This is a genomic window from Streptomyces deserti (assembly GCF_054782695.1).
In genome coordinates this window covers 1-56,229 of record NZ_BAAGRZ010000001.1, presented here as the reverse complement: position 1 = coordinate 56,229, position 56,229 = coordinate 1, and the positions used below count along the sequence as shown (strand labels likewise).

53 protein-coding genes (1 of these 53 only partly in view) are annotated in these 56,229 nt (G+C 70.9%); 36 read left to right on the top strand and 17 right to left on the bottom strand.

Going from position 1 to position 56,229, the window contains the following annotated elements:
- The 10 genes from whiA to ACYVMZ_RS00220 all read left to right on the top strand — a co-directional run.
- Nucleotides 1-980, top strand: the 3' portion of a protein-coding gene (gene whiA / locus ACYVMZ_RS00265) for a DNA-binding protein WhiA (protein ID WP_461074230.1). Its footprint begins 10 nt before the window's first position; the window shows 980 of its 990 coding nt (coding positions 11-990); its start codon lies off the left edge, out of view; it ends in the stop codon at nt 978-980.
- 150 nt (nt 981-1,130) lie between these two features.
- Complete coding sequence (locus ACYVMZ_RS00260) at nt 1,131-4,085, top strand: M14 family metallopeptidase (protein WP_461074229.1); 2,955 nt, start codon at nt 1,131-1,133, stop codon at nt 4,083-4,085.
- Nucleotides 4,086-4,320: 235 nt separating this feature from the next.
- Complete coding sequence (gene gap / locus ACYVMZ_RS00255; protein ID WP_461074228.1) at nt 4,321-5,328, top strand: type I glyceraldehyde-3-phosphate dehydrogenase; 1,008 nt, start codon at nt 4,321-4,323, stop codon at nt 5,326-5,328.
- Nucleotides 5,329-5,472: 144 nt separating this feature from the next.
- A complete protein-coding gene (locus tag ACYVMZ_RS00250) occupies nt 5,473-6,684 on the top strand; it encodes a phosphoglycerate kinase (protein WP_461074227.1) in 1,212 nt (403 codons plus the stop codon).
- A gap of 6 nt (nt 6,685-6,690) precedes the next feature.
- Nucleotides 6,691-7,467, top strand: a complete 777-nt coding sequence (tpiA, locus tag ACYVMZ_RS00245; protein WP_461074226.1) for a triose-phosphate isomerase — start codon at nt 6,691-6,693, stop codon at nt 7,465-7,467.
- 101 nt (nt 7,468-7,568) lie between these two features.
- Complete coding sequence (gene secG / locus ACYVMZ_RS00240) at nt 7,569-7,799, top strand: preprotein translocase subunit SecG (RefSeq protein ID WP_461076249.1); 231 nt, start codon at nt 7,569-7,571, stop codon at nt 7,797-7,799.
- A 211-nt stretch (nt 7,800-8,010) separates the two neighbouring features.
- A complete protein-coding gene (locus ACYVMZ_RS00235; RefSeq protein WP_119105043.1) occupies nt 8,011-8,346 on the top strand; it encodes an RNA polymerase-binding protein RbpA in 336 nt (111 codons plus the stop codon).
- A 156-nt stretch (nt 8,347-8,502) separates the two neighbouring features.
- On the top strand, nt 8,503-9,771 hold the full coding sequence (locus tag ACYVMZ_RS00230; RefSeq protein WP_461074225.1) for an MFS transporter: 1,269 nt from the start codon (nt 8,503-8,505) through the stop codon (nt 9,769-9,771).
- Nucleotides 9,772-9,846: 75 nt separating this feature from the next.
- Nucleotides 9,847-11,499: a glucose-6-phosphate isomerase gene (gene pgi, locus ACYVMZ_RS00225; protein ID WP_461074224.1), complete on the top strand. Its 1,653-nt coding sequence runs from the start codon at nt 9,847-9,849 to the stop codon at nt 11,497-11,499.
- A gap of 87 nt (nt 11,500-11,586) precedes the next feature.
- Nucleotides 11,587-12,534, top strand: coding sequence for a hypothetical protein (locus ACYVMZ_RS00220; protein ID WP_461074223.1), 948 nt, complete (start codon nt 11,587-11,589; stop codon nt 12,532-12,534).
- A 30-nt stretch (nt 12,535-12,564) separates the two neighbouring features.
- On the opposite strand, the gene ACYVMZ_RS00215 is transcribed toward ACYVMZ_RS00220, so the two are convergent.
- From ACYVMZ_RS00215 to ACYVMZ_RS00205, 3 genes are all read right to left on the bottom strand, one after another.
- Complete coding sequence (locus tag ACYVMZ_RS00215; protein WP_461076247.1) at nt 12,565-14,850, bottom strand: ABC transporter permease; 2,286 nt, start codon at nt 14,848-14,850, stop codon at nt 12,565-12,567.
- A gap of 195 nt (nt 14,851-15,045) precedes the next feature.
- Complete coding sequence (locus ACYVMZ_RS00210) at nt 15,046-15,810, bottom strand: ABC transporter ATP-binding protein (protein ID WP_461074222.1); 765 nt, start codon at nt 15,808-15,810, stop codon at nt 15,046-15,048.
- A complete protein-coding gene (locus ACYVMZ_RS00205) occupies nt 15,807-16,322 on the bottom strand; it encodes a PadR family transcriptional regulator (protein ID WP_461074221.1) in 516 nt (171 codons plus the stop codon). Before ACYVMZ_RS00205 ends, ACYVMZ_RS00210 begins: the two co-directional genes overlap by 4 nt.
- A gap of 122 nt (nt 16,323-16,444) precedes the next feature.
- Here ACYVMZ_RS00205 and ACYVMZ_RS00200 point away from each other — a divergent pair, with 122 nt between their 5' ends.
- The 5 genes from ACYVMZ_RS00200 (at nt 16,445) to ACYVMZ_RS00180 (ending at nt 23,090) form a co-directional block, all read left to right on the top strand.
- A complete protein-coding gene (locus tag ACYVMZ_RS00200; protein ID WP_461074220.1) occupies nt 16,445-17,716 on the top strand; it encodes an ABC transporter substrate-binding protein in 1,272 nt (423 codons plus the stop codon).
- A 168-nt stretch (nt 17,717-17,884) separates the two neighbouring features.
- On the top strand, nt 17,885-19,522 hold the full coding sequence (locus tag ACYVMZ_RS00195; RefSeq protein ID WP_461074219.1) for a glycoside hydrolase family 13 protein: 1,638 nt from the start codon (nt 17,885-17,887) through the stop codon (nt 19,520-19,522).
- 39 nt (nt 19,523-19,561) lie between these two features.
- Nucleotides 19,562-20,887: an ABC transporter substrate-binding protein gene (locus tag ACYVMZ_RS00190; RefSeq protein ID WP_461074218.1), complete on the top strand. Its 1,326-nt coding sequence runs from the start codon at nt 19,562-19,564 to the stop codon at nt 20,885-20,887.
- Between the two features lie 2 nt (nt 20,888-20,889).
- Nucleotides 20,890-22,254, top strand: coding sequence for an ABC transporter permease (locus tag ACYVMZ_RS00185; RefSeq protein ID WP_461074217.1), 1,365 nt, complete (start codon nt 20,890-20,892; stop codon nt 22,252-22,254).
- Nucleotides 22,251-23,090: a carbohydrate ABC transporter permease gene (locus ACYVMZ_RS00180; RefSeq protein WP_461074216.1), complete on the top strand. Its 840-nt coding sequence runs from the start codon at nt 22,251-22,253 to the stop codon at nt 23,088-23,090. Before ACYVMZ_RS00185 ends, ACYVMZ_RS00180 begins: the two co-directional genes overlap by 4 nt.
- An 88-nt stretch (nt 23,091-23,178) precedes the next feature.
- On the opposite strand, the gene pgl is transcribed toward ACYVMZ_RS00180, so the two are convergent.
- Genes pgl through tkt form a run of 5 tightly spaced genes read right to left on the bottom strand, consistent with a single transcriptional unit; the run spans nt 23,179 to nt 29,859 of the window.
- A complete protein-coding gene (pgl, locus tag ACYVMZ_RS00175; protein WP_461074215.1) occupies nt 23,179-23,964 on the bottom strand; it encodes a 6-phosphogluconolactonase in 786 nt (261 codons plus the stop codon).
- Entirely contained in the window at nt 23,961-25,079 is a 1,119-nt protein-coding gene (gene opcA, locus ACYVMZ_RS00170) for a glucose-6-phosphate dehydrogenase assembly protein OpcA (protein WP_461074214.1), read from the bottom strand. The genes pgl and opcA overlap by 4 nt, the downstream gene beginning before the upstream one ends.
- A complete protein-coding gene (zwf, locus tag ACYVMZ_RS00165) occupies nt 25,076-26,599 on the bottom strand; it encodes a glucose-6-phosphate dehydrogenase (RefSeq protein ID WP_461074213.1) in 1,524 nt (507 codons plus the stop codon). The genes opcA and zwf overlap by 4 nt, the downstream gene beginning before the upstream one ends.
- 4 nt (nt 26,600-26,603) lie before the next feature.
- Entirely contained in the window at nt 26,604-27,722 is a 1,119-nt protein-coding gene (tal, locus tag ACYVMZ_RS00160) for a transaldolase (protein WP_461074212.1), read from the bottom strand.
- 34 nt (nt 27,723-27,756) lie between these two features.
- Nucleotides 27,757-29,859 (bottom strand): transketolase, encoded by a 2,103-nt coding sequence (gene tkt, locus ACYVMZ_RS00155; RefSeq protein ID WP_461074211.1) that lies wholly within the window; start codon nt 29,857-29,859, stop codon nt 27,757-27,759.
- Between the two features lie 348 nt (nt 29,860-30,207).
- On the opposite strand from tkt, the gene ACYVMZ_RS00150 reads away from it, so the two are divergent.
- The 3 genes from ACYVMZ_RS00150 to ACYVMZ_RS00140 all read left to right on the top strand — a co-directional run bounded on the left by ACYVMZ_RS00150 (nt 30,208) and on the right by ACYVMZ_RS00140 (nt 32,810).
- Nucleotides 30,208-31,161, top strand: coding sequence for a heme o synthase (locus ACYVMZ_RS00150; protein WP_461074210.1), 954 nt, complete (start codon nt 30,208-30,210; stop codon nt 31,159-31,161).
- 84 nt (nt 31,162-31,245) lie between these two features.
- A complete protein-coding gene (locus ACYVMZ_RS00145) occupies nt 31,246-31,578 on the top strand; it encodes a hypothetical protein (RefSeq protein WP_461074209.1) in 333 nt (110 codons plus the stop codon).
- Between the two features lie 125 nt (nt 31,579-31,703).
- Complete coding sequence (locus ACYVMZ_RS00140; protein WP_461074208.1) at nt 31,704-32,810, top strand: amidohydrolase family protein; 1,107 nt, start codon at nt 31,704-31,706, stop codon at nt 32,808-32,810.
- Nucleotides 32,811-32,853: 43 nt separating this feature from the next.
- Here the strand turns inward: ACYVMZ_RS00140 and ACYVMZ_RS00135 are convergent, their stop codons facing one another.
- From ACYVMZ_RS00135 to ACYVMZ_RS00115, 5 genes are read right to left on the bottom strand one after another with little or no spacing between them, the layout of a single operon-like run.
- Entirely contained in the window at nt 32,854-33,282 is a 429-nt protein-coding gene (locus tag ACYVMZ_RS00135; protein WP_461074207.1) for an SMI1/KNR4 family protein, read from the bottom strand.
- 8 nt (nt 33,283-33,290) lie between these two features.
- A complete protein-coding gene (locus ACYVMZ_RS00130; RefSeq protein ID WP_461074206.1) occupies nt 33,291-34,340 on the bottom strand; it encodes a COX15/CtaA family protein in 1,050 nt (349 codons plus the stop codon).
- 5 nt (nt 34,341-34,345) lie between these two features.
- Nucleotides 34,346-35,101 (bottom strand): ABC transporter permease, encoded by a 756-nt coding sequence (locus ACYVMZ_RS00125; protein WP_461076245.1) that lies wholly within the window; start codon nt 35,099-35,101, stop codon nt 34,346-34,348.
- Between the two features lie 11 nt (nt 35,102-35,112).
- Nucleotides 35,113-36,036, bottom strand: a complete 924-nt coding sequence (locus ACYVMZ_RS00120) for an ABC transporter ATP-binding protein (protein ID WP_461074205.1) — start codon at nt 36,034-36,036, stop codon at nt 35,113-35,115.
- Nucleotides 36,037-36,067: 31 nt separating this feature from the next.
- Nucleotides 36,068-36,880 carry an AAC(3) family N-acetyltransferase gene (locus tag ACYVMZ_RS00115; RefSeq protein ID WP_461074204.1) on the bottom strand — a complete coding sequence of 271 codons (813 nt, stop codon included), beginning with the start codon at nt 36,878-36,880 and terminating at the stop codon, nt 36,068-36,070.
- A gap of 161 nt (nt 36,881-37,041) precedes the next feature.
- On the opposite strand from ACYVMZ_RS00115, the gene ACYVMZ_RS00110 reads away from it, so the two are divergent.
- The 8 genes from ACYVMZ_RS00110 to ACYVMZ_RS00075 all read left to right on the top strand — a co-directional run bounded on the left by ACYVMZ_RS00110 (nt 37,042) and on the right by ACYVMZ_RS00075 (nt 43,618).
- Complete coding sequence (locus tag ACYVMZ_RS00110) at nt 37,042-37,755, top strand: helix-turn-helix transcriptional regulator (RefSeq protein WP_461074203.1); 714 nt, start codon at nt 37,042-37,044, stop codon at nt 37,753-37,755.
- On the top strand, nt 37,752-39,173 hold the full coding sequence (gene sufB / locus ACYVMZ_RS00105) for a Fe-S cluster assembly protein SufB (protein WP_461074202.1): 1,422 nt from the start codon (nt 37,752-37,754) through the stop codon (nt 39,171-39,173). Before ACYVMZ_RS00110 ends, sufB begins: the two co-directional genes overlap by 4 nt.
- An 81-nt stretch (nt 39,174-39,254) precedes the next feature.
- Nucleotides 39,255-40,445, top strand: a complete 1,191-nt coding sequence (sufD, locus tag ACYVMZ_RS00100; protein WP_461074201.1) for a Fe-S cluster assembly protein SufD — start codon at nt 39,255-39,257, stop codon at nt 40,443-40,445.
- Nucleotides 40,442-40,759 carry a non-heme iron oxygenase ferredoxin subunit gene (locus ACYVMZ_RS00095; protein WP_461074200.1) on the top strand — a complete coding sequence of 106 codons (318 nt, stop codon included), beginning with the start codon at nt 40,442-40,444 and terminating at the stop codon, nt 40,757-40,759. Before sufD ends, ACYVMZ_RS00095 begins: the two co-directional genes overlap by 4 nt.
- A 7-nt stretch (nt 40,760-40,766) precedes the next feature.
- Nucleotides 40,767-41,558, top strand: a complete 792-nt coding sequence (gene sufC, locus ACYVMZ_RS00090) for a Fe-S cluster assembly ATPase SufC (protein ID WP_461074199.1) — start codon at nt 40,767-40,769, stop codon at nt 41,556-41,558.
- A complete protein-coding gene (locus tag ACYVMZ_RS00085) occupies nt 41,555-42,811 on the top strand; it encodes a cysteine desulfurase (protein ID WP_461074198.1) in 1,257 nt (418 codons plus the stop codon). Before sufC ends, ACYVMZ_RS00085 begins: the two co-directional genes overlap by 4 nt.
- 10 nt (nt 42,812-42,821) lie before the next feature.
- Complete coding sequence (gene sufU / locus ACYVMZ_RS00080; RefSeq protein WP_461074197.1) at nt 42,822-43,289, top strand: Fe-S cluster assembly sulfur transfer protein SufU; 468 nt, start codon at nt 42,822-42,824, stop codon at nt 43,287-43,289.
- Nucleotides 43,286-43,618 (top strand): metal-sulfur cluster assembly factor, encoded by a 333-nt coding sequence (locus ACYVMZ_RS00075; RefSeq protein ID WP_399069030.1) that lies wholly within the window; start codon nt 43,286-43,288, stop codon nt 43,616-43,618. Before sufU ends, ACYVMZ_RS00075 begins: the two co-directional genes overlap by 4 nt.
- 75 nt (nt 43,619-43,693) lie before the next feature.
- Here the strand turns inward: ACYVMZ_RS00075 and ACYVMZ_RS00070 are convergent, their stop codons facing one another.
- Nucleotides 43,694-44,521 (bottom strand): AbfB domain-containing protein, encoded by an 828-nt coding sequence (locus ACYVMZ_RS00070; RefSeq protein WP_461074196.1) that lies wholly within the window; start codon nt 44,519-44,521, stop codon nt 43,694-43,696.
- A gap of 176 nt (nt 44,522-44,697) precedes the next feature.
- On the opposite strand from ACYVMZ_RS00070, the gene ACYVMZ_RS00065 reads away from it, so the two are divergent.
- The 4 genes from ACYVMZ_RS00065 (at nt 44,698) to ACYVMZ_RS00050 (ending at nt 47,255) form a co-directional block, all read left to right on the top strand.
- On the top strand, nt 44,698-45,018 hold the full coding sequence (locus ACYVMZ_RS00065; RefSeq protein ID WP_461074195.1) for a DMT family transporter: 321 nt from the start codon (nt 44,698-44,700) through the stop codon (nt 45,016-45,018).
- Nucleotides 45,018-45,569: a TetR/AcrR family transcriptional regulator gene (locus tag ACYVMZ_RS00060; protein WP_461074194.1), complete on the top strand. Its 552-nt coding sequence runs from the start codon at nt 45,018-45,020 to the stop codon at nt 45,567-45,569. The genes ACYVMZ_RS00065 and ACYVMZ_RS00060 overlap by 1 nt, the downstream gene beginning before the upstream one ends.
- A 347-nt stretch (nt 45,570-45,916) precedes the next feature.
- A complete protein-coding gene (dapD, locus tag ACYVMZ_RS00055) occupies nt 45,917-46,906 on the top strand; it encodes a 2,3,4,5-tetrahydropyridine-2,6-dicarboxylate N-succinyltransferase (RefSeq protein WP_461074193.1) in 990 nt (329 codons plus the stop codon).
- Nucleotides 46,907-47,033: 127 nt separating this feature from the next.
- Nucleotides 47,034-47,255, top strand: coding sequence for a hypothetical protein (locus ACYVMZ_RS00050; RefSeq protein WP_461074192.1), 222 nt, complete (start codon nt 47,034-47,036; stop codon nt 47,253-47,255).
- Between the two features lie 90 nt (nt 47,256-47,345).
- On the opposite strand, the gene dapA is transcribed toward ACYVMZ_RS00050, so the two are convergent.
- Complete coding sequence (gene dapA, locus ACYVMZ_RS00045) at nt 47,346-48,239, bottom strand: 4-hydroxy-tetrahydrodipicolinate synthase (protein WP_461076243.1); 894 nt, start codon at nt 48,237-48,239, stop codon at nt 47,346-47,348.
- Between the two features lie 180 nt (nt 48,240-48,419).
- Between dapA and ACYVMZ_RS00040 the strand changes: the two genes are divergently transcribed.
- Genes ACYVMZ_RS00040 through ACYVMZ_RS00025 form a run of 4 tightly spaced genes read left to right on the top strand, consistent with a single transcriptional unit; the run spans nt 48,420 to nt 50,237 of the window.
- Nucleotides 48,420-48,578: a hypothetical protein gene (locus ACYVMZ_RS00040; RefSeq protein WP_461074191.1), complete on the top strand. Its 159-nt coding sequence runs from the start codon at nt 48,420-48,422 to the stop codon at nt 48,576-48,578.
- Nucleotides 48,575-49,273 (top strand): hypothetical protein, encoded by a 699-nt coding sequence (locus tag ACYVMZ_RS00035; protein WP_461074190.1) that lies wholly within the window; start codon nt 48,575-48,577, stop codon nt 49,271-49,273. Before ACYVMZ_RS00040 ends, ACYVMZ_RS00035 begins: the two co-directional genes overlap by 4 nt.
- Before the next feature lie 53 nt (nt 49,274-49,326).
- Entirely contained in the window at nt 49,327-49,755 is a 429-nt protein-coding gene (locus ACYVMZ_RS00030; RefSeq protein WP_461074189.1) for a phage holin family protein, read from the top strand.
- A 26-nt stretch (nt 49,756-49,781) separates the two neighbouring features.
- The gene (locus tag ACYVMZ_RS00025) at nt 49,782-50,237 is read left to right on the top strand and encodes a DUF3618 domain-containing protein (RefSeq protein ID WP_461076241.1); all 456 of its coding nucleotides are present in this window, start codon (nt 49,782-49,784) and stop codon (nt 50,235-50,237) included.
- A 339-nt stretch (nt 50,238-50,576) separates the two neighbouring features.
- On the opposite strand, the gene ACYVMZ_RS00020 is transcribed toward ACYVMZ_RS00025, so the two are convergent.
- Nucleotides 50,577-51,527 carry a YihY/virulence factor BrkB family protein gene (locus ACYVMZ_RS00020; RefSeq protein WP_461074188.1) on the bottom strand — a complete coding sequence of 317 codons (951 nt, stop codon included), beginning with the start codon at nt 51,525-51,527 and terminating at the stop codon, nt 50,577-50,579.
- Nucleotides 51,528-51,639: 112 nt separating this feature from the next.
- Between ACYVMZ_RS00020 and ACYVMZ_RS00015 the strand changes: the two genes are divergently transcribed.
- Nucleotides 51,640-52,344, top strand: coding sequence for an antibiotic biosynthesis monooxygenase (locus ACYVMZ_RS00015; protein ID WP_461074187.1), 705 nt, complete (start codon nt 51,640-51,642; stop codon nt 52,342-52,344).
- Between the two features lie 57 nt (nt 52,345-52,401).
- On the opposite strand, the gene ACYVMZ_RS00010 is transcribed toward ACYVMZ_RS00015, so the two are convergent.
- Nucleotides 52,402-54,231: an endonuclease/exonuclease/phosphatase family protein gene (locus tag ACYVMZ_RS00010; RefSeq protein ID WP_461074186.1), complete on the bottom strand. Its 1,830-nt coding sequence runs from the start codon at nt 54,229-54,231 to the stop codon at nt 52,402-52,404.
- A 290-nt stretch (nt 54,232-54,521) separates the two neighbouring features.
- Here ACYVMZ_RS00010 and ACYVMZ_RS00005 point away from each other — a divergent pair, with 290 nt between their 5' ends.
- The gene (locus ACYVMZ_RS00005) at nt 54,522-55,949 is read left to right on the top strand and encodes a hypothetical protein (protein ID WP_461074185.1); all 1,428 of its coding nucleotides are present in this window, start codon (nt 54,522-54,524) and stop codon (nt 55,947-55,949) included.
- The last annotated feature ends 280 nt before the right edge of the window (nt 55,950-56,229 follow it).

The window sequence follows — 56,229 nt, the reverse complement described above, 5'->3', positions numbered from 1 at the left end:
CGGCAGCGGTGAAGGACGAGATCTCCCGGCTCCCCGTCACCCGGACCTGCTGCAGAAAGGCGGAGGTCTCCGCCATCCTGCGGTTCGCCGGCGGCCTCCACCTGGTGAGCGGGCGCATCGTGATCGAGGCGGAGCTGGACACCGCGATGGCGGCCCGCCGGCTCAAGCGGGACGTCCTGGAGATCTTCGGCCACAGCTCCGAACTGATCGTGATGGCCCCGGGCGGCCTGCGCCGCGGCTCGCGCTACGTCGTACGGGTCGTCGCGGGCGGTGACCAGCTGGCCCGCCAGACCGGCCTGGTCGACGGCCGGGGCCGCCCGATCCGCGGCCTGCCCCCGCAGGTGGTCTCCGGCGCCACCTGCGACGCCGAGGCCGCCTGGCGCGGCGCCTTCCTGGCGCACGGCTCGCTCACCGAGCCCGGCCGCTCCTCCTCCCTGGAGGTGACCTGCCCGGGCCCCGAGGCCGCGCTCGCCCTGGTCGGCGCGGCCCGCCGCCTGTCGATCGCCGCCAAGGCCCGCGAGGTGCGCGGCGTGGACCGGGTCGTCGTCCGGGACGGTGACGCGATCGGCGCCCTGCTCACCCGGCTCGGCGCCCACGAGTCGGTGCTGGCCTGGGAGGAGCGCCGGATGCGCCGCGAGGTCCGCGCCACGGCGAACCGGCTCGCCAACTTCGACGACGCCAACCTGCGCCGCTCCGCCCGCGCGGCCGTCGCCGCCGGCGCCCGGGTCCAGCGCGCCCTGGAGATCCTCGGCGACGACGTTCCCGAGCACCTCGCCGCCGCCGGCCGGCTGCGCATGGAGCACAAGCAGGCCTCCCTGGAGGAGCTGGGCGCGCTCGCCGACCCGCCCCTGACCAAGGACGCCGTCGCGGGCCGTATCCGCCGCCTGCTGGCCATGGCCGACAAGCGCGCCGCCGACCTCGGCATCCCGGGCACGGAAGCGAACCTGAGCGAGGAACTGGCCGACAACCTCGCAGGCTGACATAACGAAGCATCAATACGCCGGTGCCGACGCCCGCTTGGGTGATCGGCACCGGCGTTTCCGTGTCGTGACGCACCCTTGACTCGATCATGAACTGTCATGAGCCTGGCACCTGTTCGCCGCTGTGGCGAACCCACGCAAGGGGGGTTCATGAGACGAAGAGCGAGATCGATCCTCGCTGTCGGCGCGCTCCTGCTCGGCGGAGCGAGCCTCGCACCCGTCGCCCAGGCACAACCGGACGACTCCCGTGGATCCGACGCGGACGAGGTCAAGGTCTTCCGCGCGGACGTCACCAAGAAGCAGGTACCCCTGCTGCTGGCCGCCGGCCAGGACAGTCACGAACTCGGCGAGCAGGTGCCCGACAAGGGCAAGGGCACCGTCGAGGTCTACCTCACCGACCAGCAGGCGAAGAAGCTGGAGAAGCAGGGCGTCGACCTCACCGAGCACACCCTCTCCGCCAAGGCCGAGGACCGCGTCCAGAACGCCGCCGAGGGGGTGTTCCGCCCGTACAGCGGAAAGGGCGGCCTGAAGGAGGAGATCCTCCGCACCGCCCAGCAGAACCCCGGCCTCACCAAGGTCGTCTCCATCGGCAAGACCATCAAGGGCCAGGACATCCTCGCCCTGAAGCTCACCAAGGGCGCGAAGAAGTCCAAGGACGGCTCCAAGCCCTCCGTGCTGTACCTGTCGGCCCAGCACGCGCGTGAATGGATCACGCCGGAGATGACCCGCCGGCTGATGCACCACTACCTGGACAACTACAAGACGGACAAACGCATCAAGAAGATCGTCGACTCCACCGAGCTGTGGTTCGTCCTGACGGCCAACCCGGACGGCTACGACTACACCTTCGAAAGCGACGACACCCGCCTGTGGCGCAAGAACCTGCGGGACGTCAACGGCGACGGCGTCATCTCGACCGGCGACGGCGTCGACCTCAACCGCAACTTCCCCTACAAGTGGGGCTACGACGACGAGGGTTCGTCCCCCAACCCCACCAGCCAGACCTACCGCGGCGCGGGCCCGGCCTCCGAGCCCGAGACCCGGGCCATGGACGCCTTCCAGAGGCGGATCGGCTTCACGTACGGCATCAACTACCACTCCGCCGCCGAACTCATCCTCTACGGGGTCGGCTGGCAGGTGGCCACCCCGAGCCCCGACGACGTCCTGTACGAGGCCCTCGCCGGCACGCCCGAGAACCCCGCGGTCCCGGGCTACCACCCACAGCTGTCCTCCGAGCTGTACACCACCAACGGCGAGACGGACGGTCACGCGTCCAACGTCAATGGCACGGCGATGTTCACGCCGGAGATGTCCACCTGCCAGACGGTCTCGGAGGCCGACCCGAACGACGAGTGGCGGGCGTCCGACTGCCGGTCGATCTTCACCTTCCCGGACGACGAGAAGCTGATCCAGCAGGAGTTCGCCAAGAACGTCCCGTTCGCGCTCTCCGTCGCCGAGACCGCCTCCCACCCCGACCGGCCGTCCTCGGCGGTCGGCCTGGGCGCCGCCGACTTCACCCCGGCCGCGTTCCCGACGTCGTACTCGCGCGGCGCCGACCAGGAGGTCTCCGTCGTCGCACGGAAGTCCGTGCGCGACAAGGAACTGAAGTACCGGGTCAACGGCGGCCGTGTCGAGGACATGGCGCTCAAGCCCTGGAAGGGCGGCGAGACCTTCGGCGGTGAGGACAATCTCTACTTCGACGAGTACCGCGCCAAGGTCGCCGACGGCGACCCGGGCGACAAGGTCGAGGTGTGGTTCACCGGCGAGACGAAGAGCGGAAAGCCGGTCTCCAGCGAGCGCTTCACCTACACCGTGGCCGAGCGGCCCCGCGCGGACGTCCTCGTCGTCGCCGAGGAGGGCTTGGCCGCCACGCAGGCGCAGAAGTACGTCGACGCGCTCAAGGCCAACGGCCGCAGGGCGATCGTCTGGGACGTCGCCACGCAGGGCGCGCCCGACGCGCTCGGTGTGCTGAGCCACTTCGGCACCGTCGTCCACTACACGGGCGCGAGCGTCCCGGGCATCGCGACGCAGCTCCAGCTGCGGGCCTTCCTCAACGAGGGCGGCAAGCTGATCGAGGCGGGCGAGCAGGCCGGCGGCAGCGTCGACCTCGGCGGCGGCACCCTGTCGAACGACTTCAGCCAGTACTACCTGGGCGCCTACACCCGTACGTCGACGCCCGGAGCCTCCGGCTTCACCGGCTCCGGCAAGCTCGGCGGCGTCACCGGCACACTCGGCGACGCGCCCGGCAACCCGCTGGACAAGGCGGGCACGTACGGAGTCACCTCGGACGAGCTGCCCGCCGCACAGTTCCCGCAGTTCGCCAGCGCGGGCGCGGGTCGGTTCGCCGGGACGGTCAACCCGTACGGGCCCTACGCGGGCGCCTCCATGGCCGCCGCCGTCCACACCGACGACGCCTACAAGCGCCTCACCCGCACCATCGACCTCACCGGGGTGAGCGCGGCCGACAAGCCCACGCTGCGCACCCAGCTGCTGTGGGACACCGAGCCCGGCTACGACCACGTCCTGGTGGAGGCCCACACCGCCGGCGCCGACGACTGGACCACGCTCCCCGAGGCGGGCGGCGCCACGCGCACCACCGTGCCGACGGAGTGCGAGGGCGGGTTCTACGTCGGTGAGCACCCCTGGCTGAAGCACTACCTGACCGTGTCCGACGGTGGCTGCGCCGCGACCGGCACCACCGGTTCCTGGAACAGCCTCACCGGCGCCTCCAGCGGCTGGCAGCAGGTGAACTTCGACCTGAGCGCCTACGCCGGAAAGACGGTGGAGGTGTCGGTCAGCTATGTCACCGACCCGGGCACCGGCGGCCACGGCGTCCTCGCCGACGAGGCCTCGCTCGTCATCGGCGGCGCGGCGAAGGAGACCGAGGGCTTCGAGACCTCCCTCGGCCCCTGGAAGGTGGCCGGACCGCCCGCGGGCAGCCCGGCCGTCCTGAAGGACTGGGCACGCACCGGAGCGCTGTTCCAGACCTACGGAGCGGTCACCACGGACGACACCGTGCTGCTGGGCTTCGGCCTGGAGCACCTGCCCGCGGCGGCCGACCGGAAGGCGCTCATGGCCAAGGCACTCACGGCCCTGGACGAGTGAATCGCCGGTCAACGGGCACTGACTCGCGGTAGCCAGATCGAGTGATCCGGCGCCCGTCGGCCCCTCCGGCTCGGGCGGTCCGTACCCCTACTGGCGGGTACGGACCGCCCTGCCGTGTATGGGCCATCTCGATGTCACCACCGACGCCTCGGGGAGGTAGGGTCGGGGGTGGTCGGGGACATCCCATACAGCTCGCCGGCATCCTGAGCCGGCGTACCAACGAGGAGATCGGTTCGTGACGATCCGCGTAGGCATCAACGGCTTTGGCCGCATCGGTCGTAACTACTTCCGCGCGCTGCTGGAGCAGGGTGCAGACATCGAGATCGTGGCTGTCAACGACCTGGGTGACACCGCGACCACCGCTCACCTGCTGAAGTACGACACCATCCTCGGCCGCCTCAAGCAGGAGGTCTCGCACACCGAGGACACCATCACCGTCGACGGCAAGACCATCAAGGTCCTGTCCGAGCGCAACCCCGCCGACATCCCGTGGGGCGAGCTGGGCGTCGACATCGTCATCGAGTCGACCGGCATCTTCACCAAGAAGGAAGACGCCGAGAAGCACATCACCGGCGGCGCGAAGAAGGTCATCATCTCCGCCCCGGCGAAGAACGAAGACGTCACCATCGTGATGGGCGTCAACCACGACACGTACGACGCCGCGAACCACCACGTCATCTCCAACGCCTCCTGCACCACCAACTGTGTGGCGCCCATGGCGAAGGTCCTCGACGAGAACTTCGGCATCGTCAAGGGCCTGATGACGACGGTGCACGCGTACACGAACGACCAGCGCATCCTGGACTTCCCGCACAAGGACCTGCGCCGCGCCCGTGCCGCCGCCGAGAACATCATCCCGACCACCACCGGCGCCGCGAAGGCCACCTCCCTGGTCCTTCCGCAGCTCAAGGGCAAGCTGGACGGCATGGCCATGCGCGTCCCGGTCCCGACCGGCTCGGTCACCGACCTCGTCGTCGAGCTGTCCCGCGAGGTCACCAAGGAAGAGATCAACGCCGCCTTCCAGAAGGCGGCCGAGGGCGAGCTCAAGGGCATCCTCGAGTACACCGAGGACCCGATCGTCTCCTCCGACATCGTCAACGCCCCGGCGTCCTGCACGTTCGACTCCTCCCTGACCATGGTCCAGGAGGGCAAGAACGTGAAGGTCATCGGCTGGTACGACAACGAGTGGGGCTACTCCAACCGCCTCGTCGACCTGACAGTCTTCGTCGGCAACCAGCTCTGATCGACTGAAGCAGGCACCTCGATGTGAGAGCAGGGCTCGGGCAGCGCGCGGTCGCGCGGTCCGAGCCCTGACTCACGTACAGATCAGACCTGTTCGATCACGAGCGAATACGAGCGATCACGAGCTCTCTCTCCAGGAGTCCCCATGAAGACGATCGACGAACTCCTCTCCGAAGGCGTCGCGGGCAAGCGCGTCTTCGTCCGCGCCGACCTGAACGTGCCACTGGACGGCACCACCATCACCGACGACGGCCGCATCCGCGCCGTCCTGCCCACCGTCAAGGCGCTGGCCGACGCGGGCGCCCGCGTGGTCGTCGCCTCGCACCTGGGCCGCCCCAAGGGCGCCCCGGACCCGGCGTTCTCCCTCGCACCCGCCGCCTCGCGCCTCGGTGAACTCCTCGGCTCGGACGTGGCGTTCGCGACCGACACGGTCGGCGAGTCCGCCACCTCCACGGTCGCGGGCCTGACCGACGGCCAGGTCGCCGTCATCGAGAACCTGCGCTTCAACCCCGGCGAGACGAGCAAGGACGACGCCGAGCGCGGCGCCTTCGCCGACCAGCTCGCCGCCCTCGCCGACGTGTACGTGGGTGACGGCTTCGGCGCGGTGCACCGCAAGCACGCCTCCGTGTACGACCTCCCGGCCCGGCTGCCGCACGCCGCCGGCTACCTCATCGCCAAGGAGGTCGCCGTCCTGAAGAAGCTGACGGAGGACGTCCAGCGGCCGTACGTCGTCGCCCTCGGCGGCGCCAAGGTCTCCGACAAGCTCGCCGTCATCGACCAGCTGCTCGGCAAGGCCGACCGGCTCCTCATCGGCGGCGGCATGGCGTACACCTTCCTCAAGGCCAAGGGCTACGAGGTCGGCAAGTCCCTGCTGCAGGAGGACCAGATCCCGGCCGTCCAGGAGTACATCGAGCGGGCCGAGAAGACCGGCGTCGAGCTCGTCCTGCCGGTCGACGCGCTGGTCGCCACCGACTTCCCGGACCTGAAGACCAAGGCCCCCGCGAACCCCACCACCGTCGCCGCGGACGCCATCCCCGCCGACCAGGAGGGCCTGGACATCGGCCCCGAGACCCGCAAGCTGTACGCCTCGAAGCTCGCCGACGCCGCCACCGTCTTCTGGAACGGCCCCATGGGCGTCTTCGAGCACCCCGACTACGCCGAGGGCACCAAGGCGGTCGCCCAGGCCCTCCTCGACTCCCCGGGCTTCACCGTGGTCGGCGGCGGCGACTCCGCCGCGGCCGTGCGCACCCTGGGCTTCGACGAGAACGCATTCGGCCACATCTCGACCGGTGGCGGCGCCTCCCTCGAATACCTCGAGGGCAAGACGCTCCCCGGCCTCGCCGCACTGGAGGACTGACCTTTTATGAGCACGCGCACGCCACTGATGGCGGGCAACTGGAAGATGAACCTCAACCACCTCGAGGCCATCGCCCACGTCCAGAAGCTCGCCTTCGCCCTGGCCGACAAGGACCACGAGGCCGTCGAGGTCGCCGTCCTGCCGCCCTTCACCGACCTGCGCTCCGTGCAGACCCTGGTCGACGGCGACAAGCTCCGCATCAAGTACGGCGCCCAGGACATCTCGGCGCACGACTCCGGGGCCTACACCGGCGAGATCTCCGGTCCGATGCTGGCCAAGCTGAAGTGCACGTACGTGGTGATCGGCCACTCCGAGCGCCGCCAGTACCACAACGAGACCGACGAGATCGTGAACGCCAAGGTCAAGGCCGCCTTCAAGCACGGCCTGACCCCGATCCTGTGCGTCGGCGAGGAGCTGGACGTCCGCGAGGCCGGCAACGCCGTCCCGCACACCCTCGCCCAGGTCGAGGGCGGCCTGAAGGACATCCCGGCCGAGCAGGCCGAGACGATCGTGATCGCCTACGAGCCCGTGTGGGCCATCGGCACCGGCAAGGTCTGCGGCGCCGAGGACGCCCAGGAGGTCTGCGCCGCCATCCGCGGCAAGATCGCCGAGCTGTACTCCCAGGAGGTGGCCGACAAGGTCCGCGTCCAGTACGGCGGCTCGGTCAAGTCCGGCAACGTCGCCGAGATCATGGCGCAGCCCGACATCGACGGCGCCCTGGTCGGCGGTGCCTCGCTGGACGCCGACGAGTTCGTCAAGATCGTGCGCTTCCGCGACCAGTGAGTATGCGGTAGCGGCGATCCGTCGTACCCTTGCGGGGTCCAGCAGTGTGCTGGGCCCCGCGTCGTCCGTCAGAATCCGAGGAAGTTGGTCCAGCCGTGGTTATGGGGTTCTCGATCGCCCTGATCGTCTTCAGCCTGCTGCTGATGCTGCTGGTGCTGATGCACAAGGGGAAGGGCGGCGGCCTCTCCGACATGTTCGGTGGCGGCATGCAGTCGTCCGTCGGCGGCTCCTCGGTCGCCGAGCGCAACCTGGACCGGATCACCGTGGTGGTCGCTCTGCTGTGGGTGGCGTGCATCGTCGTACTCGGCATCCTGATGAAGGCGAACAGCTGAGCGGCACGCACATTCCCCACGCTTTCCGCACGTAAGGCCCCATGTTCGGTACGCGCAGCTGAGCGCGGCCTATCATGGGGCTTGCGTCTGGGTGTGGGGGTTGTAACTCCAATCACTGGACGCGCGTTGGGCCTTACGTAGACTGAGGCGCTCGCAGCGAAGCGGAAACGCCGACTCGCTTCGCGGCACCATCACGCAGGGAGTTACGACCGTGGCAAGTGGCAACGCGATCCGAGGTAGCCGGGTCGGGGCGGGGCCGATGGGCGAGGCCGAGCGCGGCGAGTCCGCGCCGCGGCTGCGCGTCTCCTTCTGGTGCTCCAACGGGCACGAGACACAGCCGAGCTTCGCCAGCGACGCGCAGGTGCCCGAAACCTGGGACTGCCCCCGCTGCGGCTTTCCGGCCGGACAGGACCGCGACAACCCGCCGGACCCGCCGCGCACCGAGCCCTACAAGACGCACCTGGCGTATGTGCGGGAGCGGCGCAGCGACGCGGACGGCGAGGCGATCCTCGCCGAGGCGCTCGCCAAACTGCGGGGCGAAATCTAGGAGTTGAGACCGGCCGGGCACCGAGAGGCGCCTGGCCGGAGCTGTTTCTCCGCCGTGCCGCTTCCACCTGCCGGCTCCCGCCGCAGGCCGCTCGCGGACCGATTGTCAGTGGTGCCCTCTACGGTTTGTGCATCGGGCGAACCGTGAGGGGGAGTTGTGGCGACGGCCGAGACGACGGATGTACGTGTGCCCGCGTGGCGCGGCGGCTTCGGGCGCCTGTGGAGCGCCGCCGTGCTGTCCAGCTTCGGTGACGCGCTGCGTACGGCCGCCCTGCCGCTGCTCGCCGTGACGCTGACCGACGAGCCGCTGCTCATCGCCTCCGTCGCCGCCTGCGGCTATCTGCCCTGGCTCGTCTTCGGCCTGCTCGGCGGGGCCGTCGCCGACCGGGTGGACCAGCGGCGCGCCATGTGGACGGTGGACGCGCTACGAGGGCTGCTGGTCGCCGCCTTCGCGGTGCTCGTCGCGCTCGGTCACGCCTCGATCGCCCTGCTCATCGCGCTGGCCTTCCTCCTCACCACCCTGCAGACCCTCTTCGACAACGCCTCCACCGCCCTGTTGCCCGCCCTGGTGGACCGCGCTGCGCTCGGCAGCGCCAACGCTCGCCTCATGACCGGCCAGCGCGTCGCGGGCGGTCTGCTGGGCGGGCCTGTCGTGCCGCTGCTGCTGACGGCCGGGGCCGCCGCGCCCTTCGCGGCCGGCGCCGTCACCTTCCTGCTGGCCGCCGCGCTGGTCGCCTCCCTGCGCACCCGCCCGCCCGAGCGGAGACCGAGACCGGCGGGCAGCACCCTGCGCCGGGAGATCGCCGAAGGACTGCGGACCCTGGCCCGGGACCGGGCACTGCGCGGGCTGTGCGCCGCCACGGCCCTGTGCAACATCGGCTTGGGCGCCCTCATCGCCACGCTGGTGGTCCTGGTGACCGGCCGGCTGAACGCCGGCAACACGGGGTACGCGGCGGCCCTGACCGCGTACACCGTCGGCAGCCTGCTCGGAGGAGTGGCCAACCGCCGTCTCGTCGCCCGTGTGGGGCAGGTGCGGGCGGTGCTCGCCGCCGGGGTCGTGCAGGTCGGCGCGCTCGTCGTCATGGGCGCGGTGCGCAGCCTGGGCGCGCTGGTGGCGGCCATGGCGGTCTTCGGGTTCATGGGCATGGTGTGGAACGTCAGCACGACGACGCTGCTGCAGCAGCGCAGCCCCGCCGGGATGCTGGGCCGGGTCAGCTCCGCCTACCGGACCCTCTCGGTCGCCGGGGCGCCGCTCGGCGCGTTGCTCGGCGGCGCCGTCGCCACCGCCTGGGGAGCCAACACCCCGGCGCTGCTCGCGGCCGCCTTCTTCACGCTGTCCGTCGCCGCGCTGATACCCGCGCGCCGGCCGGACGTACCTGTTGTTGCGCCGGAGGACGGCGCCACGACAGCTCACGTCCACCGCTGATCAATTAGGTTGGGACCGGCAGCGGGGCAGGTACGCAGCAGCACAGGCAGGCAAGGAAGAAGGCTGAAGTCCGAGATGAACGCAGACGGCCGTACGAGGCTCAACCAGAGGCCCGAGTGGACCGCTCTGGCCAAGCACCGCGAGGAGCTCGGCGAGGTGCACATGCGCGAGCTGTTCGCCGCCGACCCCGGCCGCGGCACCGCGTACACGCTCCGCGTCGGTGACCTGTACGTCGACTACTCCAAGCACCTCGTCACCGACGACACCCTGCGGCTGCTGCGCGAGCTGGCCGCCGCCACCGACGTGTTCGGGCTGCGCGACGCCATGTTCCGCGGCGAGAAGATCAACACGACCGAGAACCGCGCCGTGCTGCACACCGCCCTGCGGGCGCCGCGGGACGCGGTGATCCAGGTCGACGGCGAGAACGTCGTCCCGGGCGTGCACGCCGTCCTCGACAAGATGGCCGACTTCGCGAACCGGGTGCGCTCCGGCGCGTGGACCGGCCACACCGGCGAGCGGATCCGGAACATCGTCAACGTCGGCATCGGCGGCTCCGACCTGGGCCCCGCGATGGCGTACGAGGTGCTGCGCGCCTACACCGACCGCTCGCTGACGTTCCGCTTCGTGTCGAACGTGGACGGCGCCGACCTGCACGAGGCCATCCGCGACCTGGACCCGGCCGAGACGCTGTTCATCATCGCCTCCAAGACCTTCACCACCATCGAGACGGTCACCAACGCCACCTCCGCCCGTAAGTGGCTGCTGGACGCGCTCGGTGACGAGTCCGCCGTCGCCAAGCACTTCGTCGCCCTGTCGACGAACGCCGAGAAGGTCGCCGAGTTCGGCATCGACACGGCCAACATGTTCGAGTTCTGGGACTGGGTCGGCGGACGGTACTCCTACGACTCGGCGATCGGCCTGTCCCTGATGATCGCCATCGGGCCGGACCGCTTCCGGGAGATGCTCGACGGGTTCCGGCTCGTCGACGAGCACTTCCGGACCGCGCCCGCCGAGTCCAACGTGCCGTTGCTGCTGGGCCTGTTGGGCATCTGGTACGGCAACTTCCACGGCGCCGAGTCGCACGCGGTGCTGCCCTACAGCCACTACCTGTCCAAGTTCACCGCGTACCTGCAGCAGCTGGACATGGAGTCCAACGGCAAGTACGTCGGCCGGGACGGACGCGAGGTGGAGTGGCAGACCGGGCCGGTCGTGTGGGGCACGCCCGGCACCAACGGGCAGCACGCCTACTACCAGCTCATCCACCAGGGCACCAAGCTCATCCCGGCCGACTTCATCGGCTTCGCCGAGCCGGTCGCCGAGCTGGGCGACGAGCTCAAGGCGCAGCACGACCTGCTGATGGCCAACTTCTTCGCCCAGACCCAGGCGCTGGCGTTCGGCAAGACGCCGGAGGAGGTGCGGGCCGAGGGGGTGCCGGAGGAGCTGGTGCCGCACAAGACGTTCAAGGGCAACCACCCGACGACCACGATCCTCGCGCGCGAGCTGACGCCGTCCGTGCTCGGCCAGCTCGTCGCGCTCTACGAGCACAAGGTGTTCGTGCAGGGCGCCGTCTGGAACATCGACTCCTTCGACCAGTGGGGCGTCGAGCTCGGCAAGGTCCTCGCCAAGCGTATCGAGCCCGCACTGACCGAAGGTGCCGAGGTCCCGGGCCTGGACGCCTCCACCAAGGCCCTGGTCGCCACGTACCGGGAGCTGCGCGGCCGGCAGTGAGCGGGACGCGGCAGCGGGCGGTGCGCGGCCGCCCGCTGCCGTAGACTCCCGGGCGATCAGTGAGACGATCACTCGGGGGAGTACAAGGTGACCAGTCCACAGCGGAGTTGGACCGGCGGCACACTGACCGCCCGGTCCTTCCTGAAACCCCATCGCGTGGCGCGGGCGGTGTTCCATCCGACGTGGATACCGGGCTCGCTCGATCCGACGGTGGACGCGCTCAAGCGGGCACGGGTCATCGCCGGGGCGGTCGCGGCGCTCGGTGTCTACACCTACGTCCAGGGCGGTTTCGCCTTCACGGAGATGCTGGACAACGCGGCGACCGCCTGCGCCGTGCTGCTGTTCCTCACACCGGCCACGCTGGGCGTGATGCTCTACGCCTGGCGGCGCTCCGGCGGCGGCACCGTCCGGCAGCTGCGGGAGCCGCTCGTCAACGCGCTCAAGCTGCTTGTGCTGTTCGTCGGCTCGGCCCTCGCGACGGTGCTGACCTTCCACCTGTCGTACCGGCTCGACAGCCTGACCAGGATGCCGATCATGCTGGCCGGGATGTGGATGGCCTTCTTCGTGTGCGCGGGCGCCTTCTACATCTCGGGGAACTTCTTCGGCACGGCCGCCGTGCACCGCTGCCTCCCGCCGCTGCTCGCCGCGGTCACGAGCTGGCTGATGGCCGTCTTCGACCTGGTCACCGGCGACCTGCACGGCCTCAGCCTCATGATGGGCATCGTCTTCATCCTGGCCGCCCCGGTGACCGTCACGGGGATCGCGCTGCTGGAGACGCGGCGGCTCAGACGCCGGTACGGCATCCGGCTGGCAGCCCACCCGGCGACCCTGCCGCGCGTTCCGGGTCCGCCTCCGCCGACGCCGCCGATGCCTCCGGCGGGATCGCCCCACGTGCCGCCGCGGGGGAACCCGTACGGAAACCCGTACCCACCGCCCCAGGGGCATCCGTACGGCAATCCGTACGCGCCACCTCACGGCAACCCGTACGGCCACCCGTACGGCCACCCGTACGGGCCGGGACCCGACAGCCGCTGAGCCGCGAAGCCGGTGCCGTCATGCCGTCGGTCAGGCGACCGCGCTCAGGGTGTCCGCGAGCCGGCGTCGTGCCGCCCGGGCCGCCGGTACGGCGGCGAGGGCGGCGGCTCCGAGGACGGCCCCTGTCCCGAGCAGCAGCAGAAGTGCAGGGGAGGGCCCCTGGGCGATCCCGGCGCCGATGCCGCTCGACCGGCCCTGGGCGTCGATCAGCCAGTGCGCGAGCGGCAGCCCCAGGGCGGTGGCGGCGAGCACCGCCGCCAGTGCCGTACAGCCGGTGGCGGTGACCGTGATGGCGGTGATCTGCCGGGGGGACAGGCCGATCGCCTTCAGCGCCAGCAGGTCGCGTTCGCCCTCGCGGACGGTGCCGCCGATCGCGGTCAGCAGCTCGATGAGCCCGATGAGGGCGAGGACGGCGATCAGGCCGAGGACCACGCCTCGCAGCGGGGAGAGCCCGTCGGCCGGGTTCGTCACGGTGTGCACGTCGAGGTGGCCGCGTCCGGCCTCCGCCAGCCGGTCGGCGACCGTGTGCGGGTCGGCGCCGGAGTCCAGGCGGAGCTGGTAGAGGGTCGGGCGGAGGCCGGGGTCGTTCTCGCGGAGGGTGTCGAGGGAGGTGGACACGACCCGGCCCGCGTTCTCCGGCTCGATGCTGCGGCCCACGATGTGCAGGATCTGCGGCTGGTCGCCGACGGTCATCCGCACCCAGTCGCCGACCCGCACGTCCAGCAGGTCGAGCAGCCCCTGCCCGGCCACCGCCTCGTCGGGCCCGCGCGCCGGGCGGCCCTCGGCCAGGGTGTACGGGTAGGGGTCCTCGCGGGTGCCGAGGCCGCGCAGGGCGATGGTCGCCGTCTGGCCCGGTACCAGGGCCGCCACCTCGACGCCCGGGTAGGCGGCGGCGACCTGCGGATCACGTTCCAGCAGCGTGCGGGCGTCCCGGTCGCTCAGAGGCGCGTCGGCGCGGACGGTGAGCGCGGCGGGCAGCCCGACCCGCTCCGGGCTGCTGTGGAAACGGTCGATGGTGGTCCACGCGCTCATCGCGACCACGATCAGCAGCAGCGGCAGCGCGAGACGGGCGAACGTGCCCAGGGACCGGGGCCGACGGGTGAACGCCTTGTGCCAGCCCAGGACCAGCGCGGGCGGCACCCGTACCCCCAGGGCCCGCCGGGCCACGCCCGACAGCCGGCCGCCCAGCGGCGCCGCGGGCCGGGGCACCGGCACCGGCGGCACCCGCCCCGCCCGCCAGGCCGCCAGCCCGGTCGTGGCACCGATGAACAGCACCGCACCCACCGGCACCGCGAACAGCGCCACCGTGTGCCCGGGCAGCCCCTGCCACACCCCGACCGCGTCCCCGAGACGCCCGGGGACCCGGCTGCCCAGCGCCTCGGTGAGCGCGGCGGCGGACACGGCGCCCAGCAGGGCGTAGGCCAGGTGCTGGAGCAGGAAGACGCGGACGACCTGGCCGGGCGTGAAGCCGATGGCCTTCAGTACGGAGATGTCCCGCAGGTGGCCGCGGATGCGGGTGCCGATCGCGCCGTGCACGGCGAGCCCGGCGGCGATCAGCGCGCCGAGGCCGAACAGCCCCAGGACCTGGCCGAGCAGCCGGTTGTCGCCCTGCGCCTCGGCACGCGCCTGCTTCCAGGTGGACACCTCGCCGATCGCCCCGGCGCCCAGCACGGTCACGGCACGCTGGACGGCGTAGTCGGTGTCGTCGGGGTCGGTCAGCCGCAGCCCGATCACCTGCCCGCCGGGGTCGGCCACGGCGGACGGCAGCGCCCACACCAGCCCGGGCTGCTCGCCGGGCCGGTAGCGCGGCTCGGCACTGTCGGCGATGCCCACGACGGTCAGTTTCCGTGCCGTGCCCGGCACGGTGAGCGGGTCGCCGGGTTGGGCCAGCAGCGCCCGGGCGAGACGGCTCTCCAGGACCACGCCGTCCGGGGTCGCCGGGTCCAGCCAGTGCCCGGAGGTGAGCAGCGGACGGCCCACGGACGGCGGCTCGGAGGGGGTGCCGCGCAGCTCGACGGAGGCGCGGCTGCCGCGCGAGGCGACGGTGACGGAGGTGGTCGGGTACGGACCGGCGACGGACTCGACGCCGTCCAGCGCGGCCAGCCTGCCGGTGTCGGCCGTGGCGGCGGTGTGCAGCCAGACGTGGGCGCCGCGCGCCTGGGTGAAGACCCGTTGCCAGGGGTTGGTGGCGTACCCGAAGAGGGCCGTGGCCAGCAGCAGCGACACGACGATGCCCGCGGTGGCGAGGACCAGGAACAGCGCCTCACCGCGGTGCGTGCGCAGATCGGAGTGCGCCCAGCGCAGGGTGGCTCGCACGGGCGTCAGCCCCTCGGCCCGCACGCGGCGCGAGGCCCGCACGCGGCGCGAGGCCCGAACGTGGCGCAGGGCCTCGACACGGCGCGAGGCCCGCACGTGGCGCAGGGCCTGGACACGGCGCGAGGCCCGCACGTGGCGCAAGGCCTGGACACGGCGCGAGGCCCGAACACGGCGCATTGGTCGTACACCCGCATGTCAGTCCCTGAGCTCCAGCACGCCGGATATCCCGGAGCGGCGCGGGGGCGGCGTGCCGTCCAGTTCCGCGTCGTCGGCGATCCGCCCGTCGAAGAAGCTGATCACCCGGTCCGCGGCGCTCGCCAGCCGGGCGTCGTGCGTGACCAGCACGATCGTCTGGCCGCGCTGGTGGAAGCGGGACAGCAGCCGCATCACCTCGCGGGTGCCCTTGCTGTCCAGGCTGCCCGCGGGCTCGTCGGCCAGCAGCAGCGGCGGGTGGTTGACCAGGGCCCGGGCGAGGGCGACCCGCTGCTGCTCACCGCCGGACAGCTCGCCCGGCAGGCTGCGCTCCTTGCCCTGCAGCCCCAGCTCGGCCAGCAGCTGCTCCCGCTCGGCCCGCGCCCGCTTCGGCGGCACCCCGGCCAGCAGGGCGGGCAGCTCGACGTTGTCGGCGACGGACAGGTTCGACACCAGGTTGAAGAACTGGAAGACGATCCCGATGCGCTTGCGGCGCTCCACGGCCCAGCGCGCCTCGCTGTAGGCGTCCGCGCACTCGCCGTCCAGCCAGATGCTGCCGGCGTCCGGCCGCTGCAGCCCGCCCAGCAGGTGCAGCAGCGTCGACTTGCCGGCACCGGACGGGCCGGTGATCGCCACGAACTCGCCCCGCCGCACGGACAGGTCGACCCCGCGCACGGCATGGGCGGGCGCGCCCTCGCCGTGGTGCGTCTTGACCAGGCCCTCGGCGCGCAGCACAGGAGCGGGACTGTCGCTCGTCCCAGAGCTCACTCCAACTCCTCCAGCTCTTCCTGGCACCGCTCCAGCCAGTCGAGGTCGGCCTGCAGATGCAGCATCGCGCCCTCGATCAGCAGGTGGGCGATGCGGTTGTCCCGGTCTTCGGCGGTGGCCAGTTTCGACAGCTGCCGCATGGTGTTCAGATACTGGCGCCGCTGCTTGTTGATGAGGGCGATCTGGTCGGCGAGGCCGGTCTGCGGGGCCAGGGCCAGCTTCATGAAGAACTCGTCCCGTACCCGCGGCTCGTCCTCGGGCTCCTCGAACCAGGCGCGCAGCGCCTCACGCCCGGCGTCGGTGAGGTGGTAGACCTTCTTGTTGGGCCGGCTGGACTGCTCGACGTCCTCGCCCTCGATCAGTCCCTGCTTCTCGAGGCGGCCGAGGGTCACGTAGATCTGGCCGACGTTCGGCTGAGGGTACGCGGAGCCCAGCAGTTGCTCAAGGTCCTGCTTGAGCTCGTAGCCGTGGGCCGGGCCGCGGGCGAGGAGTGCCAGGAGGGGCAGGCGCACGCGTCCAGTCCTCCTGTCCTCAGTAATGTGTGCCAGGCCCTAGTATCGCCCATACCTAACAGGTATACATGGCCTCTGACCCGAGCGAAGATGCCCGTGGCCGGTGTACCAGGGAGGAACCTATGCGGTGGATACATGCCGCCGGTAGGGGCCTTCTCGTTCTCGTCGTGATCCTGACGGGTTACGTGGCGTCCGGCGCCCGGGCCGACGAGGGCACCGCGCGCGAGCGCGGCCCGCTCACGCTCGCCACCGCCGGTGACTTCACCGGCTACCTCGGCCCCCTGCTGGAGGGCTGGAACCGCACCCACCCCGGTGAGAAGGTCACCCTCGTCGAGCTGCCCGACTCGGCGGACGAGACCCGCGCGCAGATGGCCACCGACCTGCGCGGCGGCGACCGCAGCCGCTTCGACATCCTCAACATCGACGTCAACTGGACCTCGGAGTTCGCCGCGGCGGGCTGGATCCGGCCGCTGCCCCGCGACCGCTTCCCCCTCGACAGCTTCCTGCCGCCGGTCGTGGACACGGCGACCTACGACGGACAGCTGTACGCCGTCCCGTACGTCACCAACGCGGGCCTGCTCCTCTACCGCAAGGACGTCCTCGCCGAGGAGGGTCTCCCGCCGCCCCGCACGTGGGCCGAGCTGGAGCGGCAGGCGAAGACGATCGCACCGAAGTACGGACTCGACGGCTACGCCGGCCAGTTCCTGCCCTACGAGGGCCTCACCGTCAACGCGGCCGAGGCCGTCTACTCGGCGGGCGGCACGATCCTCGGCGACGAGGGCGAACGCGTCACCGTCGACTCGGCGGCGGCCCGCGAGGGCATCGGCTTCCTCGCGCGCGGGGTGCGCGAGGGCTGGATCCCGAAAGAGGCCCTGACGTACAAGGAGGAGGAGTCCAAGCAGGCCTTCCAGGACGGCCGGCTGCTCTTCCTGCGCAACTGGCCGTACGCGTACGTCGTCGCCTCCGCCCCGGGCTCGAAGGTCGCCGGGAAGATCGGCGCCGTACCGCTGCCGGGGCCTAACGGGCCGGGGACGAGCGTCCTGGGCGGCTCCAACCTGGCCGTCAGCGCGCACGCGCGGCACCCCGACTCGGCCGCACGCCTGATCGCGTACCTCACCAGCGAGCGCGTCCAGCGCCAGGTCCTCACACGCGGCGCGCTGCCGCCCGTACGGGCCGACCTCTACGAGGACCCGGAACTCATCAGGGAGTTCCCGTACCTGCCGACCCTGCGCGAGAGCGTGCTCTCCGCCGCGCCGCGCCCCAAGAGCCCCCACTACGACCAGGTCAGCCTGGCGGTGCAGGCCGTCGTGCGGGACGCGATGACCGGGCACGTCAGCCCGGAGGGCGCGGTGCGGCGGCTGGCGCGGGAGCTGGCCGCGATTTCCCGCCGTTAGTTACCTGTTAGGTAACGCGGACGTCTCATCTCGGTCGAGATTGTCCCAATTCGTCAGGATTTTCAGGCCCAACCCTCCAGTAGCTTCCGGTCAGTTCATTGACACCCTCGCGACACGCCTACTTAACATGCATGCATAACCGTAAGCACGAAGAGACAGGTCGACGGGGTGAGTCTCCAGCGCAACCGCACCCACCACTGGTGGCGCGACGCAGTGATCTACCAGGTGTACGTCCGCAGCTTCCTGGACAGCACCGGCGACGGCATCGGCGATCTCGCCGGGGTCCGGGCAGGGCTGCCGTACCTGAAGAAGCTCGGCGTCGACGGGATCTGGCTGAGCCCCTTCTATCCCTCGCCGCAGCACGACCACGGCTACGACGTGGCCGACTACTGCGACGTCGACCCGCTCTTCGGCGACCTCGCCGAGTTCGACCTGCTGGTCGCGGCGGCTCGGCGGCTCGGCATCAGGGTGCTGCTCGACATCGTGCCGAACCACTGCTCCAGCGAGCACCCGTGGTTCCGCGAGGCGCTGGCGGAAGGCCCCGGCAGCCCGGCCCGCGCCCGTTTCCACTTCGCCGACGGCCGTGGCCCGGACGGCTCCGAGCCGCCCAACAACTGGCACGCCATGTTCGGCGGCCCGGCCTGGAGCCGGGTGACGGAGGCGGACGGGCGGCCCGGCCAGTGGTACCTGCACATGTTCACGCCCGAGCAGCCGGACTGGAACTGGCGCAACCCCGAGGTTCCCGCCGAGTTCGAGAGGATCCTGCGGTTCTGGCTGGACCGGGGCGTCGACGGCTTCCGTATCGATGTCGCCGCCGGCCTCTTCAAGCACCCGGACCTGCCCGACTCCCCGGACCCGGAGGCCGACGCCCGCACCCGCGACTCGGTCAACCCGCTCGCCTGGAACCAGCCCGAGGTGCACGAGGTGTGGCGGCAGTGGCGTGCGATATGCGACGAGTACGCCGAGCGGGACGGCCGCGAACGCCTCCTGGTCGGCGAGGTCTCCGTGCCCACCGCCCGCGAGCACGCCAAGTACGTCCGCCCGGACGAGCTCCACCAGGCCTTCTTCTTCGACCTGCTCAGCGCCCCCTGGGACCCGGACGCCTTCCGCAAGGTCATCTCCGAGGCCATGGAGGACATCGCCGGGACCGGCTCGACGGTCACCTGGGTCCTCAACAACCACGACCAGGTTCGCACCGTCACCCGCTACGGCGAACCCACCCCGCACGGCAGCGGCCTCGGCGCCGCCCGGGCCCGGGCCGCCGCGCTGCTGATGCTGGCGCTGCCCGGAGCCGCGTACATCTACCAGGGCGAGGAGCTGGGGCTGCCCGAGGTCGTGGACCTGCCCGACGACGTGCTCACCGACCCGATCTTCCGCCGCACCGGCAGCCGGGCCCGGATCCGGGACGGCTGCCGGGTGCCGCTGCCCTGGTCGGGGCAGGCCTCCCCGTTCGGCTTCACCTCCGGCGCGGAGGGCGCCAAGCCGTGGCTGCCGCAGCCGGAGTACTTCGCCGAGTTCGCCACCGACCGGGCCCTCGCCGACACCCGCTCGTTCTGGCACCTGTACCGCGACGGCCTGCAACTGCGTTCCGCCCTGCCTCAGTTGGGCGAGGGCACGCTGCGCTGGCTGGACGCCCCGCCCGGTGTCCTCGCCTTCGTCCGCGGCGACGACCTGGTCTGCGCCGTGAACTTCGGTACGGCCCCCACGCCCGCGCCGGTCTCCGGCACCCCGCTGCTGTCCAGCGGCCCCTGCCCGGCCGGGGTGCTGCCCGGCTCGACCGCCGCCTGGTGGATCAACGACCTCTGATCGTCCGGCAACTCCCCACCCTTCGAAGGGACATCAACGATGATGCGACGACGTACCACCCTGCTCACGAGCTGCACCGCCCTCGCCCTGGCGTTCGGCGCGACCGCCTGCGGCGGCGGGCCCGTCACGGCCGGTGGCGGCGACAAGGCGCTCAGCGGCCAGACGCTCACCGTGGCCGGTGTCTGGTCCGGCACCGAGCAGAAGAACTTCCAGAAGGTGCTGGACGCGTTCGCCGAGAAGACCGGCGCCAAGACGCAGTTCGTGTCCACCGGGGACAACGTCTCCACCGTCGTCGGCAGCAAGATCGAGGGCGGCAACGCCCCCGACGTCGTGATGGTCCCGCAGGTCGGCGTGCTCCAGCAGTTCGCCCGGCAGGGCTGGCTCAAGCCGCTGTCGGGCACGGCCCAGAAGTCCGTGGACGCCAACTTCGCGCCCGTGTGGAAGAAGTACGGCAGCGTCGACGGCAAGCTGTACGGCCTGTACTTCAAGGCCGCCCACAAGTCGACCGTCTGGTACAGCCCGGACGCCCTCGCCCAGGCCGGGGTGAAGCCGCCGAAGACGTATGACGAGATGCTCAAGGCCGGGCGGACCGTCTCCGACTCCGGGCTCGCCGCCTTCTCGGTCGCCGGGCAGGACGGCTGGACGCTCACCGACTGGTTCGAGAACATCTACCTCTCGCAGGCCGGGCCGGAGAAGTACGACGCCCTCGCCGCCCACAAGCTGAAGTGGACCGACGCGTCGGTGGTGGAGGCGCTCACCACGCTCGGCAAGCTCTTCAAGGACAAGCAGCTGATCGCGGGCGGCCAGAAGGGCGCCCTGAACACCGACTTCCCGGGCTCGGTGGAGAAGGTGTTCGGGCCGAAGCCCGAGGCCGGCATGGTCTACGAGGGCGACTTCGTGGCCGGCGTCGCCAAGGACCAGTTCGGGAAGACGATCGGTGAGGACGCGAACTTCTTCCCGTTCCCGGCGGTCGGCGGCGGCAAGGCGCCGGTGGTCAGCGGCGGCGACGCGGCCGTCGTCCTGAAGGACGGCAAGAACCAGAAGGCCGCCATGGCGCTCCTGGAGTACCTGGCGACGCCGGAGGCCGCGGCCGTGTGGGCGGAGGCGGGCGGCTTCCTCTCCCCGAACAAGAAGCTCGACCTCGCCTCCTACGGCGACGACGTCACCCGCGCCACCGCCAAGTCCCTGGTGCAGGCCGGTGACTCGGTCCGCTTCGACATGTCCGACCAGGCCCCGGCGGCCTTCGGCGGCACCAAGGGCGCCGGCGAGTGGAAGCTGCTGCAGGACTTCCTGCGCGACCCGTCGGACCCGAAGGGCACCGCGGCGAAGCTGGAGGCCGCGGCGGCCAAGGCGTACCAGGGCTGATCATGACCACGACCCTGGTGAAAGAGACGAGCCCCCCGGCCGCCCCGCCCGCCGGCAGCGCACGCGGCCGGCGCCTGCGGCGGCGGGGCCGGATCGTCGCCCTGCTGTTCGTCTTCCCCGCACTGCTCCTGCTGGGTGCGCTGGTCGTCTACCCGGTGCTGTTCTCCGTCGGCCGCAGCTTCTTCGACGCCTCCGGGACACAGTTCGTGGGCGGCGAGAACTACACCGAGATGTTCCGCGACCCGGCCACCCTCAAGGCCATCCGGAACACCGCGATCTGGGTCGTCGTGGCCCCGGCGCTGCTGACCGGCCTGGGCCTGATCCTGGCCGTCCTCGTCGAGAAGGTCCGCTGGGCCACCGCCTTCAAACTGCTGCTGTTCATGCCGATGGCGGTGTCCTTCCTCGCCGCCGGGATCATCTTCCGGCTCGCCTACGACGAGGACCCGGACAAGGGCGTGCTCAACGCCGCCGTGGTCTCCGTCCACGACGCCTTCAAGGGCACCTCCTCCTACCCGACGGCCCGGGCCCGTGACGGCCAGGGCCTGACGAAGGAGGCGGACGGCGCGTACCGGACGTCCGCGAGCGTGTCGCCGGGGAACACGGTGGCGCTCGGCCTGGTCGGCGTACGCCCCGACGACCTGCCCCCGGACGCCGGGCCGGCGTCCGCCGCGGCCGGGCGGAAGGCGGCCCCGAACGAGCTGCGCGGAGTCGTCTACCTGGACTTCACTCCGGGCGGGGGAGGGGAGCAGGGCAAGGTCGACCGGAGCGAGAGCGGGCTGCCCGAGATGAAGGTCGAGGCGGTACGCGAGGGCAAGACGGTCGCGTCGACGACCACCGCCTCCGACGGCTCCTTCCGCTTCGAGGGCCTCGCCGACGGCTCGTACACCGTCAAGCTGCCCGCCGCGAACTTCGCGCCACCCTACGAGGGCGTCTCCTGGCTCGGCCCGGCGCTGGTCACGCCCGCGATCATCGGGGCGTACCTGTGGATCTGGACCGGCTTCGCCATGGTGCTGATCGGGGCGGGCCTGTCGACCCTGCCGAGGGACGCCCTGGAGGCGGCCCGCATGGACGGCGCGAACGAGTGGCAGATCTTCCGCCGGATCACGGTCCCCCTGCTCGCACCCGTGCTGACGGTCGTCTTCGTGACCCTGGTGATCAACGTGATGAAGGTCTTCGACCTCGTCTACATCATCGCGCCCGGGCCCGTGCAGGAGGACGCGACCGTGCTCGCGACGCAGATGTGGCTGGTGTCGTTCGGCGGCGGCAACAACCAGGGCCTCGGCAGCGCGCTCGGTGTGCTGCTCCTGCTGCTGGTGATCCCGGCCATGGTCTTCAACGTCCGCCGTTTCCGAAGGAGTCAGCGATGAACGCCGTCCGCCGCCACCTGGGCAACGGGGTCGTCCAGGCCTTCCTCGTGGTCGTCGGCCTGGTGTGGATGACACCGCTGGCCGGGCTGTTCCTGTCGTCGCTGCGCTCTGCGGAGGACACGGCGCAGGGCGGCTGGTGGACGGTGTTCACCAGCCCCGGGCAGCTGTCTTTCGACAACTACTCGGCGCTGCTGGAGAACGCGGGCATCACGCAGGCCTTCTGGAACACCGTGCTGATCTCGGTGCCGACGACCGTGCTGGTCGTCGCCATCGCGGCACTCGCCGGATACGCCTTCGCCTGGCTGGACTTCCCCGGCCGGGAGCCGGTCTTCCTGCTCGTCGTGGCGCTCCTGGTGGTGCCCGTCCAGATCGGCCTGCTGCCGGTCGCCAAACTCTTCGGCCAACTGGGCCTGTTCGGCACGATCCCGGGCGTCGTCCTCTTCCACGTGGCCTACGGCCTGCCGTTCGCGGTGTTCCTGCTGCGCAACTACTTCGCCGAGATGCCGAAGGAGATGCTGGAGGCCGCCCGGATGGACGGCGGCAGCGAATGGCGCATCTTCACCCGCCTCGTCCTGCCGGTGGGCCGCCCGGCGATCGCCAGCCTCGCCATCTTCCAGTTCCTGTGGGTCTGGAACGACATGCTGGTCGCCCTGCTCTTCGCGGACAGCTCCTCCCAGCCGCTGACCGTGGAACTCCAGTCCCAGATCCGGCAGTTCGGCAGCAACATCGACGTCCTGGCACCGGGGGCGTTCGTGTCGCTGATCGTCCCGGTGGTGGTGTTCTTCGCGTTCCAGCGGCATTTTGTGCAGGGGGTGATGGCCGGGTCGGTGAAGTAGCCGTGTATGCCTCGGGCCCCCGCCGCACGTCGCAGCGGGGGCCCGAGGGCGTTCACGCGTAAGAGCTCCGAACAGAATGGGCGGAGCTCTAAGCCGACGCCGGCGGATACAGCGACCGCGGCAGCTGCGAGGCCGCCGCCGCGTCCAGCAGCCACAGAGTGCGGGCCCGGCCGTACGCGCCGGCCGCCGGGGCCTGGATCTCGCCCGCGCCCGACAGGGCGATCGCCGCGGCCTGGGCCTTGTCCTCACCGGCGGCCAGCAGCCACACCTCGCGGGCCGCGCGGATCGCCGGGAGGGTGAGCGTGATCCGGGTCGGCGGCGGCTTGGGCGCGCCGTGGACGCCGACCACCGTGCGCTCCGTCTCCCGGACCGCGGGAAGCTCCGGGAACAGGGACGCCACGTGCGTGTCCGGGCCGACGCCCAGCATCAGGACGTCGAAGGTCGGGACGGGACCGTGGTTCTCCGGGGCCGCCGCCTGCGCGAGTTCCTCCGCGTACGCGGCCGCCGCCGCGTCGACGTCCGTGCCGTACGGGCCGTCCGAGGCGGGCATGGCGTGCACGCGCTTCGGGTCCAGCGGTACGGAGTCCAGCAGGGCCTCCCTGGCCTGCGTCACGTTGCGCTCCGGGTCGCCCTCCGGCAGGAACCGCTCGTCGCCCCACCACAGGTCGAGGCGGCCCCAGTCGATGGCGTCCCGGGCGGGCGCGGCGGCCAGGGCGGCCAGCAGGCCGTTGCCGTTGCGGCCGCCCGTCAGGACCACGGACGCCGAACCCCGGGAGGTCTGCGCGTCCACGATCTTGGTGATCAGCCGGGCCGCCGCGGCCTGCGCCATCAGCTCCTTGTCGCGGTGGACGACCAGCTGCGGTGCCGTACTCACTGCGTCGCCGCCTTCCGCACCGGCTCCGGCGTGGGCGGCTCCTGCTTCACCGGTTCCTTCGCCGTCGCTTCCTCAGCGGGTGCTTTCGCAGCCGTTTCGACGGGAGCGGGGAGCGCGAGGGGCTCTCGCCCGTCGAGACGTTCTCCTTTGGCCACCGGTCCCCGCCCCTGCGCCGGAACCGGGGCCGAAGCCGGCTTCAGCCGCTCCACCCCGTACCGCAGCGCCGACGCGTAGGTGTCGTCCGGGTCCAGCCGCCGCAGCTCCTCCGCGATCAGCTCGGCCGTCTCCCGCCGCTTGAGCGCCACCGCACGGTCCGGCTGGCCCTCGATGGAGAGAGTGGCCAGGGAGCCGTCCGCGCGGTCCAGGACGATGGGGCCGCAGTCGGTGTCCATACGGACCGCCGTCAGGCCCGGGCCGCCGGACAGGGAGCGCTTCACCGGGACGTCCAGCCGGTCCGCGAGCCACATCGCCAGCAGCTCGCAGCTCGGGTTGAACTCCTCGCCCTCCACCTCGACGGCCTTGACCTCGCAGGTGACCTGGTCGAGGGCCGCAGCCAGCATCGAGCGCCAGGGCGTGATGCGGGTCCAGGAGAGGTCCGTGTCGCCGGGGGTGTAGGCCTTGGCGCGGGCCGCCAGTTCGCGGACCGGCTGCTCCGAGGCGTAGGTGTCGGTGACGCGGCGCTGGGCGAGGGCGCCCAGCGGGTCGCTGGCCGGGTCGAGCGGCGCGTTCACCGGCCACCACACCACCACCGGCGCGTCCGGCAGCAGCAGCGGCAGCACCACCGACTGGGCCTGGTCGGCCACCTCGCCGTACAGACGGAGCACCACCGTCTCGCCGGTGCCCGCGTCCGCGCCCACCCGGACCTCCGCGTCCAGGCGGGACTGGGTGCGGTCACGCGGCGAGCGCGAGACACGCTTGATGACCACGAGCGTGCGCGAGGGGTGCTCGTGCGAGGCGTCGTTCGCGGCCTTCAGCGCGTCGTACGCGTTCTCCTCGTCCGTCACGATGACCAGCGTGAGCACCATGCCGACGGCCGGCGTGCCGATCGCCCGGCGGCCCTGGACCAGCGCCTTGTTGATCTTGCTGGCAGTGGTGTCGGTCAGGTCGATCTTCATGGCCGGCGCCAGCTCCGTCCGTCTCGCTCGAGCATTTCGTCCGCCTCGACGGGCCCCCAGGTACCGGCCGGGTACTGGGCGGGCTTGCCGTTCTTGTCCCAGTACTCCTCGATCGGGTCGAGGATCTTCCAGGACAGCTCGACCTCCTCGGTGCGCGGGAAGAGGTTCGAGTCGCCGAGCAGAACGTCCAGGATCAGCCGCTCGTACGCCTCCGGGCTGGACTCCGTGAACGACTCGCCGTAGGCGAAGTCCATCGACACGTCCCTGATCTCCATGGACGTACCGGGGACCTTGGAGCCGAAGCGGACGGTGACGCCCTCGTCGGGCTGGACGCGGATGACGATCGCGTTGGAGCCCAGTTCCTCGGTGGCCGTGGTGTCGAAGGGGGAGTGCGGGGCCCGCTGGAACACCACCGCGATCTCCGTGACGCGGCGGCCCAGCCGCTTGCCGGTGCGCAGGTAGAAGGGCACGCCCGCCCAGCGGCGGTTGTCGATCTCCAGCTTGATCGCGGCGTACGTGTCGGTCTTGGAGCCGGGGTCGATGCCCTCCTCGTCCAGGTAGCCGATCACCTTCGCGCCGCCCTGCCAGCCGGCCGCGTACTGGGCCCGCACGGTGTCCCGGCCCAGGTCCTTCGGCAGCCGTACCGCGCCGAGCACCTTGGTCTTCTCCGCGGCCAGCGCGTCCGCGTCGAAGGAGGCGGGCTCTTCCATGGCGGTGAGGGCCATGAGCTGGAGCAGGTGGTTCTGGATGACGTCACGCGCGGCGCCGATGCCGTCGTAGTAGCCGGCCCGGCCGCCGATGCCGATGTCCTCGGCCATGGTGATCTGCACATGGTCCACGAAGGACCGGTTCCAGATCGGCTCGAACATCGTGTTGGCGAAGCGCAGCGCCAGGATGTTCTGGACGGTCTCCTTGCCCAGGTAGTGGTCGATGCGGAAGACCTGGTCCGGGGCGAAGACCTCGTGGACGATCGCGTTGAGCTCCTCGGCCGACTTCAGGTCGTGCCCGAACGGCTTCTCGATGACGGCGCGCCGCCAGGAGCCGCCGGTCTGGTCGGCCAGCCCGTGCTTCTTCAGCTGCTGGATGACCACCGGGAACGCCGAGGGCGGCACGGACAGGTAGAAGGCGAAGTTGCCGCCCGTGCCCTGTGCCTTGTCCAGCTCCTCGATCGTCGAACGCAGCCGCTCGAAGGCGTCGTCGTCGTCGAAGGTGCCCTGCACGAAGCGCATGCCCTGGATGAGCTGCTGCCAGACCTCCTCGCGGAAGGGGGTGCGGGCGTGCTCCTTGACCGCGTCGTGGACCTCCTGCGCGAAGTCCTCGTGAGCCCACTCGCGGCGCGCGAAGCCGACGAGCGAGAAGCCCGGCGGCAGCAGACCCCGGTTGGCGAGGTCGTACACGGCGGGCATGAGCTTCTTCCGTGACAGGTCGCCCGTGACGCCGAAGATGACCAGGCCCGACGGCCCCGCGATACGCGGGAGCCGTCGGTCGGCGGGGTCACGCAGCGGGTTGCTGCTCGACACCTGTTCAGCCCTCCGCGGGGGCGAGGCGCTTGAGCTCGGCCTCGGTCGACTTCAGCAGGTCGTTCCAGGACGCCTCGAACTTCTCGACGCCCTCGTCCTCCAGCAGCTGGACCACGTCGTCGTACTTGATGCCGAGCTTCTCGACGGCGTCGAGGTCGGCGCGGGCCTGCTCGTACGTGCCGGCGACGGTGTTGCCGGTGATCTCGCCGTGCTCCTCGGTGGCGAACAGCGTCGCCTCCGGCATGGTGTTGACCGTGTTCGGCGCGACCAGCTCGGTGACGTACATCGTGTCCTTGTACGCCTTGTCCTTCACACCGGTCGAGGCCCACAGCGGACGCTGCTTGTTGGCGCCCTCGCGCTCCAGCGCGTTCCAGCGGTCGGAGGAGAAGACCTCCTCGTACGCCTGGTAGGCGAGGCGCGCGTTGGCGATGGCGGCCTTGCCGCGCAGCGCCTTGGCCTCGTCGGTGCCCAGCGCGTCGATCCGCTTGTCGATCTCGGTGTCGACGCGGGAGACGAAGAAGGACGCCACGGAGTGGATCCGGGAGAGGTCGAGCCCCTTCTCCTTCGCCTTCTCCAGACCGGACAGGTAGGCGTCCATGACCTCGCGGTAGCGCTCCAGCGAGAAGATCAGCGTCACGTTGACGCTGATGCCGTTGCCGATCGTCTCGGTGATCGCCGGGATGCCCGCCTTGGTGGCCGGGATCTTGATGAGCGTGTTCGGCCGGTCGACCAGCCAGGCCAGCTGCTTGGCCTCGGCGACGGTCGCCCGGGTGTTGTGGGCCAGACGCGGGTCGACCTCGATCGACACACGGCCGTCCTGGCCGCCGGTGGCGTCGAAGACCGGGCGCAGGATGTCGGCGGCGTCGCGGACGTCCGCCGTGGTGATCATGCGGATGGCCTCTTCGACGGTGACCTCGCGGGCGGCGAGGTCGGCGAGCTGCTGGTCGTAACCGTCGCCCTCCGAGATCGCCTTCTGGAAGATCGTCGGGTTGGTGGTGACGCCCACGACGTGCTGCTGGTCGATCAGCTCGGCGAGGTTGCCGGACGTGATCCGCTTGCGCGACAGGTCGTCCAGCCAGATCGCCACGCCTTCCTCGGAGAGGCGCTTGAGTGCGTCTGTCATGGAAATTCCATCTCCTACGTGTCGTATATGAGCGTCAGCGCTGGGCTGCGGCGATCGATTCCCGGGCGACGGCCGCCACGTTCTCGGCAGTGAAGCCGTACTCGCGGAAGAGCACCTTGCCGTCCGCCGACGCACCGAAGTGCTCCAGGGAAACGATGCGGCCGGCGTCTCCCACGTACTTGTGCCACGTCAGGCCCACCCCGGCCTCGACCGCGACACGGGCCTTCACGGACGGCGGCAGGACGCTGTCCCGGTACCCCTGGTCCTGCTCCTCGAACCACTCCACGGACGGCATGGACACCACCCGCGTGGGCACGTCGGCGCTCTGGAGCTGCTCGCGCGCCTCGACGGCGACGTGCACCTCCGAACCGGTCGCGATGAGGATCACCTCGGGCGCAGTGCTCTGCCCTTCGGGCCCTTCGGCCTCGAACAGGACGTAACCGCCGCGCGCGGCATCCTCGTTGGGCTCGTACGTCGGCACGCCCTGGCGGGTCAGGGCCAGGCCGTGCGGCTGCCCCTTGCCGAACTCCTTCGTCCAGCGGCGCAGGATCTCGCGCCAGGCGATCGCGGTCTCGTTGGCGTCCGCCGGGCGCACGATGTTCAGGCCCGGGATGGCACGCAGCGAGGCCAGGTGCTCGACCGGCTGGTGGGTGGGGCCGTCCTCACCGAGGCCGATGGAGTCGTGCGTCCACACGTACGTCACCGGCAGGTGCATCAGCGCCGACAGGCGCACCGCGTTGCGCATGTAGTCGGAGAAGACGAGGAACGTTCCGCCGTAGACACGGGTGTTGCCGTGCAGCGCGATGCCGTTCATCTCCGCGGCCATGGAGTGCTCGCGGATGCCGAAGTGGATCGTGCGGCCGTACGGGTTCGCCTCCGGCAGCGGGTTGTCCGCCGGGAGGAACGACGACGTCTTGTCGATGGTGGTGTTGTTCGAACCGGCCAGGTCGGCCGAGCCGCCCCACAGCTCCGGGATCACCGCGCCCAGCGCCTGGAGCACCTTCCCGGACGCGGCACGCGTGGCGACCGCCTTGCCGGGCTCGAAGACCGGGACCTTCTCCTCCCAGCCCTCGGGCAGCTCACCGGCGGCGATACGGTCGAACTCGGCGGCGCGCTCGGGGTTGTTGTCCCGCCACTGCTGGAAGGACTTCTCCCACACGGCGCGGGCCGCCTGGCCCCGCTCGATCGCCTTGCGGGTGTGCTCGATGACCTCGTCGGCGACCTCGAAGGTCTTCTCCGGGTCGAAGCCGAGGACGCGCTTGGTCGCCGCGACCTCCTCCTCGCCCAGCGCCGAGCCGTGCGCGGCCTCGGTGTTCTGGGCGTTCGGGGCGGGCCAGGCGATGATCGACCGCATCGCGATGAACGACGGCTTGTCCGTGACGGCCTTCGCCTTCTGGATCGCCTCGTAGATCGCGGCCGGGTCGAGGTCGCCGTTCTCCTTCGGCTCGACGCGCTGCACGTGCCAGCCGTAGGCCTCGTACCGCAGAACCGTGTCCTCGGAGACGGCGGTCTCGGTGTCGCCCTCGATCGAGATGTGGTTGTCGTCCCACAGCAGGATCAGGTTGCCGAGCTTCTGGTGACCGGCCATCGAGGACGCCTCGGCGGAGATGCCCTCCTGCAGGCAGCCGTCACCGGCGATGCAGTAGACGAAGTGGTCGAAGGGGGAGGTGCCGGGCGCGGCGTCCGGGTCGAACAGGCCGCGCTCGTAGCGGGCCGCCATCGCCATGCCCACCGCGTTGGCGACACCCTGGCCGAGCGGGCCGGTGGTGGTCTCCACGCCCACGGTGTGGCCGTACTCGGGGTGACCGGGGGTCTTCGAACCCCATGTGCGGAACGCCTTCAGGTCGTCCAGCTCCAGGCCGAAGCCGGCCAGGTACAGCTGGGTGTACAGGGTCAGGGACGAGTGGCCGGCGGACAGCACGAAGCGGTCACGCCCGACCCAGTCGGCGTCCGCCGGGTCGTGCCGCATCACCTTCTGGAAGAGGGTGTAGGCGGCAGGCGCCAGGCTCATCGCCGTACCCGGATGGCCGTTGCCGACCTTCTGTACGGCATCGGCGGCCAGGACGCGCGCGGTGTCGACGGCCCGCTGGTCCAACTCGGTCCACTCGAGGTCTGTGGTGGTCGGCTTGGTGCTCACCCTGAGTCAGGGCTCCTCTCCACATGTTCGTCATGCCGGTGTATCGGGGCGCCCACCGGCCGCAGCCGAGCCTACCCCCGTGGGACGTGCCTTCTTCCGAGTCGTTCCAGACTGCGGGCACTCGTCGGCGTCCGCCTCCTGACTTGGCCGTATCGCATTCGACACCTGAATACGGAGCCGCTCATCCGGGTGCTCAATCGAGCCGGGAGACGCACGTCGGGCCGTGCCGTCCAACACGACCCCACCCCCGCGAATGCCGGGGTGTGGGCAACGTCTACAGTGGCGTGGTACGCGCGAGCCTTTACCGCCCATTCACACGGGGAGGCTTGCTGGGATGTCTCTGTAGGGGTGTGCGTGACGGCCGTTGAATCCCGTCCAGCGGGGGTAATCGGGACGAGCCATAGCCCGGCCCATCGGCCGTTCGGGGCCCGTGTCAAGGCGTTCGTGGCGCTGACCAAGCCGCGGATCATCGAACTGCTGCTGATCACCACGGTCCCGGTGATGTTCCTCGCCGAGCAGGGCGTGCCCGACCTGAGGCTGGTGCTGCTCACCTGCGTCGGCGGCTACCTCTCCGCGGGCGGCGCCAACGCGCTGAACATGTACATCGACCGGGACATCGACGCGCTGATGGACCGCACCTCGCAGCGCCCGCTGGTCACCGGCATGGTCAGCCCGCGCGAGTGCCTCGCCTTCGGCATCACGCTGGCGGTCGTCTCGACGCTGCTGTTCGGCCTCACCGTCAACTGGCTGTCGGCCTGGCTCGCCCTCGGCGCGCTGCTCTTCTACGTCGTCGTCTACACGATGATCCTCAAGCGCCGGACCTCGCAGAACATCGTCTGGGGCGGTATCGCCGGCTGCATGCCGGTGCTGATCGGCTGGACGGCCGTGACGAACTCGCTGTCCTGGGCCCCGCTCATCCTCTTCATGGTCATCTTCTTCTGGACGCCTCCGCACTACTGGCCGCTGTCCATGAAGGTGAAGGAGGACTACGCGCGCGTGGGCGTGCCGATGCTGCCGGTCATCGCCTCCAACAAGACGGTCGCCAGGCAGATCGTGATCTACAGCTGGGTCATGGTCGCGGTCTCCCTGCTGCTGACCCCGCTCGGCTACACCGGCTGGTTCTACACGCTGGTCGCGCTGGCGGCGGGCGGCTGGTGGCTGTGGGAGGCACACGCCCTGCAGAACCGGGCGAAGGCGGAGGTGACGGGCGCGAAGCTGAAGGAGATGCGCCTGTTCCACTGGTCCATCACCTATGTGTCGCTGCTGTTCGTGGCGGTGGCGGTGGACCCCTTCCTGCGATAACCGCTTGGGACGGGCGGGGTACGTGGTCAAGGCCACGCACCCCGCCCGTCGCCGTTTCATCTACCCGTCGGTAGCATCCTGACCATGGCAGACACGCAGCAGGTTGACCCGAAGGCCGAGCGCAAGGTGGCCCGGCTCGCCAAGCAGATCGGCTCCTTCTCCAAGGCGCACGGCGGGGCCGAGGGCCAGGTGGCCTACCTCGGGCAGCGCGGCGCGCGGATCGTGCTCGTCGGCGCGGACGGCGGCTGGGGCGACCTGGTGGCGCCCAGCTACGAGATCGCCGAGAAGGCGGCGGAGAAGGCGGGGATCACCGTCCACGAGGCGTTCGACGGCGAGTTCGCGGCCAAGGTGAAGACCGGGCCGTACGAGTGGTCGCGCATGGCGGGCATCCAGGTGGGCGGACCGAAGAACCGCTGACATCCGCCGGTCGTTCGCACGGGGTGTGTCGCGCCCGGTGCGCGTGAGGCCAACACCTGACACCCGGTTCACCCGTTAGGACCCGTAGGAGGCCGTAGAGGCAGGGTCTGTCACGGGGAGCCCGGATGATCGAAACGCCGTCCCTCGTGGACCAGTACTGCCACGGCGTCCTGCGCACGGAGCTGGGCCTCGGCACCTTCGAGGCCCAACTGGCCCGCACCGAGGGACCGCCCGCGCCGGGCACGACACTCTTCGACACGCAGACCGGGTTCGCCGTACGCCGTTGGTGCCCCCCGCTGCTCGGCCTGGAACCGCACTGCCCGCCCGCCCGCTATCTCGCCCGGCGCCGTGAACTCGGCGTACTGGAGGCGGGCCGCAGACTGCTGCGCGGCAGCGGCATCACCACGTACCTGGTGGACACCGGCCTGCCCGGCGACCTCACCGGTCCCGCCGAGCTGGCCGTCGCCGGGTCCGCCGAGGCGCACGAGATCGTGCGCCTGGAGCAGCTGGCCGAGCAGGTCGCCGACACCTCCGGCACCGTCGAGTCCTTCCTCGCCAACCTCGCCGAGTCCGTGCACGGCGCCGCCGCGAACGCCGTCGCCTTCACCTCCGTGGCGGGCGTACGGCACGGCCTGGCGCTCGCGCCGGAGCCGCCGGGCCCGGGGGAGGTGCGGGGCGCCGCCGGGCGCTGGCTGGCCGGACGCCGGGTCGGCGGCGAGCTGAGCGACCCGGTGCTGCTGCGGCACCTGCTGTGGATCGCGGTCGCCTCCGGCCTGCCGCTCCAGCTGCACGCGGGGCTGGGGGCACCGGGCCTGCGCATCGACCGTAGGGACCCGGTCCTGCTGACGGACTTCGTCCGGGCGACGGCCGGTCTCGGCACCGACCTCGTCCTCCTGCACGGCTACCCGTACCACCGCCAGGCCGCCCACCTCGCCGGTGTCTTCCCGCACGTCTACGTCGACTCGGGTGCCGCCCTGGTCCGCACCGGCGCCCGCGCCGCGACCGTCCTCGCCGAGATCCTGGAACTGGCCCCCTTCGGCAAGATCCTCTTCTCCACCGGCGCCCAGGGCCTGCCGGAACTGCACGTGGTGGGTGCCCGCCTGTTCCGCGAGGCACTGGGCAGGGTCCTCGGCACGTGGGTCGCGGAGGGCGCGTGGTCGCTGTCGGACGCGCAGCGGGTGGCGGGGATGCTGGCGGCGGGGAACGCCAGACGGGTGTACGGGCTCGGCTAGGAAGCAGGGCCCGCACGGCTCACACGGCCGCCCGGCAGGCGCGCTACCGGTACCAGTCGCCGGTCTCCCGCAACGCCCTGTGCAGGTACTGCCGCAGGCCGAAGGCCGCCGGCCACCTGCCGTCCGTCTCGTGGTCCCACACGAAGACCTCGTCCCGGGCCGGCGTGCGGACGAAGGCGAACTGGTCGCCTCCGCCGCTGTCGCCGAAGAACATCAGCGGATCGAACGGCATATACAGGTCGGCGAAGTCAGGCGACCCGCGGAACGCGGCGTTGTCCCGCGCGATGCGCTCGGCGGGCCAGACCACGTCGATGCCCTGGTGGGTCACCCCGTCGCACGCGCGCAGCAGATCGACGAGGGCGTCGGGCATCGGCTGACCGAGGGCCCGCTCGACTCCGGTGAGGGCGTCGTGGCCGGCCGGGGCCCCGAGCTCGGCGTCCGGTGCCGTCTCCAGGACGAGATCACGCCACACGGGCCGGGCTACGCCTTCGTCAGGGTGGCCTCGGCCGCCGGGCCCGGTACGTCGGCCACCGCCGCCGCCCGTTCGCGCAGCGACAGCACCACTCGCAGCACCCAGATCCACATCACGGCCGAGCCGAGCATGTGCAGGCCGACCAGGATCTCGGGCAGGTCCGTGAAGTACTGGACGTATCCGATGACCCCCTGGGCGAGCAGGATCAGGAACAGCTCGCGGGTCCGGCTCAGCGGGCTCTTGGGGGCGTCCACCGCCTTCAGCACGAACCACAGGGCGAACGTCAGCGTCACCACGATCCACGCCAGCACGGCGTGCAGTTTGGACACGGTCTCCCAGTCGACGGGCATCCGTTCGACCTCGCTGGAGTCGCCCGCGTGCGGGCCCGCACCGGTGACGACCGTGCCGACCAGGATCAGCAGCACGGCGGCCGCGACCAGGAACCACACCAGCTGCTGGACGGACCTGCCGACCAGGGGGCGCGGCGCCGCGTCGCCCTCCCTGGTGCGCTGCCACATCACCGTGGCGACCGCGATGAGCGCCGACGTCGCCACGAAGTGCGCCGCGACCGTGTACGGGTTGAGACCGACCAGGACCACGATGCCGCCGAGCACCGCGTTGCTCATCACGATCCAGAACTGCGCCCAGCCCAGCCGCGTCAGGCCGCGCCGGTACGGCTTCTGGGAGCGCGCGGCGATGATCGCCCAGCCGACGGCCGCGCACAGCACGTACGTCAGCATGCGGTTGCCGAACTCGATGACGCCGTGGACGCCCATCTCGCTGGTGGCGGTGAGCGAGTCGTCGGTGCACTTGGGCCAGGTCGGGCAGCCCAGGCCCGAACCGGTCAGGCGTACCGCACCGCCGGTGACCACGATGACCACCGACATCACGAGCGCGGAGAGGGCCGCCCGCTGGACCGTCCGGGGGGCCGGGGTCCAGCGTGCGGCGATGAAGGCGAGCGGGTTGCGCAGGGCCGCCACGGCGTCGGCGCGGGTCACGTTTGGCACGCGCCCCATGGTAGGCCGTCGCTTGTGCACGCTTTCACGAGGGTCGGGCATGAGCCTCACTCCCAGCGGAAGAACCTTCCGGCCGCCGCCAGTCCCACGACCGCCCAGCCGGCCAGGATGCCGAGGTCGCCCCAGGGCAGGCCGGCCCCGTGCTGGAGCACGTCCCGGAGTCCGTCGGACAGCGCCGAGATGGGCAGGAGGCCGAGGACGTCCCGCGCTCCGCTCGGGAACTTGTCCAGCGGGACGACGACCCCGCCGCCGACGAGGAGCAGCAGGAACACCAGGTTCGCGGCGGCCAGCGTCGCCTCGGCCTTCAGCGTGCCCGCCATCAGCAGGCCGAGCCCGGAGAAGGCCGCCGTACCGAGGACCAGCAGGAGAAGGACGGCGAAGGGGTTGCCGTGCGGGGACCAGCCGAGCGCGAAGGCGATCACCGTCAGCAGGACGATCTGCAGCACCTCGGTGACCAGCACCGACACCGTCTTCGCGGTCATCAGGCCCCAGCGGGGCAGCGGGGAGGAGGCCAGCCGTTTCAGCACCCCGTACCGGCGCTCGAAGCCCGTCGCGATGGCCTGCCCGGTGAACGCCGTCGACAGCACGGCAAGCGCGAGAATGCCGGGCGCGAGGAAGTCCACCGCCTCTCCGGACCCCGTGTCGACGATGTCCACCGTGCTGAAGAGCACCAGCAGCAGGGTCGGGATCACGGCCGTCAGCAGCAGCTGCTCGCCGTTGCGCAGCAGCATCTTCGTCTCCAGCACGGCCTGGGCCGCGATCATGCGGGTCAGGGGCGCCGCGCCGGGCCTGGGGGTGTACATGCCGGTGGCGGTCACGAGCGCAGCTCCTTGCCGGTGAGCTCCAGGAAGACGTCTTCGAGGGTGTGCCGTTCGACCGAGATCCTGTCCGGCATCACCCCGTGCTGGGCGCACCAGGAGGTGACCGTCGCGAGCAGCTGCGGGTCGACCTTGCCGATGACGCGGTACGAACCCGGGGTCAGTTCGGCGGCCGTGCAGTCGGCGGGCAGGGCCTTGAGCAGGGAGCCGACGTCCAGTCCCGGCCGGCCGGAGAAGCGCAGGGTGTTCTCGGCGCCGCCCCGGCACAGTTCCTCGGGGGAGCCCTGGGCGATGACCCGTCCCGCGTCGATGATCGCCACGTCGTCGGCGAGCTGCTCGGCCTCGTCCATGTAGTGGGTGGTGAGGATCACGGAGACGCCGTCGGCGCGCAGGTCGCGGACCAGGTCCCAGGTGGCGCGGCGGGCCTGCGGGTCGAGCCCGGCGGTCGGCTCGTCCAGGAAGACCAGCTCCGGGCGTCCCACGACCGCCATGGCCAGGGCGAGCCGCTGCTGCTGTCCGCCGGACAGCCGGCGGTACGTCGTCCGGCCGCAGCTGCCGAGCCCGAGGCGTTCGATGAGCGCGTCCACGTCCAGCGGGTGGGCGTGCAGCTTGGCGACGTGCCGGAGCATCTCGTCGGCCCGCGCGCCCGAGTAGACGCCGCCGGACTGCAGCATCACGCCGATCCGGGGGCGCAGCGCGGCGGACTGTCTCACCGGGTCGAGGCCCAGGACGCGCACCGTGCCGGAGTCCGGCTTCCGGTACCCCTCGCAGGTCTCGACCGTGGTCGTCTTGCCCGCGCCGTTGGGGCCGAGCACGGCGGTCACGCCCTGGCGGGCCACCAGGTCGAGCCCGTCCACCGCGGTCTTCGTGCCGTACCGCTTCACCAGGGCCTGGACCTGGACCACGGGCTCACTTCGCATGGGTCCAGAGTCTAGGTAGGCGCGCGGGGGCTCAGACGGGCGGGTTCAGGAACTCCTCCTCGCGCGGCCGGTGCACGGCCAGCCACCGTTCGGCGTAGTCCACCGCGTCCGCCACCGGGAACAGCCGTACGTCGGCCGCCCCGACCGTGCCGCGTACGACCGGACGGTCCCGCTCGAAGTCGTGGCCCAGCTCGTCGAACCGGTCCGAGGTGATCGCCACCTCGGTCACCACTTCCCAGCCGGCCGGGCCGGGCCGACCCACCTTGACGAGCGGGGACGGTATCCGGTATTCGGCCAGGTGGAAGCTCGTGCACGCGTCGTAGCCGGCGCCGAGCAGCAGCACCCGGGCGCCCAGCTTCTCCAGTTTCGCGAGCGGGCTGCGCTCGCCGAGCCGGCAGTCGGGGGCGTGCCCCTCGATCACCTCCGCCGCGCGCGGGCCGACCGCCGCGAACGACGTCTGCGGGTGGGCGCTGCGCAGGGCGCCGGGCCAGGTCCGTACGGTCTCCGGGACCACTCCGACCCCGCGCGTGGGCGTGGTCAGCGGGTCGTAGGCGGGCATGGTGGCCCGGATCGTCTCCCACCACTCCTCGGGGACCGGCGGGTTGCCCCACAGGGCCGGGTCGGAGAGGTCGCCGGACTGGGTGGGGACGACCAGGGTGCCGTCCGGGCCGAGCGCGTCGAGCAGTCCTTGGACGACCGCGACGGCGCCCCCGCACACCCATCCCAGGGAGCTGAGGGAGGAGTGCACGAGGAGGGTCTCGCCGGGGCGGACGCCCAGCGCGCGCAGCTCGGCGGCGAGCGAGTCACGCGTGACAAGTGGGCCGGTGGGAGGGGGTGTGGGCATGCTTCGGGAGTGTCCCGGAAGCGGCCGGGACATGCCAGTGGTTTGATCGATCAAAGATCGTTTCCGCAGGTCATCTTAGGTTTACCTAAGTGACGCACGGCACCGCCGGGCGATCCGGACGTGGCTTGCCTGCCTCTGAAGAATTACGCAACAATGGCGTTGTGAAAAACGTCGGCGCGGCCCAGCACGAGGAACTCGCGACCGGGGAGCGGTCCACCCGCAACCGGGTCGCGCGCTCCATCCTGGACCACGGCCCGTCGACCGTCGCCGAACTCGCCGAGCGCCTCGGACTCACCCAGGCGGCCGTGCGCCGACACCTCGATGCCCTGGCGGGCGACGGTGTCGTCGAAGCGCGGGAGCGCCGGGTCTACGGCGCCCGTACGCGCGGGCGGCCGGCCAAGGTGTTCGCGCTGACGGACTGCGGACGGGACGCCTTCGACCAGTCGTACGACAAGCTCGCCGTGGACGCGCTGCGCTGGATCGCCCAGCAGGAGGGCGGGGAGCAGGCGGTCGCCGCCTTCGCCCGGGCCCGGATCGCCGCCCAGGCGGGTGCCTACCGGAAGGCCGTCGAGGCGGCTGCCCCGGACAAGCGCACCGAAGCGCTGGCCAAGGCCCTGAGCGTGGACGGGTACGCTGCTACGGCGCGTAGCGCCCCGGTCGGCGAACAGCTCTGCCAGCACCACTGCCCGGTCGCCCACGTCGCCGAACAGTTCCCGCAGCTGTGCGAGGCCGAGACGGAATTTTTCGCCGAACTTCTCGGTACGCATGTGCAGCGGCTGGCGACCATCGCGCACGGCGACGGCGTCTGCACGACGTTCATCCCCAAGATTTCCCACAACGCATCTGCAAGCACGGCCGGGAGGAACCCCGCATGACTCTCCCCACGGAGACTGCCCACCCTGAGCTCGAGGGCCTGGGCAAGTACGAATACGGCTGGGCCGACCGGGACGTGGCCGGTGCGTCGGCGCGTCGCGGCCTGGGCGAGGACGTCGTCCGGGACATCTCCGCGAAGAAGAACGAGCCGGAGTGGATGACCAAGCTCCGCCTCAAGGGCCTGCGCCTGTTCGAGAAGAAGCCGATGCCGAACTGGGGCTCGGACCTCTCGGGCATCGACTTCGACAACATCAAGTACTTCGTACGCTCCACGGAGAAGCAGGCGGAGTCCTGGGAGGACCTGCCCGAGGACATCAAGAACACGTACGACAAGCTGGGCATCCCCGAGGCCGAGAAGAAGCGCCTCGTGGCCGGTGTCGCGGCCCAGTACGAGTCGGAGGTCGTCTACCACCAGATCCGCGAGGACCTGGAGGAGCAGGGTGTCATCTTCCTGGACACCGACACGGCTCTGAAGGAGCACCCCGAGCTCTTCAAGGAGTACTTCGGCACGGTCATCCCGGCCGGTGACAACAAGTTCGCCGCGCTGAACACCGCCGTGTGGTCGGGCGGCTCCTTCATCTACGTGCCGCCGGGCGTGCACGTGGAGATCCCGCTCCAGGCCTACTTCCGCATCAACACGGAGAACATGGGCCAGTTCGAGCGGACCCTGATCATCGTCGACGAGGGTGCCTACGTGCACTACGTCGAGGGCTGCACCGCCCCGATCTACAAGTCGGACTCGCTGCACTCCGCGGTCGTCGAGATCATCGTCAAGAAGAACGCCCGCTGCCGTTACACGACCATCCAGAACTGGTCGAACAACGTCTACAACCTGGTCACCAAGCGCGCCGTGGCCTACGAGGGCGCGACCATGGAGTGGATCGACGGCAACATCGGCTCCAAGGTGACGATGAAGTACCCGGCCGTCTACCTGATGGGTGAGCACGCCAAGGGCGAGACCCTGTCCATCGCCTTCGCGGGCGAGGGCCAGCACCAGGACGCGGGCGCCAAGATGGTCCACATGGCCCCGAACACGTCCTCGAACATCGTCTCCAAGTCGGTGGCGCGCGGCGGCGGCCGTACCTCCTACCGCGGTCTGATCGAGATCGGCGAGGGCGCCCCGGGCTCGAAGTCGAACGTGCTGTGCGACGCGCTGCTCGTCGACACGATCTCCCGGTCCGACACGTACCCGTACGTGGACGTCCGCGAGGACGACGTGTCCATGGGCCACGAGGCGACCGTCTCCAAGGTCTCCGAGGACCAGCTCTTCTACCTGATGAGCCGCGGCCTGAGCGAGGACGAGGCCATGGCGATGATCGTGCGCGGCTTCGTCGAGCCGATCGCCAAGGAGCTGCCCATGGAGTACGCGCTGGAGCTCAACCGGCTGATCGAGCTGCAGATGGAGGGCGCGGTCGGCTAACCACCGGCCAGGGGCGGCAGGCGCCGCCCCGCCGTCCCCGTCAAGCCCCTTACGTAACGGAAAGCGAGCACTACGACAGCCATGGCTGAGGCTCAGAACATCCCGGTGGGTTCCACCACCGCCGGTGCGATCGCGGTGGCCGCCGAGGCCGACTCGACCGTCGCCACGCGCATGAGCGCCCCGCCCTCGTTCGACGTGAAGGACTTCCCGGTCCCGCACGGTCGCGAGGAGGAGTGGCGGTTCACGCCGCTGGAGCGGCTGCGCGGCCTGCACGACGGCACCGCCGTCGCGACCGGCGACGGCCTGAGGGTCGACATCGAGGCCCCCGAGGGCGTCACCGTCGAGACCGTCGGCCGCGACGACGCGCGGCTCGGCAAGGCGGGCACCCCCGTGGACCGCGTCGCCGCCCAGGCCTACTCGGCCTTCGAGAAGGCCTCGGTCGTGACCGTCCCGAAGGACACCGTCCTCACCGAGCCGATCCGCATCGCGGTGCACGGCGAGGGCGGGACCGCCTTCGGCCACCAGGTGATCGAGCTGGGCGCCTTCGCCGAGGCCGTCGTCGTCATCGACCACACCGGTGACGCGGTGCTCGCTGCCAACGTCGACTACCTGCTGGGTGACGGCGCCAAGCTGACCGTCGTCTCCGTCCAGGACTGGGACGACAGGGCCGTGCACACCGCTCAGCACAACGCGCTGGTGGGCCGGGACGCGTCCTTCAAGTCGATCATCGTGACCTTCGGCGGCGACCTGGTCCGCCTGCACCCGCGCGTGACGTACGCCGGCCCCGGCGGCGAGGTCGAGATGTTCGGCCTGTACTTCACCGACAAGGGCCAGCACCAGGAGCACCGGCTCTTCGTCGACCACAACGTCCCGCACTGCAAGTCGAACGTCGTCTACAAGGGCGCGCTCCAGGGCGACAACGCGCACGCGGTGTGGATCGGCGACGTGCTCATCGAGGCCAAGGCCGAGGGCACGGACACGTACGAGATGAACCGCAACCTCGTCCTCACGGACGGCGCCCGCGTCGACTCGGTCCCCAACCTGGAGATCGAGACCGGCGAGATCGTCGGCGCCGGCCACGCCTCCGCGACCGGCCGCTTCGACGACGAGCAGCTCTTCTACCTCATGGCCCGCGGCATCCCGGAGCACGAGGCGCGCCGCCTGGTGGTCCGCGGCTTCTTCGCCGAGCTGGTCCAGCAGATCGGCCTCCCGGACATCGAGGAGCGCCTGATCACCAGGATCGAGGAGGAGCTGGAGGCGTCGGTCTCATGACCTTCCTACGCGTCTGTGGACTGAGCGAGCTGGAGGAGGACACCCCGAAGCGGGTGGAACTCGACGGCACGCCCGTGTCCATCGTGCAGACCGAGGGCGAGGTCTTCGCCATCCACGACATCTGCTCGCACGCGAACGTCTCCCTGTCGGAGGGCGAGGTCGACGACTGCCACATCGAGTGCTGGCTGCACGGCTCGCGCTTCGACCTCCGCTCCGGCAAGCCCGACGCCCTTCCGGCGACGCGCCCCGTCCCCGTATACCCCGTAAAGATCGAAGGGGACGACGTGCTCGTCTCCCTCACCCAGGAGTCCTGAGGCACCCATGGCAACGCTTGAAATCCGAGACCTGCACGTCACCGTCGAGGTCGAGAACGGCACGAAGGAAATCCTCAAGGGTGTCGACCTCACCGTGAAGCAGGGCGAGACGCACGCCATCATGGGCCCCAACGGCTCGGGCAAGTCGACCCTCGCCTACTCCCTCGCGGGTCACCCCAAGTACACGATCACCGCCGGCACCGTCACCCTCGACGGCGAGGACGTCCTGGAGATGTCCGTCGACGAGCGCGCCCGCGCGGGCCTGTTCCTGGCGATGCAGTACCCGGTCGAGGTCCCCGGCGTATCGGTCTCCAACTTCCTGCGCACCTCCGCCACCGCCATCCGCGGCGAGGCCCCCAAGCTGCGTACCTGGGTGAAGGAGGTCAAGGAGGCCATGGAGCGCCTCAACATCGACCCGTCCTTCGCCGAGCGCAACGTCAACGAGGGCTTCTCCGGCGGTGAGAAGAAGCGCCACGAGATCCTCCAGCTGGAGCTGCTCAAGCCGAAGATCGCGATCCTCGACGAGACCGACTCCGGCCTGGACGTCGACGCCCTGCGTGTCGTCTCCGAGGGCGTCAACCGCGTCCGCGAGACCGGCGAGGTCGGCACCCTGCTGATCACGCACTACACGCGTATCCTGCGCTACATCAAGCCCGACTACGTCCACGTCTTCTCCGCCGGCCGCATCGTGGAGTCCGGCGGCGCCGAGCTCGCCGACAAGCTGGAGGACGAGGGCTACGAGGCTTACACGAAGGGTGGCCCCGTGAGCGGAGCGAACTCAGAGGAGGGCGTCGCGTGACACAGCTGCCGGGCCTCCTCGACACCGAGGCGATCCGCAAGGACTTCCCCGTCCTGGACCGGCTGGTCCACGACGAGCGGAAGCTCGTGTACCTGGACAACGCGGCGACCAGCCAGAAGCCGCAGCAGGTGCTGGACGCCCTGAACGAGTACTACGAGCGCCACAACGCCAACGTCCACCGCGGTGTGCACGTGCTCGCCGAGGAGGCCACGGCGCTGTACGAGGGTGCGCGCGACAAGGTCGCCGCGTTCATCAACGCGCCGAGCCGCGACGAGGTGATCTTCACCAAGAACGCCTCCGAGTCGCTCAACCTCGTGGCAAACATGCTGGGCTGGGCGGATGAGCCCTACCGCGTGGACTCCGACACCGAGATCGTCATCACGGAGATGGAGCACCACTCCAACATCGTGCCGTGGCAGCTGCTGGCGCAGCGCACGGGCGCGAAGCTGAAGTGGTTCGGCCTGACCGACGACGGCCGCCTCGACCTGTCGAACATCGACGAGGTCATCACGGAGAAGACGAAGATCGTCTCCTTCGTGCTGGTGTCCAACATCCTGGGCACGCTCAACCCGGTCGAGGCGATAGTGCGCCGCGCCCAGGAGGTCGGCGCCCTGGTCTGCGTCGACGCCTCGCAGGCCGCGCCGCACATGCCGCTGGACGTCCAGGCCCTCCAGGCCGACTTCGTGGCCTTCACCGGCCACAAGATGTGCGGCCCGACCGGCATCGGCGTCCTCTGGGGCCGCCAGGAGCTCCTGGAGGACCTGCCTCCGTTCCTCGGCGGCGGCGAGATGATCGAGACGGTGTCGATGCACTCGTCGACGTACGCCCCGGCGCCGCACAAATTCGAGGCGGGCACCCCGCCGATCGCCCAGGCGGTCGGCCTGGGAGCGGCGATCGACTACCTGCAGTCGATCGGCATGGACAAGATCCTCGCCCACGAGCACGCGCTCACCGAATACGCGGTGAAGCGCCTGGCGGAGGTCCCCGACCTGCGGATCATCGGCCCGACCACGGCCGAGGACCGGGGCGCGGCGATCTCCTTCACGCTGGGCGACATCCACCCGCACGATGTGGGCCAGGTCCTCGACGAGCAGGGCATCGCGGTCCGTGTCGGCCACCACTGCGCGCGGCCGGTCTGCCTCAGGTACGGAATTCCTGCGACCACGCGAGCGTCGTTCTATCTGTACTCCACGCCCGCCGAGATCGACGCACTGGTCGAGGGCCTGGAGCACGTACGGAACTTCTTCGGCTGAAGGGCTGGTCGTGAAGCTTGACTCGATGTACCAGGACGTCATCCTGGACCACTACAAGAACCCGCACGGGCGTGGTCTGAGGGATGGCGACGCCGAGGTGCACCACGTGAATCCGACGTGCGGCGACGAGATCACGCTGCGCGTGAAGTACGAGGGCACGACCATCGCCGACGTCTCGTACGAGGGCCAGGGCTGCTCCATCAGCCAGGCGAGCGCGTCCGTACTGAACGAGCTGCTGGTCGGCAAGGACCTGGCCGAGGCGCAGAGGATCCAGGAGACCTTCCTGGAGCTGATGCAGTCCAAGGGCCGGATCGAGCCGGACGACGCGATGGAGGACATCCTGGAGGACGCGGTCGCGTTCGCCGGTGTCTCCAAGTACCCGGCGCGGGTGAAGTGCGCCCTCCTGAGCTGGATGGCGTGGAAGGACGCGACGGCCCAGGCCCTGGGCGGAGCCGACGCCGAAAGGAAGACGGCATGAGCGACACCGTGGAGATGAAGCCGGCCTCGGAGGAGGAACTCCGTGAGGCCCTGATGGACGTCGTCGACCCCGAGCTGGGCATCGACGTCGTCAATCTCGGGCTGATCTACGGCATCCACATCGACGAGTCGAACATCGCGACCGTCGACATGACCCTGACCTCCGCGGCCTGCCCGCTGACGGACGTCATCGAGGACCAGGCCAAGTCCGCGACGGACGGCCTCGTCAGCGAGCTGCGCATCAACTGGGTCTGGATGCCGCCGTGGGGCCCCGACAAGATCACGGACGACGGGCGCGAGCAGCTTCGGGCGCTCGGGTTCAACGTCTGAGATCCCCTGGCCGAAGAAGACGGCGACGCCTGTGCGGGCGTCGCCGTTTCGCGTGTTCAGGCCAGGTCCGCGTGGTCAGGCCAGCCCGGCCACCATCCGGAACGCCGAGTCCGCCCGGTAGAGGGTGGTGTGCTGGTACGGCTCCAGGCGGAGCAGGAAGTCGCGGTGGCGCAGGAAGCGGCCCGGATAGTTGACCGACTCCAGCATGATCGCGCCGGAGAAGGCCGACGGACGGGGGCAGAAGGTGGCGTCCTGGCGGAAGAGGGGCGAGCCGTCGTCGCGGTCCTTGAGCAGGACGAAGCCGCGGTGGCGGAGGTAGGTGCCGTCCGCGGTGACGAAGGAGTAGCAGGAGGAGTCGGCGAGACCCTTGACCCGCTGGAAGGTCGCGTCCTCCCGCTGCTCGGATCCGGAGCCGATCCGGTCCAGGCGCACCGAGCCGTCGCTCACATGCCAGTAGCGGTCCGGGTAGTTGACCGAGCGCAGGGACGTCGAGGTGGACGGGGGCTTCTTCGACGGTGTCGAACCGGCGTCCGGGGCGGGCGGCTTGGGAGCTGTCGTGGACGGCTCGGGGGTGGTGCTGTGGCGGGTGGGTGCGGTCGTCGTGGGGGTGGGGGATGGCTGGGACGTCTTCCCGCCGGGCTTCTTCGTGTCGTCCGCGGACGGGCTCGCGAAGGAGATCAGACCCGGGACCGTCGTGTTGACGCCGGTCGCCACGGCCGTCGGTGACGGTTCGTCAGTCCGGTTGCCCAGCAGGGCTATGGACGTCACGCACGCGGCGATCGTGGCCACGGCGAGGGCGCCCGCCAGCCAGAGTCGTCGGGTGCCCGGTGCCCGGCTGCTGTCCGGGGCCCAGCCGCTCTCCCACGGTCGGTCCAGGGAGGGGCGGGACTTGTCTTCTGGCATGCGCTGTTCCTCCGGCTGGGCACCCCTGACGGCGGTCGCGGTTGCGGGGCCCGAGTGTGATCGGTGACACCGTAGTGGACCCGGTGGCTTTCGGTCAGCTGTTTGCTGAGAGCGGTTTCAGTGAATCGGGACCGTGTGTGTACGGGAGTACACATACGTTGTGTACGCTCGTCCACATGGGATACCTGCTGCTGGCCGTAGCCATCGCCGCCGAGGTGGCCGCCACCACCGCCATGAAGTACAGCGACGGTTTCAGCAGGCTCGGGCCCTCGCTGCTGACCTTGCTCGGCTACCTCGTCTCCTTCGCGCTGCTCGCGCAGACACTGAAGACCGTCTCCGTCGGCACGGCCTACGCGATCTGGTCCGGTGCCGGCACCGCGGCCATCGCCACGATCGGGATCCTGTTCCTGGGGGAGGGGATGACCGCCGCCAAGGCGGCCGGCATCGCGCTGATCATCGTCGGGGTCGTGGTGCTGAACCTGGGAGGTGCGCACTGATGCCCCGGCGGCACGACCCCGAGCGGCGGCAGCGGATCATCGACGCGGCGATCCGGGTGGTGGGCGCCCGTGGCATCGCCGGACTGAGTCACCGCACCGTCGCCACCGAAGCCGACGTCCCGCTCGGCTCCACGACCTACCACTTCAAGACCCTCGACGAACTGCTGGTCGCCGCCCTGCGGCAGGCCAACGAGGGCTTCGCGAAGGTGGTCGCGGCGCGCGGCGCCCTCGCGGATCCGCGCGCCGATCTCGCGACCGAGCTCGCCGGCTGGCTGGGCGAGTGGCTCGCGGGCGACCGCACCGGCATCGAGCTGGAGTACGAGCTGTACCTGGCCGCCCTGCGCCGCCCCGCCCTGCGCCCCGTCGCCGCCGAGTGGGCCGAGGGCATGGCCGACCTGCTGGCCCGCCGTACGGATCCGGTCACGGCCCGGGCGCTGGTGGCGCTGATGGACGGCATCTGCCTGCAGGTGCTGCTGACCGGCACGCCGTACGACGAGGAGTACGCGCGCGAGGTGCTCGCCCGGGTCATTCCCGGGAGGCGAGCGCCCTGACGGTCGCCAGGGCAGCGTACGAGGCGGCGCCCGCGTGCTCTGGAACGGTGTGCGCGGAGCTGGGGGTGGCGGCGGGCGCCGCGGTGCTGGACGCCGGTCGGCGCGGGCCGGCCCGTCCGGGGCCTGCGGACGAGGCTGTGCCGGAGGCCGGAGGCCGGGCCGGAGGCCGGAAGCCGGGCTGGAAGCCGGAAGCCGGAAGCCGGACCGGAAGCCGGAAGCCGGACCGGAAGCCGCAGCCGGACCGGAAGCCCGGCGGCGGCCCTTCCCGCGCCGGTGACCCCGTTCGGCACGTGAGACGCACTCCCACCGGTTCGCACCCGCGGGCGGCGTCACGTTAGGTTGCCCTTATGACCGACACGACTGCTCCTCGCACCACCGGCGCCGTGGCCGCCGGCCTCGCCACGATCGCCGCCGACGGCACCGTTCTCGACACTTGGTTCCCCGCGCCCGAGCTGGCCGCCGAGCCCGGCCCGTCCGGCACCGAGCGGCTGTCCGCCGAGCGTGCCGCGGAGCTGCTCGGCGGAGGCGCGACCGCGGCGCTCGGCCCGGACGCCCGCCGGGGCGTCGAGGTCATCGCGGTCCGTACGGTCATCGCCTCGCTCGACGAGAAGCCGATCGACGCGCACGACGTCTACCTGCGCCTGCACCTGCTCTCGCACCGCCTGGTCAAGCCGCACGGCCAGAGCCTGGACGGCATGTTCGGCTTCCTCGCCAATGTGGCCTGGACCTCGCTCGGCCCGGTCGCCGTCGACGACATCGAGAAGGTGCGGCTGAACGCGCGGGCCGAGGGGCTGCACCTCCAGGTGACCTCCATCGACAAGTTCCCGCGGATGACGGACTACGTGGTTCCCAAGGGCGTCCGCATCGCCGACGCCGACCGGGTCCGCCTCGGCGCCCACCTCGCCGAGGGCACCACCGTCATGCACGAGGGCTTCGTCAACTTCAACGCCGGCACCCTCGGCACCTCGATGGTCGAGGGCCGGATCTCCGCGGGCGTCGTGGTCGGCGACGGCTCGGACATCGGCGGCGGCGCGTCGACCATGGGCACCCTGTCCGGCGGCGGCAACGTCATCATCTCCATCGGCGAGCGCTGCCTGATCGGCGCCGAGGCGGGCGTCGGCATCGCGCTCGGCGACGAGTGCGTCGTCGAGGCCGGGCTGTACGTCACCGCCGGTACGCGCGTGACCATGCCCGACGGGCAGATCGTCAAGGCCCGCGAGCTGTCCGGCGCCTCCAACATCCTCTTCCGCCGCAACTCGGTCACCGGCGCGGTCGAGGCCCGGCCGAACAACGCGGTGTGGGGCGGGCTGAACGAGATCCTGCACAGCCACAACTGAGGCGTGCGACCGCCCGCACCGGCTCGTACGGATGACCCGGCGTGACCTCATGGTCGGTCAGGCAGATGAACAGGTGGACGCAGAGTCCGATCAGACGCCGAACCGACGAAGGACGAGGGGTTGGGGCATGAGGAACGAGCGGGCGAGGGCCGTGGCGCGCTGTGTGGCCGGGGTGGTCACGGTGGTGGTGTGCTGGCTGCCTGCCGGTGTGGCGCACGCCGACGAGACCAACACGAACGCGCACAACGGACCCCGCATCGGTCTGGTCAACATGGGTCAGGTCGACGACCCGATGGAGGACGTGCTGGAGCACACCCTGCTGTTCGGCGACGGCTATCGCTGGCAGTGAGGCACCGGTTCGCACGGGCCGGGGCCCGTACCGCACACCACGCGGTACGGGCCCCGGCCCTTTCCCGACCAGTTGAGCGTTGAGTGGTGATCAGGCGGCGGTGAGGTTCTCGTACGCCGACCGCAGGCCGTCGATCGTCTCGCGGTCGGCGGGCTTGAGCGGTGCGCGGACCGGGCCCGCGGGCAGGCCCAGGGTGGTGAGGAGGGCCTTGGCCGTGACCGTGCCGGGCAGGCCCGCCGCCATCATCGCCTCGATGAGGGGCGTGGCCCGCTGCTGCAGGCGGGCCGCCCGTGCCGTGTCGCCCGCGTCGAAGGCGTCCAGAACGGCCCGGATCCGGTCCGGGGCCACATTCGCGACCGTGCTGATACAGCCGGCGCCGCCCACCGCGTACAGGGCGAGGTTGTGTTCGTCGCAGCCCGCGTAGTACGCCAGGTCCGTGCGGGAGAGCACCTTCTGCACGCCGAGGAGGTCGTACGAGCAGTCCTTGACCGCCACGATGCGGGGGTGCTCGGCGAGGCGGATCGTCGTTTCGGGAGCGATGCGGGTGCCGGTGCGGGCCGGGATGTCGTACAGGGCGAGGGGCAGGCCGGTGGCGTCCGCGACCTCGCGGAAGTACGCCTCGACCGCGTCCTGCGGGGGCCTGCTGTAGTACGGGGCGACCACCAACAGGCCGTCGGCGCCCGCCTTTTCGGCCGCCAGGGCGAGTTCGACGGTGTGCCGGGTGTCGGCCGTGCCCACTCCCGCGACGAGCGGCACCCGGTCGCCGACCGCTTCCCGTACGGCCCTGATCAGCGCCGACTTCTCGGCGTCCGTGGTGGTCGGCGACTCGCCCGTCGTACCCGAGAGCACCAGGCCGTCGCAGCCGTGGGTCACCAGGTGGTCCGCGAGGCGTTGCGCGCCGTCGAGGTCGAGGGCGCCTGCCTCGGTTAAGGGCGTGATCATCGCGCAGAGGGTGCGGCCGAAGGGTGGGGTGGGAGTCGTCATCGCCATGGGGGTAGTGTCGGCAGCCAGATTGTGTAGCTCCACTTAATTCCGCTACCGAGTATTCGTAAGGGGATCTGCGAGGTTCCGTGGCGTGCGGTGGTTGGTGCCCTATGTCCAACCCGGGGCCTCATGGGTCACCATGGCCGGGACGGTCACCGACGGGATGTCATGGGAGGCACCATGAAGCTCGGCAAGGCACTGGCCACCGGGATCGCGGAGGAGCAGCCGCAGGTCCGGGACGAAGAACTCGGACTCGCCGAGGCGGGTCACGCCGAGGAGGGCCAGGAGGCTCGGGAGATCGCGGCCGTGGTGCCCGACGAGGTCCCGGTCGCTCGATGAGGCTGCGGCTCCCGGAGGAACGCCCGACGGAGCCGCCGACCGGATACAAGATCGCCCACCCGGTGCTGTCCCAGGACGGCACCCGGGCCGGGTTCACCGGTGTGTCGCTGGGCGGTGCGCTGCCGTACGGGGTCGTGGCCGACGCGTCCTGCGTCTACGGGCTGCGGCACAAGGCGCCGCACCGCCGCTGTGACTGCGGTTTCCACTGTGTGCACGAGCGGTCGGCGGCGGAGGCACTGCTGTGCACGGCCGAGCACCGGACGGCCGTCCTGCTGGAGGTCTCCGTTCTGGGCTCCTACATCCGCTTCGAGCGCGGGTTCCGCTACGCGCGGCAGCGGGTGCGCAGCGTGACGGTGCCGGCGTGTGCCTGCGGCGCGGGTGCGGTGGCCCTGGCCGAGGCCGGCTGGGGGCGGCCCGGCTGGCGGGCGCTCGAGCCCTCCTGCGTGGGCTGCCTGCGGGAGCGGCCGTCCGTGTCGCTCGCCGGGTTCGCTCGGTTGGCGGGGGGCGGGGTGCGGGTGGTCGCCATGGGGGTGAGTGGTGTGAGCGGGCCTGACGCCGGCGGGGGCGGGCTCGGGGTCGCGGAACTTGTCGCGGAGGCCGCGTTGTTGCAGGCGCGGCTCGACTGGTTCCAGACCCAGTTGGCCCGGCTCGGCGAGCGTGGGGCCGGCGGTGCCGCCCAGGGGGGTCAGGGGTAGCCGGGGCCGGTCAGGGTACCCGGGGGTTCCGAACCGAGAGGAGGCGGAACACCGTGACCGGGACCATGCATCCCAGGCCCGTTCACGACGGGCACCACGAGCACCACTCCGTGGGTGAGCTCGTCGGACAGGCCACCGAACAGCTCTCCCGGCTCGTACGGCAGGAAGTGGCCCTCGCGAAGGAGGAGCTCGCCGAGAAGGGGCGGCGTGCGGGCCGCGGCGGTGGGCTGCTCGGCGCTGCGGGCGCTGTCGCCTACGCCGGGTTCCTCGCGCTGGCCGCCACGGCCGCCGCCGCGCTCTCGCTGGTGCTGCCCCTCTGGGCCGCGGCGCTCATCGTGACGGCGGTGCTGTTCGCGATCGCGGGCCTGCTGGCCGTGACCGGCCGTGGTCAGCTGCGCCGTGCCGCACCCCCCACGCCCGAGGAGACCCTCGGCAGCGTCAGGGCCGACGTGGAGGAGATCAGGGAAAGGGTGCATCGATGAGGGACGGATCGATGAGGGACGGACCGATGAGGGACGGGGCGAACGGGGACGCGACGAGCCGCGGCGACGGGAAGGCGGCTGCCGGTGGGGCCAAGGGGCCTGACGAGCTGCGGCGGCAGATCGAGCGGACGCGGAGCGAACTCGGCGACACGGTCGAGGAGTTGGCGGGGAAGGTGGATGTGAAGGGCCGTGCGCGGGCTCGGGCCGCCGACCTCAGGGACAAGGCCGGGGCGATGACGGTGCAGTTGCGCAGCACCGCGGCGCAGGCCGGTCACACCGTGCAGGACAAGGCGACACGGGCGGGGCATGCGGTGGAGCACAGCGTGCCGGGGCCTGTGCGGACCGTCGTCCAGGCCGGGCTTCGGCATCCGCGGCCGGTGCTGGTCGCGGGGGCGGCGGCTGGTGCGGTGGTCGCGGCCGGGGTGCTGCGGCGGCGGCACGGCGGGCACGGCGGGAGCGGAGTGCACCGCTGGCATCGCTGACGGGTGCGTGCGGTCGACCCCGGTCGAGGGTGTGGTTGCTCGGCCGGGGTCGCTGCGTGTTCTGGGTCGTAGTCGTGTGCCTGCGGCGGCCTGTGCGGGGTGGGTGGGGGTTGCTGTAGCGCCTACGACGTGGGCGTGGGTCGGGGCCGCGCCCGGGGGGTGTCCGCCCGCAGCGGCTGCCGGAAACGCCCGGCAACGGGCCAGTTCGGCAGACCGAGGACGGACACCCCTCGACACGTCCCCTTCCGTGCGTGGGCGGCTGCGGGTGCGCCCACCTTGCCGCGTGCGGGCACCCCGCAGCGCCGGGTTGCGTAACCCGCCCCCGCTCATCAACAGCGCTCAGTGTCCTCTCGCCGCCCTCCACCGCGGAGGCCACTTCCGGGTGTCCCTCGGTTCGACGTACGGCTCCTCCGTCGGGGGACGCCCATGGGTGATCGCGCGCTCCCGGGCCAGTTCCGCGTCGAATTCCAGGCCCAGCAGGATCGCCAGGTTGGACAGCCACAGCCACACCAGGAAGACGATGGCGCCCGCGAGGGTGCCGTACGTCTTGTTGTACGTGGCGAAGTTGGCCGCGTAGACGGCGAAACCGGCCGAAGCGGCCAGCCAGATCGCCGTGGCGACGACGCTGCCGGGGGAGATCCAGCGGAAGCCGCGGCCGCGGACGTTGGGGGCCGCCCAGTACAGCAGGCCGATCATCAGGACGACGAGGAGGAGCAGGACCGGCCATTTGGCGATGTCCCACGCCGTGATCGCCGCGTCGCCGAGGCCGATCGCCGTGCCCACCCGCTCGGCTATGGGGCCGGTGAACACCACGATCAGGGCGCTCGCGGCGAGCATGAGCATCAGAGCCACCGTCAACGCCAGGCGCAGCGGTGTGAGTTTCCAGACCGGGCGGCCCTCCGGGAGGTCGTACACCGCGTTGGAGGTGCGGATGAACGCGGCGACGTAACCCGATGCGGACCAGAGGGCGAAGAGCAGGCCGAGGATCGCCAGCACGCTGCCCGTGCCGCCCGTGTCGCCCAGCTGGACCACCGCGTCGCGGAGGGTGTCCCGGGCCGGGCCCGGTGCCAAGTCCCCTATGTTGTCAAGGATTTTGTCCGTGGCGCGCTGTCCCACCACACCCAGCAGGGACACCAGCACCAGCAGTGCCGGGAACAGCGACAGGACACCGTAGTACGTCAACGCGGCCGCGCGGTCGGAGAGTTCGTCGTCCAGTAACTCCTTGAACGTGCGCCGCGTCACCGCCCACCAGGACCGGGCGGGCAACCGGGTCGGACTGTCCTTGTCCATGACCAGGCGAGTCTCCCGAATTCCGGCCTCGAATCGCCCACTTGACCTGAATCTTGGTTGAGGTTGGAGGGTGGTGGGTGCACGCATTCGTCACCGATGGCTGGAGGTTCGTATGACGCGCAGGACGATCGAGCACCCTGATCCGACCGATCCGCGGATCGGTGCGCCCTTCTTCAGCACCTGGCGGGTGGGGACGCCCGAGCGGCAGCGGGAGGCCGTCGAGGCGATCGGGAGGGCGTGGGAGAGCCGGACGTGGCCCCTCGCCGGCCTGCTGGGCTATCACGTCTATGCCGGGCACGACGGCTCCACCCTGATGCACTACTCGCAGTGGACGGACGAGCAGGCCTACGAGGACTACTCCCTGACCCACTGGAAGGACCGTATCGACGAGATCGACACCGCCGTGCCGGGGATCGAACGCGTGGGGCTCGGGCGGTACCGGCGCTACCGCAGCCGCGAACGGGCGGTGGGTGACTCCAGGGTGCCGGGGCTGGTCGTGGCCGTGCGGATCGACTTCGCGGCGGAGGCGGCCGAGGAACGGCCCCACTGGGTGGATCTCGTGCTGAAGGCGCTGGCGGACGATGCGGTGGGTCATCGTGGGCTGATCTCGGCCCACTTCCATCTGAGCACGGACGGTGGGCACGTCCTCAACTACGCCGAGTGGGAGAGCGCCCGTGCCTACGACGAGGTCCTGGCCGCTCCGGGTGAGGGCATCGGGGCGCCGACGGAGCTGTGGGATCGAGTGCGGACGTATCCGGGGGTGGAGCGGTTCTCGGTGGGGCGGTACGAACATGCTCTCGGGCTCGTGCCCGAGTGAGCCGCGCGGCGCCGCGGCCGGCCGGGCGGTGGGCCCGGCCGGCCGCGGGCCGGGGTGCTACGGGTGGAAGCGCAGCACCTGCGGGTCGTGGTCGCTGATCTGGTCGTGGAACTCCGCGTTGATGTGCACGCTGTCGTAGGTGAAGTCGCAGGCACGGCGGATCGACGGGCTGATCAGGATCTGGTCCAGGACCTGGCTGTTGCCCTGGTACGTGTAGCTGTACCGCTCGCTCTTCGGGAGCGACTTGATCGCGGACCACAGTTCGCCGTCGCCCTCGAGGATCTTCGTGGTGTCGGAGAACTCGAAGTCGTTGATGTCGCCGAGGACGACGACGTCCGCGTTCTTCTGGGTGTCGAGGATGTCCTTGACGAAGGCGTTGACCAGGGTGGCCTGCCGGTGGCGCTGGGTCTCCGAGCCGCGCGCCGGCGGCTGGTACTGGGAGGTCAGGCCCTGGTCGCCGCCCTTGGAGTTGAAGTGGTTGGCGATCACGAAGACCGTGCGGCCACGGAAGACGAACTCGCCGGCCAGCGGCTTGCGGCTGTTCTTCCAGGCGTCGGCGGCGGGAGCGATGCGGCCGGGGGAGACCGTCAGGGCGGCCCTGCCGCGGATCTTCGTCACGTCGGCGGCCGTGGTGGCGTCGCCGCCCGCGCGGTCGGTGAAGGAGACCCGCTCCGGGTTGAAGAGGAAGACCTGGCGGATGTTGCCGCCCGGCTGGCCGCCGTCGGCGTCGTCGGCGGGGTCGATGGAGCGCCAGTCGTAGCGCGGGCCGCCCGCGGCCACGATCGCGTCGATCAGCTTGCCCACCGTCTGGTCGGCGGCGACCACGCTGTCGTTGGTGGCGCCGTTGTTGTCCTGGATCTCCTCCAGGGACACGATGTCCGGCGACTTCAGGTTGTTCACGATCGCGGAGGCGTGCGCGGCGAAGGTGTCGTCGGACGGGTCGAGGTTCTCGACGTTGTAGGTCGCGACCGACAGTTCGCCGTGCTTCTGCTTCCGGGTCGTCTCGCGCTCCAGGTCCGCGCTCTTCAGCGTGCCGATCTCCCCGGCGACGAGGGTGTAGCCGCCGAACTGGTTGTAGTCCAGCGGACCGGCCGTGGTGCCGGTGAGGCTGTCGCCGACGTTCGCCTTCGGGAAGTCGGCCGCCCGGCCGAGGGACTGGATCTGCAGGCGGCCGGTGTTCTGGCCGTCGTAGGAGCCGTAGACCGTGCCGCCGCGGCGGTTGCGGTTCTCGTCCGGCTTCACCGTCACCCACAGTTCGGTGTACGGGTCGGTCGCGCCGACCACGCGGGCGTCGGTGACGCGGACGTTCATGCCCTCCAGGGACTCGTACAGGTCGAGGGCGTACCTCGACGGCTGGAGGGGCAGGCCGTTGATCGAGCCGTTCGCGGCGGGGTCGCCGGCCGGCGCGTAGGCGTCGGGGACCGACGTGGCGTCGACGGCCGCCGGGGCCGGAACCGGGTTGCCGCTGGAGACGACTGTGACCGTCGGCCTGGTGATCTCGGTCAGCGACTGGTTGCCGGAGGAGGTGCCGCCGGGGACGTACTCGGAGACCGTGCCGGTGACCTTGACCGCGTCGCCGACGGCGACGCCCTTCGGGGTGGAGCTGGTGAAGACGAAGACGCCCTCGCTGGTGGCCGGGTCGGCGTCCGGGCTCGGGTCCTGGATCCAGAAGCCCCGGGACGAGCCGTAGGTGCGTATGCCGGTGACGATGCCGGTCACGTCCGTGACCTTCTGGCCGGCGTACGGGGATATGCGGGTGCCGCCCTGGATGTCATGGATGCGGACCGAGTCCGCGTGGGCGGGCGTGGTGAGAACGACGGTGGACGCCGCGGAGCACACGGCGGCGACGGTGAGCGCGGCGAGGCGCGCGGACGACTTGCTCGGCAACGGGATTCCCTCCGGGGACGTGACGGACGCCGGGACGAGGGTGGAGCTGGACGGTGGGAGCCGCGACCTGTGGGGCGGCGCGACGCGCGTAGATGACGGACATGGTCGTGGAGCCCGGTGAACAGGTGTCCGCCCACTTCTACGCGCGTCAATCTCCTGCCTGGTCAGGCCACTTGTCAAGGTTTCGGCCATGTACAGCTCCCGACGGGGAGATGAAGCGGGCGGCATGGGAGGAAATCCGTCTAGGCTGAGCGGGCGAGTCGTACGAGGCGTCCTAGGAGAAACAGCCGATGTCAGACAGCTCCCCCCTGCCGCCGGTGCGGCTGCACCCCGAAGCGGAGCTGGCGCGCGACGCCCTGTCCACGCCCCTGCTGTCCCGGGCCGCGCGGCTCGCCCGCTGGGCGGGGCCGGAGACCCGGGTCGACGCCGGGGGCGGGCTGGTCGACGAACAGCTGCCGGCCGCGGCCGAGATGCTCGGACTGAGCGGGGAGGACGCCGAGGCGCAGGCGAGCGAGGCCTGGCGGGTCGCCGTGGACACCGGCCTGGTCGAGATCGTCGACGAGGACGAGGGCACCGTCGCGGCGGGTGAGGACCTGGCCCTGCTCACCGGCGGGGCGCCGCAGGACGTGCTCGGGGTGTGGCTCGGCGCCCTGGAGACGGTGCTCGCCGACGCGAGCGTGCCCGACCTGGAGGGGCTGGCCGACGCGGTCCAGGGCGGCGAGGTCGACTTCTCGTCCCTCGACTGGGACCCCGAGGCCGAGGCGGAGTTCCTCGACGGCGTGCTCGGCAACCTGTACCTGCTCACCGTCGGCGAGGACGGGCCCGGCCAGGGGCCGGTGCCGCTGCCGGCGCTCGCCGCGTCGGTGATCGTGCCCAGCGACATGGCGGAGCCCACCAACGACGTCCTGGAGCAGGTGTCCGACGCGATGATGCGGCTGGACGACCAGTTCCGGATGCTGGAGCCGGTGGGGCTCGTGGAGTACCAGCCGGTCGACGAGACCCTGATGGCCGACGCCGACGAGGAGCCGTCGTCCGCGCCGGTCGACGACACCGACGTCTCCCGCTACGGGATGGTGCGGCTGACGCCGCTCGGCCTGTACGGGCTGCGCTCCCGGCTGCTGGAGGCCGGATTCGAGGCGCCGGCGGTCGGGGACCTCGCGGACAAGGGGGCCGACGCGCTGCTCGACGGCACGGCGGCGTTCCCGCCTTCGGCGGCCCAGGCCGAGACCGAGCAGTGGCTGGCACGCCGTGAACCCCTCGCCGCGGCACGGGAGTTGCTGGCGGCGGCACACGGGTCGGACGCCGGTGCGCCGCTGCGGCGGCTGCGCTGCCAGCAGGCGCTGTCGCTGGTCGGCGTATCGGCCGAGCCGGCGCTGCGGGAGGTCCTCGACGACGCCGAGCTCGGCGGGCTGGCCCGGGTGTGGCTGACCGAGCACGGGGCCGCCGACGTGCCGGCGCCGTCCGAGGCGTTGGTGTTCTGGCTGACCATCGACACCGTGGCCGCACAGCTCGCCGCCGAGGGGAACTCGGAGGAGCTGCGGGCGCTGGTACAGGGGCTGGCCCGGCAGCACGGCGGCTTCTTCGACACGGCCTGGCGCGTGGACCACCCGGCGACCGCCGACGTGCTGGAGGCGATGGGGCGGCTGCACCCGGACAAGAAGATCGCGAAGGAAGCGCGGAAGGCCGCCTTCAAGGCGCGTTCCCAGCACGGGAGTTGAGCGGGTTTTCCGGCACGGTCGCGACCCGCGGCGGGGAGCCGCGGGAAGGGCCGCCGGTGCCCGCGGGCGGGTTCACGGAAGTGGGTCCGCCGAGGACGTCCGGTGTTCAACTCCTGTTCAGGCGCGGACGGAACGGTTGCGCCGACCGAGGTCCGCCACCCTCCACGGCCCACCGACCGTCACAGGAGTCTCAATGACCAAGTCAAGCCGCTTGCGTGACCGGCGGGGCGGAGGTGAATGCCCGGTTATCACGCAGGAGTGCCCACAGGACGCTGGCTCG

What these genes read in the sequence shown, in the direction of transcription:
- ACYVMZ_RS00190 (WP_461074218.1), top strand. Translation starts at nt 19,562, where the DNA reads ATGATGCGACGACGTACCACCCTGCTCACGAGCTGCACCGCCCTCGCC.
- sufC (WP_461074199.1), top strand. Translation starts at nt 40,767, where the DNA reads ATGGCAACGCTTGAAATCCGAGACCTGCACGTCACCGTCGAGGTCGAG.
- ACYVMZ_RS00005 (WP_461074185.1), top strand. Translation starts at nt 54,522, where the DNA reads ATGTCAGACAGCTCCCCCCTGCCGCCGGTGCGGCTGCACCCCGAAGCG.
- sufB (WP_461074202.1), top strand. Translation starts at nt 37,752, where the DNA reads ATGACTCTCCCCACGGAGACTGCCCACCCTGAGCTCGAGGGCCTGGGC.
- ACYVMZ_RS00095 (WP_461074200.1), top strand. Translation starts at nt 40,442, where the DNA reads ATGACCTTCCTACGCGTCTGTGGACTGAGCGAGCTGGAGGAGGACACC.
- ACYVMZ_RS00025 (WP_461076241.1), top strand. Translation starts at nt 49,782, where the DNA reads ATGAGGGACGGGGCGAACGGGGACGCGACGAGCCGCGGCGACGGGAAG.
- ACYVMZ_RS00065 (WP_461074195.1), top strand. Translation starts at nt 44,698, where the DNA reads ATGGGATACCTGCTGCTGGCCGTAGCCATCGCCGCCGAGGTGGCCGCC.
- ACYVMZ_RS00050 (WP_461074192.1), top strand. Translation starts at nt 47,034, where the DNA reads ATGAGGAACGAGCGGGCGAGGGCCGTGGCGCGCTGTGTGGCCGGGGTG.
- ACYVMZ_RS00040 (WP_461074191.1), top strand. Translation starts at nt 48,420, where the DNA reads ATGAAGCTCGGCAAGGCACTGGCCACCGGGATCGCGGAGGAGCAGCCG.
- secG (WP_461076249.1), top strand. Translation starts at nt 7,569, where the DNA reads ATGGGGTTCTCGATCGCCCTGATCGTCTTCAGCCTGCTGCTGATGCTG.
- opcA (WP_461074214.1), bottom strand. Translation starts at nt 25,079, where the DNA reads ATGAAGATCGACCTGACCGACACCACTGCCAGCAAGATCAACAAGGCG.
- dapA (WP_461076243.1), bottom strand. Translation starts at nt 48,239, where the DNA reads ATGACGACTCCCACCCCACCCTTCGGCCGCACCCTCTGCGCGATGATC.
- ACYVMZ_RS00185 (WP_461074217.1), top strand. Translation starts at nt 20,890, where the DNA reads ATGACCACGACCCTGGTGAAAGAGACGAGCCCCCCGGCCGCCCCGCCC.
- ACYVMZ_RS00125 (WP_461076245.1), bottom strand. Translation starts at nt 35,101, where the DNA reads ATGTACACCCCCAGGCCCGGCGCGGCGCCCCTGACCCGCATGATCGCG.
- ACYVMZ_RS00120 (WP_461074205.1), bottom strand. Translation starts at nt 36,036, where the DNA reads ATGCGAAGTGAGCCCGTGGTCCAGGTCCAGGCCCTGGTGAAGCGGTAC.
- ACYVMZ_RS00130 (WP_461074206.1), bottom strand. Translation starts at nt 34,340, where the DNA reads ATGCCCGACCCTCGTGAAAGCGTGCACAAGCGACGGCCTACCATGGGG.
- ACYVMZ_RS00020 (WP_461074188.1), bottom strand. Translation starts at nt 51,527, where the DNA reads ATGGACAAGGACAGTCCGACCCGGTTGCCCGCCCGGTCCTGGTGGGCG.
- ACYVMZ_RS00070 (WP_461074196.1), bottom strand. Translation starts at nt 44,521, where the DNA reads ATGCCAGAAGACAAGTCCCGCCCCTCCCTGGACCGACCGTGGGAGAGC.
- ACYVMZ_RS00015 (WP_461074187.1), top strand. Translation starts at nt 51,640, where the DNA reads ATGACGCGCAGGACGATCGAGCACCCTGATCCGACCGATCCGCGGATC.
- ACYVMZ_RS00260 (WP_461074229.1), top strand. Translation starts at nt 1,131, where the DNA reads ATGAGACGAAGAGCGAGATCGATCCTCGCTGTCGGCGCGCTCCTGCTC.
- ACYVMZ_RS00145 (WP_461074209.1), top strand. Translation starts at nt 31,246, where the DNA reads ATGGCAGACACGCAGCAGGTTGACCCGAAGGCCGAGCGCAAGGTGGCC.
- tal (WP_461074212.1), bottom strand. Translation starts at nt 27,722, where the DNA reads ATGACAGACGCACTCAAGCGCCTCTCCGAGGAAGGCGTGGCGATCTGG.
- ACYVMZ_RS00200 (WP_461074220.1), top strand. Translation starts at nt 16,445, where the DNA reads ATGCGGTGGATACATGCCGCCGGTAGGGGCCTTCTCGTTCTCGTCGTG.
- ACYVMZ_RS00060 (WP_461074194.1), top strand. Translation starts at nt 45,018, where the DNA reads ATGCCCCGGCGGCACGACCCCGAGCGGCGGCAGCGGATCATCGACGCG.
- pgi (WP_461074224.1), top strand. Translation starts at nt 9,847, where the DNA reads ATGAACGCAGACGGCCGTACGAGGCTCAACCAGAGGCCCGAGTGGACC.
- dapD (WP_461074193.1), top strand. Translation starts at nt 45,917, where the DNA reads ATGACCGACACGACTGCTCCTCGCACCACCGGCGCCGTGGCCGCCGGC.
- ACYVMZ_RS00075 (WP_399069030.1), top strand. Translation starts at nt 43,286, where the DNA reads ATGAGCGACACCGTGGAGATGAAGCCGGCCTCGGAGGAGGAACTCCGT.
- ACYVMZ_RS00140 (WP_461074208.1), top strand. Translation starts at nt 31,704, where the DNA reads ATGATCGAAACGCCGTCCCTCGTGGACCAGTACTGCCACGGCGTCCTG.
- tpiA (WP_461074226.1), top strand. Translation starts at nt 6,691, where the DNA reads ATGAGCACGCGCACGCCACTGATGGCGGGCAACTGGAAGATGAACCTC.
- ACYVMZ_RS00035 (WP_461074190.1), top strand. Translation starts at nt 48,575, where the DNA reads ATGAGGCTGCGGCTCCCGGAGGAACGCCCGACGGAGCCGCCGACCGGA.
- sufD (WP_461074201.1), top strand. Translation starts at nt 39,255, where the DNA reads ATGGCTGAGGCTCAGAACATCCCGGTGGGTTCCACCACCGCCGGTGCG.
- ACYVMZ_RS00180 (WP_461074216.1), top strand. Translation starts at nt 22,251, where the DNA reads ATGAACGCCGTCCGCCGCCACCTGGGCAACGGGGTCGTCCAGGCCTTC.
- ACYVMZ_RS00115 (WP_461074204.1), bottom strand. Translation starts at nt 36,880, where the DNA reads ATGCCCACACCCCCTCCCACCGGCCCACTTGTCACGCGTGACTCGCTC.
- ACYVMZ_RS00250 (WP_461074227.1), top strand. Translation starts at nt 5,473, where the DNA reads ATGAAGACGATCGACGAACTCCTCTCCGAAGGCGTCGCGGGCAAGCGC.